Source organism: Burkholderia sp. A2 (assembly GCF_001729305.1).
Lineage (GTDB): Bacteria > Pseudomonadota > Gammaproteobacteria > Burkholderiales > Burkholderiaceae > Burkholderia > Burkholderia sola.
Genome location: NZ_LZXX01000093.1, coordinates 55,027 through 110,574 on the forward strand (window position 1 = coordinate 55,027; position 55,548 = coordinate 110,574).

The following is a 55,548-nucleotide window of genomic DNA, read 5'->3' on the forward strand; positions in this document are numbered from 1 at the left end:
GCGCGGGCCGCGTTACTTGCGCGCATGCACGTCGTCCTCGACATCGTCGACGTCCGCCGGAAAGCGATGCTGGCCGAAGCTCAGGATCAGCACGCCGACCGCGAGCAGCACGATCCCGAAAGTCGTCATCAGCATCCGCTCGGGGCTGTCGGTCGCGCCGCGCAGGATCAGGTCGCGCGCGAGCGACGTCATCGCGATGAACAGCGGAAACCGCACCGGCAGCCGACCAAGCCGCAGGTAGCGCAGGTCCATCGCGAGCACTTCCAGATACAGGAACATCAGCAGCAGGTCGGTCAGCGATACCTCGCCCGCGAGCACGACCTTCCACGCTTCCTGCGCCATCGCGAACGCGGTCGCCAGACCGATCACGACCAGCCCGGCCAGTTCGGCCGCGTGGAGGAAATGGCCGAAGCGGCGACGAATGCGCTCGGCGGCCGTATCGGCGGATGCAGTGGAAGTATTCAACGCGGTATCCGGTGCGATGTCGTCGGTGCCGCGATCGATGCTCCATCGCGGCGGCGGAGGGTGTCGGGAAACGGAAAGCCTGCGACGGGCGGACGGGAAACCGTTGCGCATGCGCCGGTTCCGATCGCGCCGGTCGCCTGCGCGACCGCGGACAGCGTGCGCCGGCAACACGCATGAAACGCGGCGCCGGCCTCGGTGCACACGGCGTCGCCCGTGCGGTCCAGCAACAACCGGCAGCCGAGATAGCGTTCGAGATCGTCGAGCCGCGCGCCCACCTGCGCGACGTCGAGCTGCAGATCGGACGCCGCGCCGGACAGCCCGCCGTGCTCGACGATTGCACCGAAAATACGCATCGCTTCCAAAAGGTTCATCATGAGGGTCGTCGTCGGGCGGAGCGGAACCTAATCTACTGCACGCGACACGCACGCTCAAGAGCACAGCGCCGCGCGCGCCAGGAGTACAGCTGCGCGGGCGCCGCACAAAACCGAGCCCTGTTTGACCCATTCGAATGACAGATCATCGATACGTGTTCCAAAGCCCCGTCGAAGCTGCTAGATTGCAGGCTCGACGACGTTACGCGGTGCGGACAGCTCACGCGCCGGGCGAACGCGCGGCCGCCACGTCCGCCTCCCCTTCGCGCCGGAGGCCGGCTGCCGCCGCTGCGGCCCGTTGCGCGATGCCCGCGCAACGTCCTTCATCCGCACGTCACAAAGAGAACCGTCGCATGACACAGTTCAACCGTTCGCGCGCCACGGCCCGCCCGTCCCGACATGACTGACCGGCAGGCCGCGATGCAGACTACCCCTCCCCCGCTCTCCCAGGCCGTCCACAGCCCGATCACGCGCAGCGCGATCTTTCTCGTGGCGACGATCAATCCCGGCGCCGATCACGCCGACACGATCCGTTCATGGTGCGGCGACATCGCCGCGCTCGTGCGCTCGGTCGGCAAGCGCGTGCCGGGCGGCAACCTCACGTGCGTCTGCGGCTTCGGCTCCGACGCATGGGATGCGCTGTTCGGCGAGCCGCGCCCCGCGTCGCTGCATCCGTTCCGCGAATTCGGCGCCGGCCAGCGCGTCGCGATCGCGACGCCCGGCGACATCCTGCTGCACATCCGCGCGGAAGCGATGGACCTGTGCTTCGAATTGGCGACGCAATTGCTCAATGCGCTCGGCGACGCGGTCACGGTCGTCGACGAGGTGCACGGCTTCCGCAATTTCGACCAGCGCGCGATGATCGGCTTCGTCGACGGCACCGAGAACCCGGAAGGCCGCGAGGCGGTCGACTTCACGGTGATCGGCGACGAAGACGCCGAATTCGCGGGCGGCAGCTACGTGCTCGTGCAGAAGTACCTGCACGACATGGCCGGCTGGAACGCGCTCGCGGTCGAAACGCAGGAGCGCATCATCGGCCGCACCAAGCTGTCCGACATCGAGCTCGCGCCGGACGTGAAGCCGTCGTGCTCGCACAGCTCGCTGACCACGCTCGACGAGGGCGGCCAGGAAGTGAAGATCCTGCGCGACAACATGCCGTTCGGGCGCCCGGGCGCCGGCGAATTCGGCACCTATTTCATCGGCTATGCGCGCTCGCCGGCGCCGATCGAGCAGATGCTCGAGAACATGTTCGTCGGCCGCCCGCCCGGCAACTACGACCGCCTGCTCGACTACAGCCGCGCGGTCACCGGCTCGCTGTTCTTCGTGCCGTCGGCCGACCTGCTCGAAGCGCTCGCCGACCGCCCGGCGCCGGCCGACGGCGCCGCCCAACCGGAATCCACGCCGTCCGCGCCTGCCGCGCCACGTCGCGACGGCTCGCTGAACATCGGCTCGCTGAAAGGAACCCCGACCTATGAATAACCTGCATCGCGAACTCGCCCCGATCTCGTCGTCCGCCTGGGAACAAATCGAGGAGGAAGTGGCGCGCACCTTCAAACGATCGGTGGCCGGCCGCCGCGTCGTCGACGTCGACGGCCCCGAAGGCCCCGAGCTGTCGGCCGTCGGCACCGGGCACCTGCTCGACGTGGCCGCGCCGCGCGAGCTCGTGAACGCGCGGCTGCGCGAAGTACGCACGATCGTCGAGCTGACGGTGCCGTTCGAACTGAGCCGCGACGCGATCGACAGCGTCGAGCGCGGCGCGCGCGACGCCGACTGGCAGCCGGCGAAGGAAGCCGCGCAACGGCTCGCGTTCGCCGAAGACAGCGCGATCTTCGACGGCTACCGCGCGGCCGGCATCATCGGCATCCGCGAAGGCACGTCGAACCGACGGCTCACGCTGCCCGCGGACGTCGGCGCGTACCCGGACGCGATCAGCGACGCGCTGGAAGCGTTGCGCCTCGCCGGCGTCGACGGCCCGTACTCGGTCGTGCTCGGGTCGGACGCATACACCGCGCTCAGCGAAGCGCGCGACCAGGGCTATCCGGTCCTCGGCCATATCAAACGCATCGTCAGCGGCGAGATCATCTGGGCGCCGGCGATCAGCGGCGGCTGCGTGCTGTCCACGCGCGGCGGCGATTACGAGCTGCACCTCGGGGAAGACCTGTCGATCGGCTACACGAGCCACACCGACAAGGGCGTCCGCCTGTACCTGCGCGAAACGTTCACGTTCCTGATGTTGACGAGCGAGGCATCGGTGGCCGTGGCGCCGCAGGGCAACGCAGCCGCCTGAGCGCGGTGGCCGGCGCGCGACGCCGCGGCGCCGGCCACGGGTTCGTCGCCGATCCAGCCCGTCCTGCATGGAGGATGTCATGAGCGAATCGAATGATGCATTACAGGCGTTGCAGGCGTCCGTCGCTACCCTGAAGCAGACGGTCGACGCGAGCGCGGGCCGCGAGGTCGGCGACACCACCCTCCGTTTGCCCACTGCGGGCGCGCTGCGCGCCGATGTCGCACCGCGCGCCGTTCGGGCGCCGCCCTTTCCAGCTCCTTCCACCGCAAGCCGCACGCGCCGCGCACGCCCGCGCCGCCGCCCGCTTGCGCGTCTGTACTCCTTGCCGCCCCGTCCCGCGTCCATGTGAGGGTGCAATTCACGGCCGGTCCGGCATGGAACTGTGTCTTGGACGGGCCGCGTCGATTCGTTATTTTGAACGCAGTCGAAGCGATGCCGTGGGCTCCTTGCCGCACCCGCGCTTCCCGCCCCGACCGCGATCGTGCGCCACGCCGGCGCGCACCGCGCGTGTCGCACCGGTGCGACACGCGCCGCCGCCGTGCGCGTCGTGCGTATGCGATCGGGACGCGCGAGCGCCGCACCGCATCGGGCGTCACGCTTCGACCCACCTTCACCGACAGGAGCCAGACCACCATGCCCGCACTTTGCGATATCTGCCACGCGCGGCCGGCCGTTGCGCGCGCCACCGTGATGCAGGACGGCGAGCGCAAGACCATCTCGATCTGCGATTATCACTTCCGTCAGCTGATGCGGCATCAAAGCATGCTGAATCCGTTCGATTCATTGCTCGGCGGTGGCGGACCGTCGTCGTTGTTCGGCGGGCTCGGCGACGAATCGCCGCTCGCCGCCGAGATTCCGCGCGAATCGGTCGACCCGACCGACGCGTTCAGCGAACAGACGCTCGAACTGCTGCAGCGCGCGGCCGAGAAGGCGCACGAGCTGCGCCGCAGCGAGCTCGATTCCGAACACCTGCTGTACGCGCTCGCGGACACCGACATGTGCGCCGCGCTGCTGAAGGAACTGAAGCTGTCGCCGGAGGACATCAAGACGTACATCGACGCGCATGCGCACACCGGCACGGCCGCCCCCGATGCGCCGCTCGACAAGCTGTCGATCTCGCCGCGCGTGAAGAAGGCCGTGCAGTACGCGTTTCAGGCGTCGCGCGATCTCGGCCACTCGTACATCGGCCCCGAGCACCTGTTGATCGGGCTCGCGGCGGTGCCGGACAGCGTCGCCGGCACGCTGCTGAAGAAATACGGCGTGACGCCCGAGGCGCTGCGCCAGAAGGTCGTGAAGGTGGTCGGCAAGGGCGCCGAGGACGGCCGCGTCGATGCGCCGACCGGCACGCCGAACCTCGACAAGTTCGGCCGCGACCTCACCGCGATCGCGCGCCAGGGCAAGCTCGATCCGGTGCTCGGCCGCGCGCAGGAAATCGAGAGCACGATCGAGGTGCTCGCGCGCCGCAAGAAGAACAACCCGGTGCTGATCGGCGAGCCGGGCGTTGGCAAGACCGCGATCGTCGAGGGGCTCGCGCAGCGGATCGTCAACGGCGACGTGCCCGAAGTGTTGCGCGACAAGCGGCTCGTCGAAGTCAACATCAACTCGATGGTGGCCGGCGCGAAGTATCGCGGCGAATTCGAGGAACGCGCGAAGCAGCTGATCGACGAAGTGACCGCGAAGCAGGACGAACTGATCCTGTTCATCGACGAGCTGCATACGATCGTCGGCGCGGGCCAGGGCGGCGGCGAAGGCGGCCTCGACATCGCTAACGTGCTGAAGCCCGCGCTCGCGCGCGGCGAGCTGAGCCTGATCGGCGCGACGACGCTCAACGAATACCAGAAGTACATCGAGAAGGACGCCGCGCTCGAACGCCGCTTCCAGCCCGTGTTCGTGCCGGAGCCGAGCGTCGAGCAGACGATCGTGATCCTGCGCGGGCTGCGCGACAGCCTCGAGGCGCACCACCAGGTGACGTTCGCCGACGACGCGTTCGTCGCGGCCGCCGAGTTCGCCGACCGCTACATCACGTCGCGCTTCCTGCCCGACAAGGCGATCGACCTGATCGACCAGGCCGCCGCGCGCGTGCGGATCGGCGCGACGTCGCGTCCGGTCGACATTCAGGAAGGCGAAGCGCAGATCGCGCAGCTGAAGCGCGAGCAGGACTACGCGACGTCGCGCAAGCGCTTCGACGAAGCGAAGCAGTTCGAAGAGCAGATCAGCGCGAAGCAGAAGGCCGTCGACGAGATGATGGAGGCGTGGCAGCGCAAAACCGGTTCGGAGACGCTCGAGGTGACCGTCGAATCGGTGGCCGAGGTCGTGTCGCGGCTGACCGGCATCCCCGTGTCCGAACTCACGCAGGAAGAACGCCAGAAGCTGCTGAAGATGGAAGAGCAGCTGCGCGAGCGCGTGGTCGGCCAGGCCGATGCGGTGGTCGCCGTCAGCGATGCGGTGCGGCTGTCGCGCGCGGGGCTCGGCCAGACGCACCGGCCGATCGCGACGTTCCTGTTCCTCGGGCCGACGGGCGTCGGCAAGACCGAGCTCGCGAAGGCGCTGGCCGAGACCGTGTTCGGCGACGAGCAGGCGATCATCCGCATCGACATGTCGGAATACATGGAGCGCCACGCGGTCGCGCGGCTGATCGGCGCACCGCCCGGCTACGTCGGCTACGACGAAGGCGGGCAGCTCACCGAGCGCGTGCGGCGACGCCCGTACAGCGTGATCCTGCTCGACGAGATCGAGAAGGCGCATCCGGACGTCTACAACGTGCTGCTGCAGGTATTCGACGACGGGCGTCTCACCGACGGCAAGGGCCGCGTGGTCGATTTCAGCAACACGATCATCATCGCGACCAGCAACCTCGGCGCGGCGATCATCATGGACAACCTCACGCAGCCGGAAGCCGCACGCAAGACCGACAAGGCGATCCGCGAGGAACTGATGCAGGTGCTGAAGGGGCATTTCCGGCCCGAGTTCCTGAACCGGATCGACGAGGTGATCGTCTTCCACGCGCTGTCGAAGGACAACATCCGCGCGATCGTGCAGATCCAGCTCGACCGCGTGGTGCGTACCGCCGCCGCGCAGGACATCACGCTCGTGATGGGCGACTCGCTCGTCGCGCACCTGACCGAAGCCGGCTACCAGCCCGAATTCGGCGCGCGCGAGTTGAAGCGCCAGATCCGGCAGACCATCGAGACGCGGCTCGCGAAGGAAATCCTCGCCGATCGGCTGAAGTCGGGCGACAAGTGCGAGGTCGACTACGACAAGGACAGCGACGAAGTGAAGTTCAACAAGCTCGCCGCGCCTGAAGCGAAAGACACGAAGGACGCAAAGCAGGACGCCGATGGCAAGGCCAAACCGAACGGCAAGACCGCCAGGGCAGCAGCAGACGCGAAGGCGGACGACACGCCCGCCGACGCCCCGCCGCCCGCGGCGAAACCCTCGGGCAAGAAGTCGTCCGGCGCGAAGAAGGACGCGCACTAAAACAACGCATGCCCCGCAACCCGGGGCGCGCATGACCGGCTCCGTCCGCGGACGGAGCCGCCCCACGCCGCGACACGGCGCAACCGAGCCACCCGCACCGGGCCCGGCTATTGGAGATTCACATGACAAATCGACGCGAAGTGCCAGGCATCAGGAAATACGACGGGCCCGCTGGCGGTTGGGGCGCGCTTCGCGCGACAGCCGACGCGGTGCGGTCGCAGATGGAAACCATCGAGGCGCCGATCGTGCTGATGCGAACCAACCAGCCCGACGGCTTCGACTGCCCCGGCTGCGCGTGGCCCGACAAGGAACACAAGTCGACGTTCCAGTTCTGCGAGAACGGCGCGAAGGCCGTCACGTGGGAAGCGACGACCAAGCGCGTGACGCCGGAATTCTTCGCGGCGAACACCGTGTCGTCGCTGCTGCGCATGTCGGACTACGAACTGGAGAACATGGGCCGGCTCACGCATCCGCTCGTCTACGACCGCGCGACCGACACGTTCCGCGCGATCGAATGGGACGACGCCTTCGCGCGCATCGGCGAAGTGCTGCGCGCGCTGCCGCCCGAGCAAGTCGAGTTCTACACGTCGGGCCGCGCGTCCAACGAAGCCGCGTACCTGTATCAGCTGTTCGCGCGCGAGCTCGGCACCAACAACTTCCCCGACTGCTCGAACATGTGCCACGAGCCGACCAGCGTCGGCCTCCCGCAGTCGATCGGCATCGGCAAGGGTACCGTGTCGCTCGAGGATTTCGACCACTGCGAGCTGATCATCTCGATCGGCCACAACCCCGGCACGAACCATCCGCGGATGATGGGCACGCTGCACGAGTGTTCGCGCCGGAACGTGCCGATCATCGTGTTCAACCCGCTGCGCGAACGCGCGCTCGAACGCTTCGCTGATCCGCAGGACATGATCGAGATGGCGTCGTTCGGCTCGACGCGGATCGCGTCGACGTACTACCAGGTCGACGCGGGCGGCGACGCGGCCGCGCTGAAGGGCATCATGAAGGCGCTGCTGAAGCTCGAAGCCGAACGCGGCGACGTGCTCGACCGCGATTTCATCGCGCAGCACACCGACGGCTTCGACGCGTTCTCGGCCGACCTCGAAGCCACGTCGTGGGACGACATCGAGCGCGCGAGCGGCCTCAGCCAAACGCAGCTCGAAGAGGTCGCGCTCGCGTACGCGAAGTCGAACGCGACGATCGTCACGTACGGAATGGGCGTCACGCAGCACAACAAGGGTACGGCGACCGTTCGCCTGATCGCCGACCTGCTGCTGATGCGCGGCAACATCGGCAAGCCCGGCGCCGGCGTGTGCCCGCTGCGCGGCCATTCGAACGTGCAGGGCAACCGCACGGTCGGCATCACCGAGAAGCCGTCGGCCGAATTCCTGAAGAAGATCGAGGACGTGTGCGGCTTCACGCCGCCCGCGAAGCATGGGCACGACGCGGTGCAGGCGATGCAGGCGATGATCGACGGCACCGCGAAGGCGCTGCTGTGCCTCGGCGGCAACTTCGCGGTCGCGCTGCCCGATCCCGAGCTGTCGTTCCCGGCGATGGCGAAGCTCGACCTGAGCGTGCATCTCGGCACGAAGCTGAACCGTTCGCACCTGCTGGTCGGCAAGGAAACCTTCATCCTGCCCGTGCTCGGCCGCACCGAGCTCGACATGCAGGCCACCGGCCGGCAATCGATCACCGTCGAGGATTCGATGTCGATGGTCCATGCGTCGGCCGGCAAGCTGAAGCCGGCGTCGGACCAGTTGCGCTCGGAGCCCGCGATCGTCGCCGGCATCGCGCATGCGACACTGCCGGACAGCAAGGTCGCGTGGCTCGACCTGATCGCCGACTACGACCGCATCCGCGACCTGATCGACAAGACGGTAGCCGGCTTCGACGCGTTCAACGAGCGGATTCGCACGCCGGGCGGCTTCCGCCTGCCGCTGCCGCCCACCGAGCGCGTGTGGCCGACGCCGACCGGCAAGGCGATGTTCTCGGTCTACAAGGGCGTGAAGGAGGACGCGGACGTGCTCGGCGCCGAGCAGGTGCTGCGGCTGATCACGCTGCGCAGCCACGATCAGTACAACACGACGATCTACGGGCTCGACGATCGCTATCGCGGCGTGTTCGGCCGGCGCGACGTGCTGTTCATGAACGCGGCCGATCTCGACAAGTACGGGCTCGAGCACGGCGACCTCGTCGACATCGAAACGGTCACCGCGTCGGGCCGCACGCTGCGCCTCGAGAAGATCACCGCGATCGAGTACGACATCGCGCCGGGCTCGGTCGGCGCGTACTATCCGGAAGCGAACGTGCTCGTGCCGCTCGACTACATCGACAAGGAAAGCGGCACGCCGTCGTACAAGTCGGTGCCGGTGCGCGTCGCGCGCTCGGCGGTGGTCTGATCCGCGGGCGGGCAAGGGTCGCGGCACACGCCGCCCCCTTCGCCCCGCCTGCCGCCCTGCGCTTGCCGCTCGCGGCCGCCGCATCGCCACCGATGCGGCGGCCGTTCCATTGGATCGCGTCGAACGACGCCACGCTTACCGCACCGCCGTCGGCGGCAGGTGCGCGCCGCCCTGCCGGCGCCGATACGCGCTGTCGCGCGTCGCGAGCCAGTAGTACAGCGGCGACGTCAGCAGCAGGCCCACGAGCCACGACAAATCCGCGCCGCCCAGATGCGCGGGAATCGGACCCGCATACATCGGCGTGTTCATGAACGGAATCTGCACGACGATGCCGATCGCATACGCGAGCAGCGCCTGCGGATTGAAGCGGCCGTAGATTCCGCCGTCCGCCATGAAGATCGACTGGATGTCGTACTTGCCCTTGTGGATCACGTAGAAGTCGATCAGGTTGATCGCCGTCCACGGCACCAGCACGACCAGCAGCGCGAGCACCAGGTCGACGAGGTTGCCGACGAAGTTCGTCGACGCGCCGATCGCCGCGTAGCAGCACGCAACGAAGATCACGACCGACACGATCGCGCGCGCCTTCGCGGTCGGAATCCACTTGTACGCGAACGTCTGCACCGACGTGATCACCGCGAGCACCGCGCCGTACAGGTTCAGCGCGTTGTGGCTGATCACGCTCAGCAGGAACAGCACCAGCATCAGCGGGCCGAGCGGGCCGGTCGCCTGCTTGACCGCGTCCATCGTGTCCGCGCCGGCCGGCACCGCGAGCACGGCCACCGCGCCGAAGATGAACGCGAGCGTCGAGCCGATCGTGCAGCCGAGGTAGGTCGCCCAGAACGTCGACGCGACGCCGACGTTCTCCGGCAGATAGCGCGAATAGTCCGACACGTACGGCGCGAACGCGATCTGCCACAGCGCCGACAGCGATACCGTCGCGAGCCAGCCCGCGAAGTCGAAGCCGCCGCGCGTCAGGAAATCGGCGGTGTTCACGTGCGACAGGATCATCCAGAAGCCGACGGCAATGCCGATGCCGAGCACCCACGTGCCGATACGGTTCAGGATGTGGATGAACCGGTAGCCGACGATCCCGATCAGCCCGGAGCCCACCGCGCCGATCACGATGCCCACGGGGACCGGCACCGACGACGCGATGCCGTGCACCGACTTGCCGGCGAGCACGATGTTCGACGCGAAGAAGCCGACGTACATCACGGCCGCGATCAGCGTGACGAGCAGTGCACCCCACGAGCCGAACTGCGCGCGGCTCTGGATCATCTGCGGGATACCCATCTGCGGCCCCTGCGCCGAATGCAGCGCCATCAGCACGCCGCCGACCGCCTGGCCGACGACGATCGCGACGATGCCCCACATCAGGTTCAGGTGAAACATCTGCACGCCGAGCGCGCCGGTCACGATCGGCAGCGGCGCGATGTTGCCGCCGAACCAGAGCGTGAACAGGTCGCGCACCTTGCCGTGGCGTTCCGCGGGCGGCACATAGCCGATCGTGTGCTTCTCTATCATCGGGGACGCATTGCGTTCCGCGTTCGTCATGGTGAAGTCTCCTGTCCTGCGCGGCGATGCGCGCGTGCCGTTCACGCCGGTGCGCGTGGGGGTGCGCGCCGGCCATCGGTCCGGATGCGCGAGCGACGCCGCGCCGCGTGCACGCTCGGCGGTGCCGAACGAAGCCACGCGTGCGCTGCAAGCGGGGACGGATGACATGTCCCGCCGGCGCGCACGCGGCCCCGTCGCGATCCAGGTTGGAGAGGATGGTGCGCCACGTGCATTGCGACCGGAAAATACTAAAAATATTTCCGCGACATACGAAAAAGCTCTGCAGCGGAAATTTCGGCGCCGATCGACTTCAGGTAAGGTGCCAGGGTCTGTTTCCATATGGAACGCGCATGCGCCCGCGGCGACACGCCGGGGCGGGCGTCAGAGGTGCTTGTGGCTCACTACACTTTGCGGCAACTGAAATACTTCATCACGACGGTCGAATCCGGCAGCGTCGCCGAGGCATCGCGTCAGCTCTTCATCGCGCAGCCGTCGATTTCCAGCGCGATCAAGGGGCTGGAAGAGAGCTTCGGCGTGAAGCTGTTCATTCGTCACCACGCGCAAGGCGTGTCGCTGACGCCGAGCGGCACGCGCTTCTACCGGAAAGCGCAGGAACTGCTGCGCATCGCGCACGAGTTCGAACAGAACGCGCTCGCCGACAACGACGTGATCGCCGGGCAGATCGACATCGGCTGTTTCGAGACGGTCGCGCCGCTCTATCTGCCGCAGCTGATCGCGGGTTTTCGCGAGCGCTACCCGGGCGTGAACATCCGGCTGCGCGACGGCGACCAGCAGGAACTCGTGCAGGGGCTGACGTCCGGCACGTTCGATCTCGCGCTGATGTACGACCACGATCTCGACGGCACGATCGAAACCGAGCCGCTGATGCCGCCGCAGCAGCCGTACGTGCTGCTGCCGGAGCACCACCGGTTCGCCGCGCAGTCGCACGTGTCGCTGCGCGATCTGTGCGTCGAGCCGATGATCCTGCTCGACGTGCAGCCGAGCCGCACGTATTTCGTCAGCCTGTTTCACGAACTCGGGCTCACGCCGAACATCGTGTTCGGCTCGCCGTCGATCGAGATGGTGCGCGGGATGGTCGGCCAGGGCTTCGGTTTCTCGCTGCTCGTCACGCGCCCGCATTCCGACTATACGTACGACGGCCAGCGCGTCGTGACGATCGGCCTCAGTGAAACGGTCAGCCCGTCCGGGCTCGTGAGCGCGCGGCTGAAGCGCGGGCAGCTCACGAAACAGGCGCAGTCGTTCGTCGATTTCTGCCGCGAGCGGCTCGCGCAGATCGTCGCCGAAGCGGCGCGATGAGGTCGCTGAGGTCGCGACAGGGAATGGGACATCGCACGCGCCGCCGGATGCGGCGCGTGCGTGCCGGCCGCCCGTTCAGGCGGCGGAAGCAAGGTACGCGGCGAGGCGGCCCAGCATCGCGTCGCATCCGTGCAGTTGTTCGAGCGTGACGAACTCGTCGGGCTTGTGCCCCTGGTCCATGCTGCCGGGCCCGCACACGACGGTCGGAATACCGGCCTGCCCGAACAGCCCGCCCTCGGTGCCGAACGCCACCGTGCCGAACGCGTCGGACCCGCTCAGCCAAGCGACCAGCCGCGCGGCCTCGCTGTCCGGCGCGGTCGCCAGCCCCGGATACGCGCCGAGCGGTTTCAGTTGAATGTCGGTATCGGGCTGCACCGCGCGCATTCTCGGCAGCAGTTCGGATTCCGCATAGTCCTGCAGCTTTCTCGGCACGTCGTGCGCATCGAAATCCGGCAGCGCACGCACCTCGAAATCGAACTCGCATTCGGCCGGCACGATGTTCAGCGCGCGGCCGCCCTTGATCAATCCCGTCTGCACGGTCGAGAACGGCGGGTCGAAGCGACTGTCGTGCCGCTCGGGGCGAGCGAGCGCCGCGCCGATCTCGCCGAGCCGGCCGATCAGCTTCGCCGCATAGTCGATCGCGTTGACGCCCGATGGCGCGTAAGCGGAGTGACACGCGGCGCCTTTCACGTGGCAACGCATCGCGAGCTTGCCCTTGTGACCGAGCACCGGCTTCAGTTCGGTCGGCTCGCCGATCACGCACAGCCGCGGACGATGTTCGCGCGCGGCCAGTTGTTCGAGCATCGGCCGCACGCCGAGACAACCGACTTCCTCGTCGTACGAGAACGCGAGATGCACGGGCACGCTCAGCGGCCGCGCGACGAACGCCGGAACGGCCGCGAGCACCGATGCGATGAAGCCCTTCATGTCGGCCGTGCCGCGGCCGTACAGGCGACCGTCGTGCTCGGTCAGCCGGAACGGTTCGACCGTCCATGCCTGCCCGTCGACCGGCACCACGTCGGTATGGCCCGACAGCGCGACGCCGCCGCGATCGCGCGGGCCGATCGTCGCGTACAGGCTCGCCTTCGTGCGTTCCGCGTTGTAGAACAGTTCGCTCTCCACCCCGAAACCCGCGAGATAGTTGCGGATGAAACCGATCAGCTCGAGGTTCGAATCGCGACTGACCGTCGCGAAGCCGATCAGCCGTTCGAGCAACGCGCGGCTCGACGGATCACTCATCGCCGGGCACGCCGTAACGCGGTGCGGCGGTCGGGTTCAGCGCGCGCGTCTGGTAATCCTGCATCTGCGGCCGATACGCGCGCCACAGCGCGTCGAGCTGCCTGACCGGATCGGTATCGGCCCAGTCGACTCGCAGGTCGACGATCGGCCAGGTCACGTCGCCCGTCACCTTCAGCGCGGCCGAATGCACGGGCCCGGCCTCGCCGCCGGCCGCCATCGCCGCGTGCATCGCGGCCAGCAGGCGATCGGCGAGCAACCCCGGCGCGTGCTCGAAGGCCCGCACCATCGCGTCGATCACGGCCGGCGCGGCCAGCAGGTTGCCCGCCGCCACGCACTGCTCGCCCCGCACCGCGCGATGCGTGCCGAGCGCCTCCTTGCCGGTGAAGCATGCGGTCTGCCCCTGCCCGTCGATCACCGTGACCTGCCGGTACTGGCTCCAGCCGTTCGCGCTCAACGCCCGGTCGAGTGCCGCCGCCGGCGCGAGTTGGTCGTGCTCGATCAGGTCAAGGATCTGGGGCCCAAGCGCCGGCAGCGTGATGTTCTGCGTCGACACGGCGCCGACGCCCGCACGCACCCACGGGCAGCGCGCGCCCACCGCGATGCTCGACGAGCTGATCGCGATCCCGAGCTGCCCCGTCTCCGGGCAGCGCCCGACGATGGAGAACGTCATGTCGCCTCCCGTGCGCGGTTCGGCTGCCAGTTGTCGGGGATCACCGCGATCACGTCGATCTCCATCAGCCACTGCGGCTGGCCGAGCGCGGAAACGACGAGTCCCGTCGAGATCGGATAGACGCCCTTCAGCCACTTGCCGACCTCCTGGTACACGGGTTCGCGATAACGCGGATCGATCAGGTAGGTCGTCGTCTTCACGATGTGGGTGATGTCGCTGCCGGCTTCCTCGAGCAACTGCTTGACGTTCTTCATCGCCTGCTCGGCCTGCGCGCGCGGGTCGCCGAGGCCGATCAGGTTGCCGTCGAAATCGGTGCCGACCTGGCCGCGCACGTAGACGGTGTTGCCGGCCCGCACCGCCTGGCACAGGTCGTTGTCGAGCGTCTGGTTCGGGTAGGTATCCTTCGTGTTGAACATGCGGATACGCGTATGGGTAGGCTGGCTCATCGAGGTCCTTCGAGTGTCGGTGTGGTCGCCCGCCGCGCGGGAAGGGGCGCGGCGGGGTCGTCAGGTTGTCAGTTCGCCGCTTCGGCGAGCGGGCGCGCGTCCGGCTGCACCGCCTGCGCGGCCGCGCGGTGCTGCGCCGCGTCGTGGTACGCGAGGTACTTGCGCTGCGTGACGATGTGATCGGCAATGTGCTTCGCGTCGTGCCACACGCCCCAGATGAAGCTGGAGCCGCGCCGCGACAGCCACGGCAGCCCGAGGAAGTAGATGCCCGGCTCCTTCGATACGCCGCGCTGGTGTTGCGGCTTGCCGTTCGACGCGAACGCGTCGACGTTCAGCCAGCCGTAGTCGACCGCATAGCCGGTCGCCCAGACGATCGACGCGACGCCCGCGCCGGCGAGATCGAGCGAGAGGATCGGATGCGCGACACAGCCGGGGTCCGGCAGGATGCGCCGGGCGTCCGGCTCTTCCGGCAGGTCGAGGCCGTTGCGCGCCGCATACGCGTCGGCCGCGTCGAGCAGCGACAGGTAGTTCTCGTCGCCGCGCGCGAGATTGATCGCGAGATCGGGTTCGAACACGGCCACGCCGCCGTCGAACGACTTCGTCAGCCCGACCAGCGTCACGCCCTGGTTCGCGAGTGCGCGGAAATCGACCGTATGGCCGCCGCGCGCGCCGCTCACCGCGATCGTCACGTGTTCGCGGCCGGGCGTCGCGACTTCCTTGTCCCATTCGCCGAGCACGCCGAGCCACCAGCAGAAGTCGCGGCCGCGATATGCTCGCGGCGGACGATCGTGCGGCCCGACCGACAGGTAGACTTGCCGGCCCGCGCGCTGCAGCTCGTCGGCGATCTGCACGCCCGACGAACCGGCGCCGACCACCAGCACCGCGCCTGCCGGGAGCTGGCCCGGGTTGCGATAGTCGGCGGAATGGATCTGCACGACGCGCGCGTCATCCGGCGCGATCGGCGGAATCACGGGGCGCTGGAACGGGCCCGTCGCGACCACCACGCGGTTCGCCTCGATCGTGCCGTCGGACGTCTCGACGACGAAGCCCGGCTTGCCCGTGTTGCGCACGACATGCTTCACTTCGACGCCGGTGCGGATCGGCGCGTTGAATCGACGGGCATACGCTTCGAAGTAGTCCGCGACCTGGTCCTTCGTTGCGAACGCATCGGGGTCGAGCCCGTCGAACTCGAGCCCCGGGAAGCGGTCGTGCCACGCGGGGCCGTTCGCGACCAGCGAATCCCAGCGCCCGGTGCGCCAGCGTTCGGCGATACGGCTGCGCTCCAGCACGAGATGGGGCACGCCCTGCTTGCCCAGGTGCTCGCTCATCGCCACGCCGGCCTGCCCGGCGCCGACGACGAGCGTATCGATCGAGGTTGTTTCGACTGCCACGGCTGTCTCCTTCTGAAGTGCGGCTCATGCAACGCTTGTGTCGTCGCGTGAGCTGGAATGGAGACATTCTGCTGACAGGCCGCGTGGCGCGAAACGAGGTTTTTTGTTGGCGTTGACGAGCAAAAAGCTGGGGCGAGGCCGGCGCCCGCGTATCGCGGGCACCGGTTTCGATGGATCGTGCAGGCTACACGTTGGTCCACGCGTCGGTGCCCTTCTGATACTGCATCACGCCGCCGTGGAGCCGTACCCGCAGGTTGCCGTCCGGCACCTGTACCCATTGGGTCATGCCGAGGCTCATCATCAACGCGACGAAGAAGTCCCGCACTTCTTGCGACACATTGGCCTGCCAGACATCGATGCGCCCGAGACACGCCCGCATGTTGCCGCTCTGCTGCATGATCGTCTCGACCTGTCCGGCGACATTCGACGCCGTATCGTAGACCTTCGTGCCGTCGGGGCTGACGATCGACAGATGGATGCCGCGCACCAACGTCGGCTGGCCGGGCGTCTGCTCGACGAGCGCGATGCAACTCGTCATCGTGCCGAAATCGATTTCCGTCGCATCGCCCCAGTTGCGCTCGCCAACCCGCAGCGGCGCCGAACCGTGTACGTTCTGAATGATGTAGGACATGGGTTCCTCACATGACTAGACAGAACTGCCGGTAGCAGGCCGCGACGTGTTCAACCCGGAACGTGCGTCGCGCCCGCCGCTCACGTCCCGCATCGGGCCTGACGGGCCCGGCGGATCGTGTCGATTGAGACTGTTTCGCCCGCTGCACGCGTGGCAGGCGATTGCCCCGAGGTTCTCGATGCATGATGGCCCGCGACGTTCATATCGACGCCGCGCCCTACGTGCCCTTCTTGTCCAGCAGCGCCTGATACTTCTGCAGGCTCTCGTCGATCCGGTCGAGCGCGACGCTCGCCGCCTCCCCTTCGATCGCCTCCGCGGCGCCCGCGACGACCGCCGCGGTCGCGACGAACAGGTCCGTCAACAGCAGGCCCACCGCATCCATCGCCATGCCTTTCACGTCCTCGTCGATGGTCTTCTGCGCGAGGTCCTTCATCAGCACGCTCTTGCCCGCGATCGCCAGCGACGTCGACGCCTCGAAGTAGTTGGCCGCCGCCTGCGCGACCATGCCGCCGGCCTGCGTGATCAACATGTTCGGACCGACGGCGATCTGCGTGGTCGCGTAGGACGCCGCCTCCGCGTTGATCGCCTGCACCGTCTTCAGCGCCGACGGCGCGGCCCCGGCCGCCCCCGCGATCTGGTCCGGCACCTTCAGCGCATCGGTGAACCTGCGCAGCCGGTTGACCGGCCACGCGCGCTTGCCGGGTGTCGGCGTCGCGTCGTGCGGCGCGACCTCGGCCGGCGCGGCTGCTTCGGCCGCGGCCTCCGCGGCGGCGTCCGGCACCTGCGTCGCGCCTTCTCCGCGTCCGCCCAAAAGACCTTTCATGTTCATGATTCAGGTATCCCGATAGTCGTCGCGTCCTAATGCGTGGAACCCGTCGGCGAGCCGCCCGCCGCGGGCAGCGACGCGCCGCCCGATGCGGGCTTCGGCGATGCCTCGACGGACAGGATCATCGCCACGGCCTTCGACACGACGGCGTTCGAGATCTGGTTCAACGCCGCCTGCTGCTGTGTCATGTTCTGCGCCGAGATGCCGACGGCCTGGCTGAACATCTGGTAAAGCATGCCCAGCGCCTGGGCCGGCGAGCCCGCGACGACGTTGACGTTGGTCTGCGTCAGCGCATCGGTAATCTGCTCATTGACTTTGTCTGCCACGAGGCCTCCTCGGATCTCGGCTCCGGCATGCGATTGAAGGAACGGCGGGCCGGCAGGCCATCGACGCCGCGCATGCCGTTAGGAACGCTGCATGCCGGCATTCGTGAACGCGCTCACGCGAGTTCCTCGCGCAACTTCTTGCGCAGCAGTTCGACGCGCTTTCTGGCAAGCGGCTCGTTGATCCCGAGCGTCGCGGCGATGTGGAAATACGGCCGGTCCTCCTCGAACTTCAGCGTGAACAGCATCTGCTGCTGCGGGGACAGCACCGACAGCGCCTGCTCGAGACGCAGCAGCTGTTGCCGCAGCAGCAGTTGCTGCTCGACCGACGGCGCGTGACCGGCCAGCTCGACGGCGTGATCGTCGTCCCAGGCCGGATCGAATTCGAGCATGCCGCTTTCGCGCAGGCGGCGGCGCGCGCCATCGAGGAACGCGTGATTCAGCGCCAGGAAGAGGAAACCCGTCAGGTTCCGGACGCGCTCGGGCGAGCGCTGCAGGTAAATGTGGACCTTGAGTGCGGTATCGGAAAGCAGTTCGTCGGCCCGGTGAACATCACCCTTGCACAACAGGCGCGCGCGGCGCCGCAATTTCCCCTGCATTTCCCGCCACGTGCGGTCGAGCTGCTGCGCCGGAGACTCGGGCGTCGGGGCAGCGTGCTGGTTCGAGGTTGTCATCCCGTGTCTTCCTTTTTTATGGAAAACACAGAATCGATTCGAGGCCGGGATTGACGCTGTTACCCGTGTAACACCGATATAACGATAATCGGCTTCGGTAAATTTTCTTGATTATTATGAACGGAAATATTAATTCACCGGCATAGCCCGATCCGTCGTTTCAGGTGCGCCGCCGGGCCTGACTGAATAACGGCATTGCGATGAAAAAGAACGACTACCGCCGCGATGCGTCCGTGCGTCGGCATGCTGCTTTCGATGTCGGTCGATCAAGCGCACTTGCCGCCAAAGTGCCGCCTCGTCCGGACCGCTTGCCGATTATTTCAATACTTTCATTATTCATTTTTCACGCAATGCCGAAGGCAGCGTTTTTCGCTAGGTGGCCGCATCGTTCAACAACCTCGCGCGGAAAACATGCCTGCCCTTGCTAACGCTCAAACGCTGCGCAACATACCGATACTCGTCGATCTGCCGGAAAGCCTGCTCGCCCACATCGAGCGGCACGTCACGCCCTGGCCCGAACACGGCAATCGCCTGTTGTTCTTCAAGGGCGATCCGGGGGATTTCGTCGCGTTCGTGCACCGCGGCCGCGTCTACAAGACGCTGCACGAACCCGGCGGACGCGAGATCATTCTCGGCCACTCGATGCCGGGCGACCTCATCGGCGAAAACACGCTGATTCTCGCGCACCGGCGCAGCTTCACCGCCCAGTTGAGCGCCGACTGCCGCATTTCGCTGCTGCATCGCCAGCACTTTGCGCCGTTGCAGGCCAACGCGGAATTCATGGCGCGCATCCACGAACAGCTGTGCCGGCACATTCATCAGCTGAGCGACTTCGTCGAGTCGGCTTGCCTGTACCGGCTCGAAGCACGACTCGCGCGCCATCTGCTGAACCGCATGCAAGGGAACGATCTCGAGGTGCCGCTGCCGGAGAGCCAGAGCATTCTCGCCGCGATGCTCAACGTCAGCCGGCCGCGACTGAACAGTAGCCTGCAGAAGATGCAGCGCGACGGCCTGATCCGGCTACACGAACACGGCGTGACGATTCGGAAACCGGAGCAGCTCCGGACCATCGTCGACGCCAATTGACGCCCGTTCAGGCAAGCGCATTCGCGATGCGGCGCCGCCGTGCGGGCAGGTCGAGCGCGCCGCGTTGCGCGGCGCGCGGTGAAGGTCAGCCGCGCCCGTGACCGAGGGCGTTCATCAACTGCGCGACGGCGGCCAGTTGCGAGACGAAGCTGTCGTTCGCCGACCGCGCCGCGCTGGCCTGCGCCACGGGCGAGCCCGCATAGAGCTGCATGATGCCGACGGTCGTGGCGGCGAGGTTGGACGCCGCCTGGTTCGCCTGCATCTGCACCGCGTTGTGAAGCAGGATCGCGGACGCATGGCTGTTCGATTGCATGAGCGTGCCCAAGGCCACGGCGGGCGCTTCGCCTACCACCTTGACGTTGGCTTGCGTGACTGCATCGGTCATCGCAGGGGAAACCTGTTCCGGCATGTCGTTGCTCCTGGTTGGCTCGCCGCTGCGGCGCGGTCGCGGCGAAAGCATGAATGGGTCGGTCGGCGCCGTCGAGACGCGACAGGACGTCCGCCGTCACGGCGTCGATACGACGTCGGGCGCCGGGCGACAGCCACCGGGATCGGGGCCGCCGCCCGGCGCCGACGCAGGGTTACCCGGCCAGCGCCTTGCCGAGCGCCAGCACGTCAGCCAGCACGGACAGCACGCCGTTCGAGCCGATTTCGGTCGCGGCGGCGCCGGCGCTCGCCGGCCCGAGCGTGTACAGCTGCATCGTGCCGACGTTCGTCGAGGTCGGCAACTGCACCGCGGACTGCGACTGCTGCTGCACGGCGTTCTCGAACAGCACGCTGAGCGAATGGCTCTGAGCCTGGTACAGCGAGCCCGTTGCCATCGCGGGCGCTTCGCCCACCACCTTGACGTTGGTCTGCGTGACCGCGTCGGTGATCGCGGCGTTCACCGCACAGGTCTTGCAGGGGTCCTTCGTGTCAAGCGGATCGTTGACGTCGTTTGCCATCGTATTTCTCCTGGTTCGCGAACGGGCACCGCATCGAATCGGCGCTGCCCGCCCTGTCGTTTGCTCCGGAACACCGCGCGGCACCGCTGATCAGGCGCCGGCGGTCATGCTGCGCATCCGCGGCACGGCGGCGGTATCGGCGGCGCGTGCCACTTGCGCCGCCGCTCGACCACGGCGCCGCGACGACGCCTTACTACTTGGTCACGGCCTTCCCGATCGCGATCACGTCGGCCAGAATGGAAATGATCCCGTTCGCGCCGATTTCCGTGGCGGCCGCGCCCGCGCTTTCCGGTCCGATCGTGTAGAGCTGCATCGTCCCCACGTTCGTCGACGTTTGCGACTGGATCGCGGCCTGCGACTGCTGCTGCACCGCGTTCTCGAACAGGATGCTGAGCGAATGGCTCTGGGCCTGGTACAGCGAGCCCATCGCCATTGCCGGCGCTTCCGCGACCACCTTGACGTTGACCTGTGTGACCGCATCGGTAATCGCGGGATTGACCTGGCACACTTGACACGTATCAGCCATTTGTTGCTCCTTGGTTCACGTAGTTGAGAGGTCGCACATCGGGGCCGGCCGGTTTCGCGTTCGGTCGCATGACCCGCGTGCTACTCCATGGACGCTTGGCCGGGCGTATCGTGAACGGCAGCGGTGGATTCGGCGGCTTCGGCCGGGCCGGCGACGATGCTGCGCAACCGGTCCTCCATCGCGTCGAGCCTGACGGCGAGCCCTTCGGCGAGCGCATCGCCGTATTGCCGGAAGCATGTTTCGATTTCCTGACGGATCAGGCCCGTCAGTTGTTCGCCGATCATCGTCAGCGCCTCGCGGGTGCTGTCCTGGATCCCGGCTGCGCCGGATGCCTGCGCGTCGCCGGCCGGCTCGTTCGCGTCGAGTACGCCCGATACTTTTCGCTGTTCCGACGCGAGCATGTCGAGGGTCGTCTCGTTCTGCGTGTCGATCGTCTGCAGGATGCCGCGCATCTTCTCGTACGCCTTTTGCTGGTTGAGCTGCAGAAAATGCTTGATCTGTTGGCGCGCCTCTTGCCGGGTTTTGAACTGCGGCAGGGGCGGCTTCGCGGCGCTCGCCGGCGCGGCCGGGCCGGCGGCAGGCGTCGGCGGGTTTGCTTGCCGGCCCGACAGCCGTTCCAGCAGCGCCTGTTCTTCGCCGGGCTTGAGAGGCCGTCCGAGTCGCTCCGCGAGCTGCCGCAGCAGCGGGTCGAGTGCTTCGTTGCTCATGACTCACACCTCCTCGAGGTTCGCTCGCGACACGGGTACGTGCGGTTCGGTGTCGGACGGACGCCGCGCCACGACGGCCTGGTCGGCGTGCTGTAATGGATATCGCATGGGGTTCTCCGGGAAAGGGATGTGCGACGGCCTTGCCGGAAATTCGGCAGGACTGCTGCAAGGACGAACCGTGCGAGGGAGGTGTGAAGTCGGCCGGCACCGCGCGAGGGCGGCGGGGTGTCAGGGAGCGGGTAACCACCGACAGGCGCGGCCGTCGTTTCCGCCTGCGGAAGAACGGCGACCTGCGGCTTCTCCGGCAGCATCTGGCCACCGGACACGTATGCGTACCCCGTACGCTACGACACGGGATGCGCCGCGGGTTTGACCGACGACTCCGGCACGGACGTCACTGCTTTCGCCGCGTCGATCAACGTCTCCTTGTTGCCGTCCCACTTGGGCAGCTTGGCGGGCGGCAGCGGCACGACCTTGTCCAGATTCGGCAGACGCAGGTCGGGGTCGCGCTCGAGGCGGTCGGCAAGGACACTGTAGCGCTCGGCGCGGGCACGATCCTTCATATTGCCGACCACGGGATCGCCATCGTCAAACGCACCGAACAGATAGGCCGCACTTTCGGCGCTGCCGAACTTCACGCCGTCATGCAGCGTCTTGAGGGCGCGTTCGTTGTTCTCGCTCAATTCGGCTCGATCGCCGACGATCGTCGTTCCCAATTCATATGCAGCAAGTCCGTTACCTTACGCGACCGCACATTCCAGCATTTGCAGGGATATCTTGCGATTACCCCAGAAGCCCGCCTTCGGATCGTCATAGAGCGCATCTATCTTGCCGCCCAGATACGCCATCGAACTCGGGCTGCCCATATCGGCGGCCAATTGCCAGAATGCATAGGCGCGGCTGGCATCCGGCTTAACGCCCATCCCGTTCATGTAGTACGTGCCCATCAGATCGTAGGCGGCCGGAATACCCAGTTTCATCGCCTGTTCGGTGATCTGAACCGCATGTTCCGAATCACGCTCCACCCCCTCCCCCTGCGCGTACGCATTCGCCAGATTCAGCATGGCCTTCCAGTGCTTGCGCTCGGCCGCTTTCGTCCACAAATCGACAGCGCCCTTGTAATCGCGCTGGTTCGGCCACAGCAGGGAACTGGTCAGCGCCATTGCCTGCTGATTCCAGCGATCGGCCTCCGGATCAACAGGCGGCACCACGGCAGCTTCATGCCTGCACTCAAATGCCCCGCGATGCGGATTGAAGGCAGTCAGCGACATATTCCGCGGAAGCGCATCGCCCCTTGAACAGGCCGCACTGGCGAAGCACAAGAAAACAGAAACCAATTGCGTGAAGCCAATGCGGCGGGCAGCAGTCGAACGTAATTGATTTCGCACGATTTCGAATACCCATGTAAGAAAAGCGAGCCCATTGTCGCGCGCTCGTTATGGTATGAGCGCACGAGACCGGAGGATCCATCCGGTTTTTCCAAGCGATTTCATTGGCCACCGGCAATCGCGCCCAACGGGGAAACGCCCGAGCCTCGGCCCGTAGCGTGGACACGAGGCCATCCATTCCGACCATCACCCTACAATCCTTGACCATGCGTACCGCCCCGAACTGGTAGCATGCGCATCGTTTCGCATGAGACGTGCGTTTCAGAATATACGATCGAACCCTTTTTGAGATCCCCGGACACTTCTGCCCCACGGGAAGTCCCGTTGACCCATTTCCGCGCAACACCCCGGCTCGCCCCGCGCGACCCGTTGCAGTAACCGTTGGAGTGGCGCACCCGCGCCTGCAAGCATGAAGAAATCGAAGCAGCTCACCCGTCCCCCACGCGACAAGGACCGCACGCCGCTCGTACGCGCCGGTGCGTGGCTGTTGATGGCCGGCCTGCTGTACCTGCTGTGGCCGTCCGCCGAAACGGCGTACCTCGCGATGGAATCCGTAATCCGTTGATGCGCACGTCCGCGCGCGCACTACGCTATACTGCCGCGATGGAAACGAAACCCGCCTCGCCGATCGTGCATTGCTGGTGGCGCGCCTGACCCAGGCGGCCCGTTTCCTTTTGCATGTCCCAAACGTGATGCCGCCAGCGATGGCGGCATTTGCGTTTCTGCGCTGACATCATGGCTGGCGGCTTCGATAACCCGGAGCAACGACGACCATGACGCACCCCACCCGCCCGACCATCCTCACCGGCGACCGCACGACCGGCCCGCTGCATCTCGGCCACTACATCGGCTCGCTGCGCGCACGCGTGCAGATGCAGCACGAGGCGACGCAGTTCCTGCTGCTCGCCGATACGCAGGCGCTGACCGACAACATGGGCCGCCGCCAGCGCGTCACCGAGAACGTGATCGAGGTCGCGCTCGACTATCTCGCCGTCGGCATCGATCCGACGATCTCGACGATCGTCGTGCAATCCCAGGTGCCCGAACTCGCCGAACTGTCGCAATACCTGCTCAACCTCGTCACGGTCGCGCGTCTCGAACGCAATCCGACCATCAAGGAAGAAATCCGCCTGCGCGGCTTCGAGCGCGACATCCCGGCCGGCTTCCTGACCTACCCGGTGAGCCAGGCGGCCGACATCACCGCGTTCAAGGCGACGCACGTGCCGGTCGGCGACGATCAGTTGCCGATGATCGAGCAGACCAACGAACTCGTGCGCCGCTTCAACGCGACCGTCGACAAGCCGGTGCTGGTCGAATGCGAGGCCGTGCTGTCGGCGGTCACGCGGCTGCCGGGCATCGACGGCAAGGCGAAGATGAGCAAGTCGCTCGGCAACGCGATCACGCTCGGCTCGACGCCGGACGAGATCGCGCAGGCCGTGAAGGACATGTACACGGACCCGAACCACCTTCGCGTGAGCGACCCTGGCCAGGTCGAGGGCAACGTCGTGTTCACGTTCCTCGATGCGTTCGAGCCGGACGTGGCGAAGGTCGACGAGCTGAAGGCCCACTATCGCCGCGGCGGCCTCGGCGACAGCGTCGTCAAGCGCGTGCTGAACGAGCGGCTGCAAGCGCTGATCGAACCGATCCGCACGCGCCGTCGTGAGTTCGAAGCCGACAAGGCCGAAGTGATGGCGATCTTGAAGCGCGGCACGCTGCATGCGCGGGAAGTGGCGGGGGCGACGCTCGCGGAGGTGAAGGGTGCGATGGGGCTCACGTATTTCGATTGAGCGGCGCCGTCACGGCCGCACGCGCTCCGCCGCCGCATGACACACGGCCTCGATCCGGTTGCCGGCCGGATCGACCAGAAAAGCCGCGTAATAGTCGCCGTGGTACTGCGGCCGCAAGCCGGGGGCGCCGTCGGACTGGCCGCCCGTTGCGAGGCCAGCCTCGAAAAACGCATGCACCTGCTCGTGGGAAGCGGCCTTGAAACACCAGTGCCGCTTGCTCGCCGCGACTTCGGCGGGATCCAGATACACCGCGAGAAAGGTCGACTCCGGGTCATTCGCGCTGCAACGTTCGCCATAGCCGAGCGCATTGGGCCGGTCATAGACCTTGGCTGCGCCCAGCGCAGCCATGACGGCATCGTAGAAGGGGCGTGCCTGGTCGATATCCGGCACGCCGATCGACACGTGATCAAGCAATTGCATGGTGCGAGCTCCATTGAACGAGCACGAGTCTACACACCCGTCGTCGATCCGGCCGATCAACCTTACCGACGACTACACTACCGCCCCCGCCGCCTACGTGATCTGATACGTCGATGCCGGCACGAATTCCTCGGGCATCGGCCGATCGCCGAGTTCGAGCACCGACCGCTCGATCGTGCGCGTGATCGCATCGAGCGCGAGCGCATTCGGCGCAAGACCGAACGGCTCCGCCACTTCGTTCGCGATCGCTTCGAGTGCGATCAGCGTGTAGGAAATGAACACGCAGATCAGCGGCGTGAAGAACTCCGTCGAATCGACAAGCCCGAACGGCAGCAGCACGCAATACGCATACACGGTGCGATGGAGCAGCACGCTGTACGAAAACGGGATCGGCGTCGACTGGATGCGCTCGCAACCGCCGACCGACTTGCCGAGCGCGTCGAGTTGCGTCTCGAACATCCAGCAGGTCGCATCGCTGCCGGGTGCGTGCCCCAGCGCACGCACGATGCCGCCGCGCAGCTCGTCGAGGATCGCGACCGGCTTGTAGCATTTGCCGCCGAGCGCGGCCGTGCGCTCCGCCCCGAGAATGCGCTGCAGGTCCGCGGTCGGATCGGTATGGCGCAACTGGTGCTTCAGTGCATACGCGAGCGCGATCAGCAGATCGGCGAGCCGGTTGCGCTCGGCGTCACTCACGTTGTCGGGCAGGTAGCGATGCAGTTGCGACGTCACGGCGCGTGCGGCGATCAGCAGGTTGCCCCACAGATGCCGCGCCTCCTTGAAGCGCTCGAAGCTCGCGTTGTTGCGAAACCCGAGGAAGATCGCGAGCGCGAGCCCGAACAGCGTGAACGGAGCGGTGTTCAGCGGAATCTTCTCGCCGAAGATGCGTCCGTTCGTGAAGACCGCCAGCGTGCTGACGATCGCCATGAACACGAGCTGCGGAATGATCGACTGCAGCACGGAGCCGTTCCATACGAACAGCATCCGGAGCCAGTTCTGTCGTGGTCGGACGATCATGATGTTTTCTCGACTGGCAAAGGAATAGGAAACCGGAATACGCAACCCGTTGCGCCCGCACCCGATGTGCAACGGCCCGCGCATGGCGGGCCGCTTTTCGGTCGGGGCCGGGCCGGGCGCCGCGCTGCGCGTGATGATACGCACCCGCCGCGCCCCGTCACCTCGCTGGCCGCTCAGTGATAGCCGCTCAGTGATAGCCGATATCGCCCTCGCGCACCTTGCCGCGGAACACGCGGTACTGCATCGCGTTGTACACGAGGATGATCGGCAGCACGATCACGGTGCCGACGAGCGCGAACAACTGGCTCGAATGGCTCGACGACGCGTCCCAGATCGACAGCGACGGCGGCACGATGTTCGGCCAGATGCTGATCACGAGCCCCGTGTAGCCGAGGAACACGAGCGCGAGCGTCAGCAGGAACGGCGTGGCCTCGTGCGTACGCTTCACCGCGTAGAAGATGCCCCATACGCATGCGACGACGAGGATCGGCACCGGCAGGAACCACCCCAGGTTGCCGCTGCCGAACCAGCGGTGCGCGACGGCCGGCAGCCCGATCACGGTCCACAGGCTGACCACGCCCATCACCGCGAGCAGCACGCCCGTGAGCGGCTTCATCAGCAACCGCATCTTGCGCTGCAGTTCGCCGTCGACCTTCAGGATCAGCCAGCCGCAGCCGAGCGTCGCATAGGTGACGAGCACGCCGATCCCGCACATCATGCTGAATGGCGACAGCCAGTCGAACGGCCCGCCCGCGAACTGGTTGTTCTCGACCTTGATGCCCTGCAGCAGCGAACCGAGCACGATCCCCTGGCAGAACGCGGCCAGCGCCGAGCCGCCGATGAACGCGAGATCCCACATGTGCTGCGTGCGGGTCGCTTTCGCGCGCAGCTCGAACGCCGCGCCCCGGAAGATCAGCCCGACCAGCATCAGCACCAGCGGCAGGTAGTTCGCCGGCAGCAGCGTCGAATACACGACCGGGAACGCGCCATAGAGGCCCGCGCCGCCGAGCACGAGGAACGTCTCGTTGCCGTCCCACACCGGCGCGACGGTGTCGAGCATCACCTGGCGCTCGGCCTTCGCATCGAAGAACGGAAACAGCAGCCCGATGCCGAGATCGAAGCCGTCCAGCATCACGTAGATGAATACGCCGAGGCCGATGATCGCGGCCCAGACGACAGGAAGATCGATGTGCATGGTTACTCCGCCTCGGTGACGTTCAGCGGCGTGGACAGCGCGCTCTTGCGCAGCCCCGGATGCCGGTGCAGTTCGATGTAGCCGGCCTGGGCCGCCGGCCCGCGCTTCATCAGTTTCATCATGTAGTAGATACCCGTTCCGAATACCAGGAAATACACGACCACGAAGACCAGCAGCGACACGCCGACCTGCTGAGCGGTGAGCGGGGAGACCGAGTCGATGGTGCGCAGCACGCCGTACACGGTCCACGGCTGCCGCCCGACCTCGGTCGTGATCCAGCCGGCCAGCAGCGCGACGATGCCCGACGGCCCCATCGCCACCACGAACCACTGGAACCAGCGCGTTTCATACAGGCGCCCGCCCTTTCTCAGCAGCAGCCCGAGCAGCGCGGTCAGCAGCATCAGCATCCCGAGGCCGGCCATGATCCGGAACGTCCAGAAGATGATCGGCGAATACGGGCGGTCCTGCGGCGCGAATTCCTTCAGCCCGCGGATCTCGCCGTCCCAGCTGTGCGTGAGGATCAGGCTGCCGAGGTGCGGCACCTGGATCGCATAGCGCGTGGTTTCGGCCTGCATGTCGGGGAGCCCGACCAGGTTCAGCGCGGTGCCGCCCTTTTCCGTTTCCCACAGCCCCTCGATCGCCGCGATCTTCGCCGGCTGGTATTCGCGCGTGTTCAGCCCGTGCGCGTCGCCGACGAAGATCTGGATCGGCGCGAGCACCAGCAGCATCCACAGCGCCATCGAGAAGCTGCGCTTCACGGGTTCGTCACGGCGCCCCTTCAGCAGATGCCAAGCACCGCAGGCGGCGACGATGAAGCCCGCGACGATGAACGCCGCGATCGTCATGTGTGCGAGACGGTACGGAAACGACGGGTTGAAGACGATCTTGAACCAGTCGACCGGCACGACGAGGCCATTCTCGATCTTGTAGCCTTGCGGCGTCTGCATGAAGCTGTTCGACGCGAGAATCCAGAACGTCGAGATCAGCGTGCCGACCGCGACCATCAGCGTCGCGAAGAAGTGCGCGCGAGGGCTCACGCGCTGCCAGCCGAACAGCATCACGCCGAGGAAGCCGGCTTCGAGGAAGAACGCCGTCAGCACTTCGTACGTGAGCAGCGGCCCGGTGATGTTGCCCGCGACGCGCGAGAACCCGGACCAGTTGGTGCCGAACTCGTACGCCATCACGACGCCGGAGACCACGCCCATGCCGAAGCCGATCGCGAAGATCTTCGACCAGAACTGAAACATGGACTTGTAGGCGGCGTCGCCGGTGACGAGGTAGCGCCATTCCAGCACCGCCAGGAAGCTCGCCATGCCGATGCTGATCGCGGGGAACACGATGTGGAACGACACCGTGAATGCGAATTGCAATCGGGCGAGATGGAACGCATCGAAGATTTCCATGACCGTAATTTGCTCGTGGTTGTGAGGACGTACGCTCGAAGCAGGAAATCGCGCGACGGCTTGGCGACGACACATGCGAACCCGAACGGTGGCTCGCACGGCATCGAAGCGTGAACGACGATATCGCGTTTGCAACGATACTCGCAATCAATCGAACGTGCGCTGAAACTGTGCTGCCTGCGCCGCCGAAGATGTGTGCACGGAAAATAGTTACCATGCCGGCGGGACGCTCAGCTGTACTGCTTTCTCCGTTGCGGCGCTGTGCGTCGGGCGCGCGGCTCGCTCCACTTAACATGTCGTGCAACGCCTGTCCGCGGCGGTCGCGCGCCCTTCGGCGCCCGCCCGGCGGCATCGATTCCCGCGGTTCGGCGCACGCGCCGAGCCCGGCCGGCCCGCCGGCCGCCCCGCCCTGGAGAAACCTGCATGGAGTCCTGCATCCGCCGCGACGATCCGACCGGCAGCACCGCGTGTCGGGTGACGCGCCATCGTGCCGGCGACGCGCGCGACACCGTCGATCGCGTCGTCGACGAAACCCCGGTTGCACTCGTGTTCAACGGCATCTCGCACACGGTCATGATGGCGACGCCGATCGACCTCGACGCGTTCGGCCTCGGCTTCGCGCTGAGCGAAGGCATCGTCGAGCGCGCATCGGACGTCTTCGACATCGAAAGCGAGTGCCGGCCCGGCAGCGCCGAAGTACGGCTGACCGTGTCGCAGCAGGCGTTCATGGCGCTGAAGGCCCACCGCCGCGCGCTGGCCGGCCGCACCGGCTGCGGCGTGTGCGGCATCGAAAGCATCGCGCAGCTCGACCTGCACCCGCCGCGTATCGCGGCCGCCGGCACGGCTGCGGGCATCGGCGCCGACGCGATGGCGTGCGCCGCGCGTGCGTTGCCGGCCCGGCAGACGCTGATGCGCGAGACGGGCGGCATCCACGCGGCGGCGTGGTGCGATAGCAACGGCGCCGTGCTCGACGTGTGCGAGGACGTCGGCCGCCACAACGCGCTCGACAAGCTGATCGGGCAGCTCGCGCGCCGCCGCGCCGACCTGCACGCGGGTTTCGTGTTCCTGTCGAGCCGCGCGAGCTACGAACTGGTGCGCAAGGCCGCGCGGGTCGGCATTCCGATGATCGCGACGATCTCGGCGCCGACGTCGCTCGCGATCGACGTCGCCCGCGAAGCCGGCGTGCGGCTGCTCGGTTTCTGCCGCAACGACGGCTTCGTCGAATACGTGTCGCCCGCCGCCGTTCACCTCGACCCACCCGCGCCCGCAACGGCGCATCCGGCCCACTCTTCATGACGCACCTGTCCGATTTCGATACCGCGCAGCAACGATTCGCCGCCGCGTTCGCGCCGCTCGACGCTGCCACCTCCGTGCCGATCGCGCAAGCGGCCGGCCACGTGCTGGCCGCGCCGCTGACGGCCGTGCTCGACCAGCCGCCGGCCGACCACAGCGCGATGGACGGCTACGCCGTGTGTCATGCGGACCTCGCGCACGGCGAGCCGCTGCGTGTCGCGCAGCGCTGCTATGCAGGCGATACGCCGGCGCCGCTCGCGCCGCGCACGGCCGCCCGCCTCTTCACCGGCAGCCTGATTCCGCCCGGCGCCGACACCGTCGTGATGCAGGAGCATGCGCAAGAACGGGACGGCCGTGTCACGTTCGACGTGCCCCAGCGCAGCGGGTCGCACATTCGCCGCCGCGGCGAGGAAGTGCGCGCCGGCGAGCTGCTCGTGCCGGCCGGCGTGCGGATGGGCGCGATGCACGTCGGCGTGGCCGCCGCGCAAGGTTTCGCGCGAATCGACGTGCGCGCGGCGCTGCGCGTCGGCATCCTGACGACCGGCGACGAGCTGGTCGCGTGCGGCGAGCCGCGCGCGCCGCAGCAGATCTACAACAGCAATGCGCCGATGCTCGCCGCGCTGGTCGCGGGAACCGGCGCCGACGTCGCGATGAGGGTGCACGCGGCCGATACGGCGACCGCCGTCGATCGGGCGCTGCGCGACCTGCACGCGCAGTGCGACCTCGTGATCTGCGTCGGCGGCGCGTCGGTCGGCGACAAGGACCTGCTGCGCCCCGCGCTGGCCGCGCTCGGCGCGTCGTTCGTCGTCGCCGGCGTGCGCATGAAGCCCGGCAAGCCGGTCGCGCTCGCGCGGCTCGATACGCGGCCCGTGGTGCTGCTGCCCGGCAATCCGGGCGCCGCGATGACGACGTTCGCACTATTCGTCGCGCCGCTGATCCGACGCCTGCAGGGGCGCGACGCGTGCATGCCGGTCGTGCCGTCGCTGCCGATCGACACCGGCTTCGAGCCGGATGCGCAGCGCGAGCGCTTCGTGCGCGTACGCTGTACGGTGGACGCAAACGGTGCGCCCGTGCTCGATACGCTGCGCCAGCAAGGCGCCGGCACGCTGCAGTCGCTGGTGCAGGCAAGCGGGCTCGCGCGGCTGCCGGCCGGGCGCACCATCGCGCGCGGCGACGCGGTTCCGTACTACGAATTCGCGCGCTGGCTCGCATGAGCGCGAAGTCGACTCTCCATCCGATACGGCGCGTTCGCCCCATTCGCCGCGCCTGTCGCGCGTCCCGGCCGGCGAACTGTATTCCTGCGATTCGGGCGCGATTGTGTCTCTGCCGGCCCAACCCCGCGGACTATGCTCACGATGAGGCTCGTCACGACCTGTGCGCCGATACGTCGGCACACGCACGGCCGAGCGGCGACGCCCCTCCGCTTACTTCATGCAGGCCGACGACCCGATCGTGAATGCCATCGTTTCCGCCGCGCCGGCCGCCGCCGCTTCATCCGGCGACGCATCGCCCGGTGCTTTCCTCCGCCCGTCCGACACGCTCGGCCGTCCGCTGCGCGACCTGCGCCTGTCCGTCATCGACCAGTGCAATTTCCGCTGCGGCTACTGCATGCCGCGCGAAAACTTCGGCGCCGACTACGCGTTCATGCCGTCGTCCGAACGATTGTCGTTCGCGCAACTGGAAAAGATCGCCCGCGCGTTCACGTCGCTCGGCGTCGAGAAAATCCGCATCACGGGCGGCGAGCCGCTGCTGCGCCGTCACCTCGAAGCGCTGATCGAACGGCTCGCCGCGCTGACGACCGTCGACGGCAAGCCCGTCGAAATCGCGCTGACGACCAACGGCTCGCTGCTCGCCGCGAAGGCGCGCACGCTGCGCGACGCGGGGCTGTCGCGCGTGACCGTAAGCCTCGATGCGCTCGACGACACTGTGTTCCGCCGGATGAGCGACGCCGACGTGCCGGTGTCGCGCGTGCTGGCCGGCATCGAGGCCGCGCACGCGGCCGGGCTCGCGCCAGTCAAGGTCAACGCGGTGATCGAGCGCGGCGTGAACGACGACCAGATCCTGCCGCTCGTGCGGCACTTCCGGCACACGGGCGTGGCCGTGCGTTTCATCGAATACATGGACGTCGGCGGCGCCAGCTTCTGGTCCGGCGACAAGGTCGTGCCGGCCGCGCGGATGCGCGAGCTGATCGACGCGCACTATCCGCTCGTGCTCGTCGGCGAACCGGGGCACGACGCCACCGCGATTCGTTGCGCGCACATCGATGGTGCAGGCGAAGTCGGCTTCATCGCGAGCGTGTCGCATCCGTTCTGCGGCACCTGTTCGCGCGCCCGCGTGTCGGCGGACGGCCAGCTTTATACGTGCCTGTTCGCGACGCAAGGCGCCGACCTGCGGCCGTGGCTCGACGATGCGGCGTCGATCGCCGACCTCGCCGCCGCCGTGCGCGAACGCTGGACGCGGCGCGACGACCGCTATTCCGAGCGCCGGGCCGCACGGCCGGCCCGCGCGCCGGGCAAGACCTATCCGACCGTGCGCATGTCGCTCGTCGGCGGCTGACGGGCCGCCGCGCGACACCGGATGCGCCGCCCACTGGAGAACCTGTCATGACGACTTTCACCGAATCCCCCGCCGGGCTGCCGGATGATCCACTGCGTGCCGGCAGCCCCGCGCCGCCCGTCGATGCGGCCGGCACTCACTCCGAATCGGCGCCCGCGATTGCCGCCGGCTTCGAAGTGCGCGTGCAGCATGCGCCGATCGACGCGGGTGCGGAGCTTGCGCCGATCGTTCGCAATCCGAATGTCGGTGCGGTCGTGAATTTTCTTGGGGTGGTACGCAAGGAAGGCGATGTCGACGACGTCGTCGCACTGGAAGTCGAGCACTACCCGACGATGACCGAACAGGCGCTGTGGAGCATCGTCGAGGAGGCGACTGCACGCTGGCGGCTCGAAGCGGTGCGGATCGTGCACCGTGTCGGCCGCATTCCGCTCGGCCAGCCGGTCGTGCTGGTCGTGGTGGCCGCCGCGCATCGTGCGTCCGCGTTCGATGCGTGCGAATTCCTGATGGATTTCCTGAAGACCCATGCGCCGTTCTGGAAGAAGGAGATCCGGCACGACGGCGAATCCGGCTGGGTCGAGGCGAAGGCGCACGACGACCAGGCGATGCGGCGCTGGGGCTGATCGCGCTCGCTTCGCATTTTCCGATTTCGCCGCTCCTTCTAAAGACAACACAATGAAACTGACGATCAAATACTTCGCGAGCATTCGCGAACAACTGGCAATCGATGAAGAAACCGTCGAGATCGATGCCCGCGAACTCACCGTCGACGCGCTGCGCGGCACGCTGGCCGCACGCGACGCGCGCAGCGCGGACGCGCTGCGGATGGACCGCCCCGTGCGGGCGGCCGTGAACCTCGAAATGGTGACCGGGGACTTCGTCGTGCGGGAGGATAGCGAGGTTGCGTTCTTTCCGCCGGTGACGGGGGGATGACGGAACGCGCAGGGTTGCGCGCTTCGATGTAGCCACTTTGCCGAGATCGACGCCCCGACCATGACCGCGGTCGTCGGCGCCGGCCTGGAAAAACAAAGCCGGCACGAGGCCGGCTTCTTCATCGAAATACAACGCACCGCAAACGCCCCTTCATCGCATGCACGCCGCGGCCAGCTTCCCGACCGTGATCACCGCCTGCTCGATCTCCGGCGACCACGGGCTGCTGTAATTCAACCGGATGAAGTTCCGGTAATTGTCCGTGATCGAGAACATGTAGCCGGGGCCGATCGTGATCCCCTGCTCCAGCGCGAGTTGGTACAGCCGCATCGCATCGACCTGCGCAGGCAGCTCGACCCACAGCACATACCCACCCGCCGGGCTCGACATGCGCGTGCCTTCAGGAAAGAACCGCGACACCATCGCGCGCATCAGATTCGCCTGCTGCGCATACGCCTTGCGAATCCGCCGCAGGTGGTGCTCGTAGCCGTCGCGTTCGAGAAACTCCGCGATCGCGAGCTGCGGCAACGACGGCGTCGCGAGCGTATTCAGGAACTTCAGTTTCTCGACCTGATCGCGGTAGCGGCCCGGCAACGCCCAGCCGATCCGGTACGCGGCCGTCAGGCTCTTCGAGAACGACGAGCAATGCAGCACGATCCCGGTCCGGTCGTAGGATTTCAGCGAACTCGGATGTGTGTCGCCGAAATACAGTTCGTTGTACACGCCGTTCTCGATGAGCGGCATCCCGGCCTTCGCTGCGAACTCAACCAGTTCGCGCTTGCGCTCGTCCGGCATCTGGAAACCCAGCGGATTCTGGAAGTTCGGCATCACCATGCACGCGGCGATCGGCTGCGACTTCGCGATCGCGGCCAGCGCCGCGATGTCGATCCCGTATTCCGGATGCGTGGCCACCTCGATCGCCTTCATCCCCATCCGCTCGATCGCGTGCAGCATCGCGTAGAACGTCGGCGATTCCACCGCGATCGTGTCGCCCGGTTTCGCCACCGCCTGCAGACACAGGTTGATCGCTTCTGTCGCGCCGACCGTCACGATGATCTCGTTCGGGTCCACCGACATCCCGTTTTCCAGATAGCGGCGCGCAATCTGCCTGATCAGCCGCGGATGGCCGGGCGGCAGCCCGTCAGTCACGCCCCACAGCGACTTGTCGCGACCCGCCGCGTATGCGTAGCGGTTCAGCTTCTCGAACGGAAACAGGCTCGGGTCCGGATACGGCGAACCGAGCGGCACCGCGTCGTCCGTGCCGATCGAGCGCAACGTCGACAGCACGAGCCGGCTTACATCCACCGACGACGAGATCGCGATCGGCTTCGACGGCCGCAGCTCGCGTACCGGCGCATGACTGTCGTCGCGCCGCAGGTTCACGAAATAGCCCGACTGCGGCCGGCTTTCGAGCAGCCCGCGGCTTTCCAGCAGCAGATACGCATGCAGTACGGTCGTGATGCTGATCCGGTGCTGCTGGCTCGCCTGCCGCACCGACGGAATCCGGTCGCCGTGCCGGTACACGCCCTGGCGGATCAGGCGCTCGATATCGTCCGCGAGTTTTTCATAGAGTTTCATCGCGCGTCTCCCGCCGGCGCGCACGGCGCCGCGCCGCCGTGTACGCCCAATACGCACGTGTTGCGCGTGTTCCGCCCGCCGAGCGGGCCGTCGTGATTCCTGATCTTCCCCTCCGGTTTTGCCTTTTCCATCGCACTGGCTCTCTCTTGAAGATGCGCCGGCAGGGTTCCGGATCAGCTGGATCTGCGGCACTGTGCACTTGATGACCGGATCTTAAGAGAAGAACAGTTGGTGGCGGGTACACACATCGAACGCGCGAACAAGAGTACAGTTCCGCCAGAATCGCGAATCACGGGAAAACTGTACGTCTTATGAAATGGCCGGACGGCCGGTTGGCCGGCATGAGGCAGCCGGATCGGCCTGGAACACCCGCCGCACCGGCGGAGGCACTGCAGGGTTTTCGTCGTGAGAGCCACACGATGCAGTCCACGATCGAACACGCCGCCAGCGTCGTCGCCAACGCTGCACGCACGAAGGCCCCGGCGCGCCAGCGCGATATCGAAACGGAGCGCCAGAACCGCCTGAACCGGTGTCGGATCTACCGCTGGGCGTGATGGCGCGACATCGCCGGCACGTGCTGTCCGCGCGTGTTCTCCGAACCGGCTGCTCAAGGGAGGATCGTGATCGACGCGTGCCACGTGCGCGTCAGCGCGTGGACGGTGCATTGCGCGACCGGCCGCGTGACGCGCGACGGCGAACCGGTCGAGCCGGTGATCGCGCCGCCACCGTCGTCACCGCCACGTGCGGCGCCGTGGGGCTGCCTTATGACGAAGCGCTGCCGCAGCGGATCGTCGACGTCGTCGCGGGGTTGCTCGCCCGAGCCTGCGAGCCGGCAGGCGGCGTCATCGCGCCGCCTGCTGCCGCTGCACCTCCTGCGCTTTCATCTGCAGATACGCGCCCCGCTCCACTTCGTGCAGTTGCTGCGGATACTGCTCGGTCGCGTCGAACCAGCGCGCGAGGCGCTGGTCGATCGGCTTGTCGAGCGTCGCGAGATACGTGTCGATCGCGAGGTAGTAGCGCATCGTGTTGCGCTCCAGCAGCCCGCGCACGCCGCCGACGTACCGCGGCTGTCCGGCCGAGGCTGCACCGACGGTCGTGAACCCGACCTTGTCGCTGCCGACCGTCGCGAGGTAGGTTTTCATCGCCATCCGGCCGACCGTGCCAAAACCATACGAATACGTGAGATGCAGGAACGTGCGCGACGCGCCGACCGGCACGGCCTCGAGCGCGATCCGGTAATCCTTCGTGCCCATCGGGCCGCTGTCGGCGGTCAGGTCGACCTGGAAATAATCGGGCGTCGCGGCCGCCACGCGATAGCGGAACTGCACGCGATAGGTGTCCGACAGCTTTTGCTCGATCTTGCGGCCGAGGTTCACGTCGAGCACCGGGCCGTTGCCGCTGCTCGACGCGTGACAGTACTTGGTGTTCAGGTGCAGGATCAGCACCGCGCACCAGTTCGCGGGGCCTTGCGCGGGATCGTTGAGCTGGCCGTTCACGGCCGCGAACGGATAATCGACGACCGCGTAGATGTCGCCCTTCAGCGACGACGACGCTTCCGACGATTCGAGCACCACGGGCCGGTGAAACGCGTTGTCCTTCAGTTGGGGCCCAAGGCTGCGGTAGCGGTCGAGCAGCGCGGCCGCGCCGCTCGCGCCCTCCGCGCCGAACGACAACGCGCTCCAGCCGACACACAGAGTCACGACGAGCGCGTGCCATGCGCGGCGCGCCGGCCGCGTGCCGCGCGCAAATCCGGATGTCTCCATGCTGGTACTCCCTGGCGCACGATGGTCGCGTGCATGTGTCACAGAATACGCCTGCCCGCTACGCGGCGTGGCGCGGCATGCGGCGCGATCGTCATCGGCTGCGCTTCACCGGCAGCGGCAGTTGCGCGGCGGTGATCCGGATCAGCGTCGCCAGCCATTCGCGGTCGTCCCAGCGATCGCCGGCAATGACGAGATGCGGCTTCGCGGTCGGATACGGCGGGGCTTCGTCGCACGCGCCGAGATACGCGCGGCCTTCGGGCGTCGGCTTGACGAACAGCCGGTCGTCACAGACGAGCGCGACCATCCTGCCGTCGCAATAGATACCGTATTCGCCGAACATCTTGCGGGCCGATACCGTACCGGCCGCCGCGATCTGCTCGACGATGAAATCGACCGTGCGCTGGCTCGACGCCATGTGAATCTCCGGGATCGAAACATCGTCTGACCGGAGCCGATGCCGCGTGTTCAACTCATTTGTCGATACCGAACGCGCTCGACATCTGTCGCGCCCGCTTCACGTCGTCGCCATGCAGATAGATCGACGTCGTCGAGATCGATGCATGCCGCAGGTTGTCGCGCACCGTCGTCAGCTCCGCGCCGCGCGCCAGCGCGTGGGTCGCATGCGTATGGCGCATCCAGTGCGGGCTCGCCTGGCGCAGCTTGTGCGCGAGCGCCGGGTGGTCGGCTTCGACGGCATCGGCCGTCTGCGCGAAGAAACGCTGCATCACCTTCCACAGCCGCACACTCGTGATCGCGGCCGCGTCGTCCTCCGCGAGGCGCGGAATCAACGGCGTATCGGGCCGCCAGCGCGCCGGCGTGACCGGCAAGCGGCGCGCGACCAGATAGCGATCGAGCGCCGTGCGCGCGAGCGGCGGCAGCGCGACGCGGGCGGCCTTGCTGCCCTTGCCGATCACCTTCAGCCACGCGTCGCCGTGCGCGTCCGTCTCGATGTCGCCGAGCGTCGCGCCGACCAGTTCGCTCGCGCGCAGCCCGGTCGCATAGCCGAAATCGAGAATGAAGCGCAATCGTTGCGCGGCGGCCGGCGTCCATCCCGACTGCTGCGCACCGTCGCCCGCGCGCTGGCCGAACTCGAGCCCGTCGGCGATCGTGCGGACCAGCAGCCACTCGCCTTCGGTGAACGCATGCGACGTATCGAGTGCGGTCGCGCCGCGCGTGTCGCGCACCTTGACGCCCGCAAACGGATTCGCGAGCAGGTAGCGCTGCTCGATCAGCCAGCGGAACAGCGCGCCGAGCACCGACAGCGTGTACGCGGCCGACCGCGCGGACAGCGCACCGGAGAACGGCCGCCAGTCGGGCGCGCCGCGCGGCCGCACGGGCCCGACCCAGCGCTCGTGCGGCGTCGGCCGCCGGATGAACGCGCGATACGCGAGCGCGTCCTCGGTCGTCAGCGACGACAGCGCGCGGCCGCGCTCGACGATCGCCCACAGAATCAGCCGCTCGGCCTCCTTGCGGTACGCGCGCCGCGTCGCGGGCGATTCGTGCAGCGACAGCCACGCGTGCACGGCCGCGTAATCGTTGTCCGCGTCGAGCGTGCTGGTCGCGCGCGGTGCGCGGAACGTGCCGGCCGAGCCGTCGACTTCGTGCGGCAGCTTCAGGTGTTCCCACGGCACGATGCTGCCTCGCGGCGCCGCGGCGATCAGCGCGCGCGCCCGTTCGGTCAGGTGCGGATGCGCGGCGAAGAACGCCTCGATGCGCCGCGCGCCGGCCATGCCGAGGCCCGCGATCGCCCGCCACCACTGGCGCCGACGCGGGATCCGCACCGTCAGGTCGGCGAGCGTCGCGATCCCGTGCGCACGCAACGCAACGACCGCGCGCGCCGGCAGCCACAGGCCGACGTCGTCGCTGATTTGCGGTGCCGGCGCGCGCGCATGACGCAGTTGGGCGATCGCGTCGGTGGCCGCTTTCGCCTCCCGCAAACGCTCACCGTCCGGATGGCCGAGCCGTTCCGCGAGATCGGGGCGGCCGACCTGCCGCGCGACGCGCACGAGGCGACGGCGAATCGCACCGATCACGCCGCGCGCCGAGCGCCCGCCGCCGAGCCGGTCGGGCAGGTAGCGTTCGACGGCCTGACGCACGGTCATGCCCGCGTACCACGCGCGCAGCGCGGCCAGTTCGTCGGCGTCGGGAAAGCCTGCGGGCGCAGGCGCGGAATCGGCGGAAAGCGGTGCAGTGAGGCGCGGTTTCATGGGCGCCAGTTTGACAGAAGCGCCGAGCGGGCGGCAACGTTGAAGCGGCTGATGAGCCAGATCGAGCAGGACGGCACGAATGCGCGGCGACGACACGCGACCACGCGAAATCACGGCGGCGCCACGGCTGTCGCCGGTCGTCGCGAAACCGCGGTCCGACGTGCGCCGCCACCTTGCCCGCCCGCGTCAATCCTCGCCTTTCGGCCCCGGGTTCAGCATCACGACGAAGCCGGCGACGCCGACGATCAACGCAAGCGCGCCGCCGCGCAGCGCCGTCGCGGCATCGAACAGCAGGCCCGTCACGACGGCCATCATCCCGGCGAGCGACACGAACACCGCGATCGCCGCGACGACGATCCGGTACTGGCGGCGTATCATCGCGCGCGCCGCGTCATGCCGCGGCCGCGGCCGCGGCGGCCGGCGCGTCGGCGTCGTCGCCGCGAATCAGCAGCACCGGGCACTTCGAGCCGCGCACGAAACGCTCGGCGACGCTGCCGAGCAGCACGCGCCGGATGCCGCGCCGCCCGTGCGTACCGACCACCGCGAGGTCGATCCCGTGCTCCTTCACATAGCGTTGCAGGCGTTCCGCGACGTCCTCGCCGATGCTCTCGGTCTCGACGAGTTCGGCTTCGCCCTTCGCGCCGGCCAGCGCGATGACCTGTTCGGCTTCGCGCAGCACCTTGCGCCCGTCGTCGCGGATTTCCTCGACGAGCGCGTGCGGATCGAGACGGCCTGCATACGTAAACAGCACCGACTTGTCGACCACGTACACCGCGCTGACGTGCGTGTCGCCCGCCAGCGCCACCTTCACGGCCTCGGCAAGCGCCTGTTTCGACGAAGCGCTGCCGTCGACGGCCACCATGATTTTCTCGTACATGCGAACCTCGCTGGGGTGAGTTGCCGCGCGCGGTCGCGCACGGCCATGCCACCATCATCGGCCGGCAGCAGGTGCGGATGTTGACGACGGTCAAGCCCCGGCGATACCGGCGCATGCGGCAAAGCGACGCGACGGGAAGCGGGCGGCTTGCGTCATCGGCCCGCGCGAACCGGGCCGGCGATGCATGCGCCGCTGCCCTTTCGAGCGCCCATCGCGCCGAAGGCGCTATCATCGACTATGCGACTTTCGTCCGGCCCTTTTTTGCCGGCCCCACTTTCAACTCGCTCAACCGACATGACAACGACTACCGAACGCGTGGACGGCGCCGCCCAGCATCTCGTCGCCGCCCGCCATGCCGGCTCGCCCGGCCCGCTGTTGCCCGATGCACTGCGCCCCGACGACATCGACACCGCTCTGGCGATCCAGCAGCGCGTGGCCGACCTGCTCGGCGAACCCGTCGGCGGATGGAAATGCGCGCTGCCGCCGCCCGATCGCGTGATCCTCGCGCCGATCTTCGCGTCGACGATCCGCGAAGCCGATGCGCCGTACCGCGTCGTCGGCGGGCCGATCGTGCGGATCGAGCCGGAAATCGCGTTCGTGCTCGATCGCGACCTGCCCGCGCGCGAGCAGCCGTATGACGAAGGCGCGGTGCGCGCGGCGATCCGCGAAGTGCGCATCGTGCTCGAGGTGCTCGGCTGCCGCTATGCGGAGCCGGCGCGCGCGTCGAAGTTCGAGCTGCTGGCCGACGGGCAATTCAACCAGGGGCTGTGCGTCGGCCCGGTCGTGCCCGACGGGTTGACCGTGCCGCTCGCGACGCTCGCGCTGTCGTTCGAAGGCGCGCTGAACCGCACGATCGACGGCAGCCATCCGGACGGCGATCCGCTGAAGCCGCTGGTATGGCTCGTCAATTTCCTCGCGTCGCGCGGCGATGCGGTGCGCGCCGGCCAGATCGTGACGACCGGCTCGTACGCGGGCGCGATCGACGTGCCGCTCGGCGATGCGCTGACGGTGCGCTTCGGCGAGCTCGGCAGCCTGTCGGTGACGTTGACCGCGTGACGGGTCAGGTCTCTTTCACGCCCGGACCGCCATGTCGCTGACACCGCTTCCCGCCCTGCTCGACGCCACCCTGCGCGCCGTCGCGCGCCGTTACCGGCTGCCGCCGCTCGAGCGCGCGGCGTCGCTGACCGACGCGACGAATCCGGCCACCGCGCTGGCGATCGTGATCGAGGAAGCGCGCAGGATGCGGGCGGACGGTCACGCGCCCGGCGGCGACTTGCGGCAGCGCTTCATCGATGCGCTCGCGCGGATGATCCGCGACGCGATGGATTCGTCATCCGGCGATCCGTCGTTTCAGGCGTCGGTGCTGCGTCACGATGCACCGAACGTGCGCGAATACGCGTCGTTGTCCGCGCACGCCGAGCAGGACCGGCGCGCGCTCCACTCGGCCGTCAATGCGATCGCGCACCCGGCCAAGCTCGAGCGCAGCGCACAGGCCTGGCAACGCGACGGCCTCGCGCGCCTGCATGCGGCGGCGACCGCGGCGTCGTGGGCCGAGCTGCACGCGGCGCTCGCGCAACTGCTCGCACTGCCCGAGATGGCGACCGACGCGGCGTTCGAGCAGGACATCGTCAAACTCAAGGACAGCCCCGCGCTCGAACGCATGCTGCGGCTCGATGCGCTGGCCGCGGACGAGGGCGTCCGCCGCTACCGCGCGCTGTGGGTCCGTCAGGGCCCGCTCGTCGGCAGCACCGTCGCCGTCGCGCAGGGCGTCGCGTCCCAGCAGCGCGGCGCTGCCGTCGAAGCGCTGGCGGCGCAGGCGCTCGACGCACTGGCGCGCAGGCTCGACGCGGTGGACGAGCAGCGCACCTACCGCGTCGTCACGTCGATGCGCGTGCCGTCGTCGATCCCGGGCCGGCACGACCGCGCGAAAACCGAATGGGATGCGATCCTGCTCGAACGCGCGCACGGCAACGACCCGGCGCCCGCATGGAACGTGCGCTTCCTGGTCGAAGCGAAGGCCTCCGCGGATGCCGCGACGACCGATCTGCCGCGGCTGCTGCGCGGCCTGACCCTGCTCGCGCAAGCGGCCCCCGACACGGTCTATGCATTCGAGACGCACCAGGGCACGGTGCGCGTGCACGGCGCATCGCTGCATGCGTTGACGACCGACGAAGCGGCGCTGCCACGGGAGGTGCTGTATTGCTGCGACGCGTCCGCGGATGCGACACCGCGGCTGCTGAGCGCCGCGAGCCGGATGCAGCTGCTGTCCGCGCAGGCGAGCCTCGAATACGCGAGCGCGCTCGTGCAACGGCCGGATGCCGATCCGGGCGGCCTCGGCGTCATCTGGCACGCGCTGCTGACCCTGCCGCAATGGCAGGCCGTTCTGCATCAGTACCCGTCGTTACGGCAGGTCCGCGAACTGATGGTGGCCATCGACGATTTGCGCGCCGCGCTCGACGAGATGGACGACGGAGGCATCGCCAGCAGCGTGTGCGCGTGATGCGCGATCACGACCGGCGCGCGACGCCCACGTGCTGCCCGCTCAGTTGGTGAGCACCCCGAACGGCAGCGTCCACCCGGCCAGCCGGCCGCCGTCGCCCCAGCGCGCATCGGTCGCACCGCACGGCAGCAGGATCGGCGCGGCCGCGCACTCGAGCGTCTCCTTCGGCGTGTGGCCGAATTCCGCCTTGAACAGCCGATGGAAATACTTCTCGTCGGGAAAGCCGTGCGCCCACGCGATTTCCGCGATGCGCTGATGCCAGCGCTGCGGATCGCCGAGCACGTGATACGCGTGACGCAAGCGCCGCCGCGTGATCTGCCGCATCACGCCGCCCTCTTCCTTGAACAACTGATAGAGCCGCGCCCGCGACACGCCGATGTCACGGCAGATCCGTTCGGGCGTGAGGTCCGGCTCCAGCAGATGCATGTCGATGTAGTGACGCACGCGGTCGACCAGCGCATGCTCGATCAGGCCGCGAGCGTCGTTCAACGCCTGCGCGGTCGGCGACACCGCCGCGGCCAGCAGCAACAGCATCGATTGCACGATGCTCGGCACGTCCTGCATGCGCAGGTTCGGCAGGTTCCGGAACAGCGACAGCATCTGGTCGGCGACGAGCCGGCCCACGCCGCTCGTCAGCGTCTGGCCGTGCGCCTGCGCGGCATGGCTCGGCAGCAGGTAGCGGGGCACGACGAGGCTGATCACGTCGCCGGCCTCGACCTTGCAGTCGTTGATCTGCGCGACGTCGTAGACGAACAGGTCGCCCGCGCCCTTGATCAGCTCGGGGCCGCCGGTCTGGCTCGCGAGCCGACCGCCGAGCAGCAGCGTGAAGCGGATCGAATCCTGCCCGTCGAGCCGGATCCGCCGCGGCGTGCGGCGAACCGTATAGGTCGGCGCGCGCGAGTGCCAGTGCCGGCCCGACAAGATCAGCGGGCCGAGCGCCGCGCCGCTGGCTTCCGCGTCGCACGGGCCGTGGCCGCCGTCGTCGTCGAGCCGGTAGTCGCACAGCATGTCCTTGACCCAGACGTGGAACCGGTCCGGCTCGGGGTAGTCGGTCGTGCGGAACTTGAAAACAGGGACAAATGCAGCTTGATCCATGACAGTTTTTTATCGAACCGGCGGGTCAGGAAAGAATCGGTTCGTCGATTATCGGACCAAATTGCGCGGGCGCAAGGCCCACGCGATGCATCGTCTCCCTAAGCGATCGACCGACGCCCGACGCCTGGCGCGGTCGTCATCGCGCCCATCAACGTTGCGGATGACATTCCCAGTTGTTGTACGTCGGCCGATCGATCGGCGTGAGCCCCGGAATCATGAACACCGTACAGCCGAAACGCCGCCCCTTGCCGGTCGTCGCGTCGTAACTCACCTTCTGGCCGCCGAGCCCGTCCTTCTTCCCGTACTGGACGTTGGCGATCGTGATCTCGTCCGACGACGCGAGCCCGAGCGTCTTCGCGGTCGACGTCTGGACGTCGACCATGTTCATCTGCGTCGAGCCGCACGCGGCAAGCACGAGGCCGGCGGCCGTGATGCCCAGCGCGGTCCGTACGGTGTAATACAAGGTTTGCTTCATGGTTTCTCCTTCGATTTCCCAATGCGAGGCGCTTACGTGCCCGGCGTATAAAAACTGGCCTGGATCTGGCTGCCGATCGTCGCGACGTACGATTGCCAGAGCAGCGCCATCGCTCCCGTCGCGTTGACGGCCAGCGCCGGCCACGACGCGCTCTGCGGCGCCACCGTCGACGCGCTCCACGCGCCCTTCCGGTAGCTGGCCGCGACGACCGCCGACGCGCCCGGCAAACCGGTGTCCTGCCATGCGGCCGTCACGTTGCCGCCCGCATCGACCACGAGCGGCGGGTACTGGATTGCCGCGCCGTTCAGGTGTTCCGTCAGCCGCTGCAACGGCCCCCAGTTGCCGCTTGCATCGGACACGCTTACTTGCAGCGCCGCGCCGCCTTCCGCCCACATCGCGGCCGCCACGCCGTTTTCGTTGACGGCCAGCATCGGCGTCGCGATGAAGCCGGTCGGCTCGACGATGGCAGGCGCCACGGGTTGCGACGGCTGCCATCCGGCGCCGGACACATAGCGTTGCGACATCGTGGTGGTGGTGAGCTTCCCGCCCGTCACGTCGAGCTGCCCCCAGAGCAGCGTGATGTTGCCCTTCGCGTCCATGCCGGCCACCGGCGAGATGATCGTCGTGAACAGGCTCGTGTTCGATACGGCCTGGTTGACGTCGGTCCAGCCGTTGGCCGCGTCGTACGTGGCCGTCCACAGCGCCGAGTGCGTATGGTTGGTCTGCCGCCACGCGAGCACGGCGCGGCCGGACGACAGGACCGAAATCATCGGCCCCACGTTGTCGGTGTCGCCCGTCACCGCGCCCGGCCCGGTCTGCACCGGCATCTGGATCAGCGCCGTCGGCGACCACTGTCCGGACTGCGTGTAGCGCGTCCACGCGATACGCGTATCGAGCAGGCTGATCGACTGCGTCCACGCGACGAGCGCGTTGCCCTGGCCGTCGATCCCGGCCGAATAGGTCGACCCCGTCACGTCCGGCCCGACTTCGAACGCCGCGCCCCAGCCGCCGGCCGGGCTGTACGGGCGCGCCCACAGCGCATACGTGTTCGGACCCGGCATCCATTCGGTCCAGAACGCGACGGCCTGCCCGCTCGCGTTGCCGACCACGCGCGACGGGCTCGAACTCGTCGTGTTCATCGAATGCGAGCCGTCGCCCGTGTCGAGCCGCGTCGCGGTTCCCCAGCCCGAGCCCGCGGCATAGCGCGCGCCCCACATCTCGTTGCCGTTCGCGCCGGCCGGACCGTTGGTCATCCACGTGGCGAGCGCATTGCCGTTCGCGTCGATCGTCACGCTCGGGGCGCCCTCCGGCCCCTTGCCGTCCACCGCGGCGGCCGTCGACCAGCCGGCCTGCGGCTGCGTGGCGCCGCCGCCGGTCGGGTCGCCGGTCGACCCGCCGCCGGGCGACGTCGAGCCGGACGGCGAACCGGGGTTGCTCGACGTCGACGACGACGCACCGCCGTTCGTCGCGACATCGTCGCCGCCGCATGCGGTCAGTGCGAGCGCGGCCGCCATGACCATCCATGTAATGGGTTTCATCGGGATCCTCTTGTTTTCATTTGTCGGCGTACTCTCGTCTGCCGTCGAGCGGATACGACACATCGTTTCGCCCGTAAAATTATTAAGTCATGCTATTGAACGAGCGTGGAAACCGGCATTTTTCCGCGTCCCTTTCATGATCGATTCCGTCGTGCGGATCGACGCGTACGTCGCTTTCGGCAGCCCTCCCCCGTCATGCAGCGCGGCCCCCGTCAGGTCGTCCATCGTCGGACGTCCGCCACTGCCGGCTGCATCTTAATTCAAGCGATCCGGATTCAAGGTGGCGTTGCGTCCACACTGAGTGGATTTCCGTTTCGAGGGAGCTTGCCCCCCGGCGCGGCTGGCAGGCCGGCACACTGCCGGTCATGACGGCCCGTGAGGTACGATACGCGCCGGGACAAAACACCCCCTGAGAGAACCGGCCGTCGCGGCCCCCTACCCGACACAAGAAAAATGCGAAGAAACCCGACGCTGAACCGAACCCTGCTTGCCGCGCTGGCGGCCAGCCTGCTGTGGACGCCGACCGCCCATGCAAGCGGAGACGACGGCTGCTACGTGCCGAACACGCTCCGGCAGACTTCCTACTCGTGCGGCAACGTACCGATGCTGACGCCCGCCAACGACACACGCATCAATGCGATGCTGATGATGGTCGACAGCGGCAAGGTCGCGCAGGTGTTTCCCGATCCGAAGACCATCCCGGCGAAAGAGCGGATCGACCGGATCGTCGTGCCGTTCCCGATGGACTTCTCCGGATGGATCGACATCGGCCAGAAGGTGCCCGACAGGACCGGCGGCGGGGCCGATGCCGATGCCGATGCCGATGCGTCGTCGAACCGGTACGCGGACGGCGAAGGCAGCATCTGCCGCAGCATGAGCGCGGGTGCGGCCGCGTTCAACGACGCAGTGGGCGGCGCCGGCGGCCTGCCCGCCGACGAGGCCGCCCGCCTGCGCGCGGCGCGCGCGGACATCGCGCAGAAAACCTGCGCCGCGGGCGGCGCGAGCGCCGCGTGGACGAAGCCGCCGGTCAAGTCGCCGCTCGGCCAGCAGTTCGCCGCGTACCTCGACGGCACGAACGCGTTCTACCGCGCCGACTTCCTCACCGCGACCCGCGCGTTCGCGAACGCATCGCACAGCGCGGACCCGTGGCTGAAGGAAACCGGCCTCTACATGGCCGGGCGCGCGCAGTTGAACGCCGCGCAGGCCAACGCATTCGACAACGACAGCCCGACGCCGACGCGCGCGCGCGTGACGAAGGTATCGCTCGACGCGGCGAACACGGTGTTCCGGACCTACCTGAAGGTGTATCCGAAGGGGCGCTACGCGGTGTCCGCGAGCGGGCTGTTGCGACGGGTCGCGTGGCTCGGCGGCAACGTCACGCAGCAGGCCGACCTGTACGGTCATGCGCTCGCGCGCTGGTCGCCGGCGACGTCGAACGTGCCGCTGATGCAACTGGCGAACGAACTCGACAGCAAGCTGCTGTTCGGCCCGGAATTCGACGCGCGCCAGATCCAGTCGCCGACCGTGCTCGCCACCGTCGACCTGCAGCGCATGCGCGCATCGGACAGCAGCGATGCGAGCCGCAAGCCGATGACGCTGGACGAGCTGCAGGCGCAGAAGCCGCGCTTCGCGAACGCGCCCGCGCTGTACGACTACCTGCTCGCGACCTGGTACGTGCAGCTCGGGCACAAGCCGGACGCCGCCCTCGACCTGCTGCCGCAGACGCCCGCCGCACCGCTCGACTACTTCGGGCTGAGCCAGCAGGCGCTGCGCGGGTTCGCGCTGGAGGACAGCGGCCAGAACGACAAGGCCCGCCAGCTGTGGCGCGACCTGATCCCGCTCGCGACGTTCCGCTTCCAGCGCGAAATGCTGGAACTCGCGCTCGCGATCAACCTGGAGCAGGCCGGGCTCGTCAACGACGTGTTCGCCGACGATTCGCCCGTGCAGAACGCCGCGATCCGCGGGGTGCTGCTGCAGCGCGCGGCCAATGCCGACCTGCTGCGCGCGCAGGCGCAGAATCAGGCGACCACCGGCGCGCTGCGCAGCACCGCGCTGTACACGTTGCTGTACAAGGAACTCACGCGTTCGCACTACGCGGACTTCCTCGCCGATACCGCGCTGGTGCCCGGCACGCCCACGGATCCGTTGAAGCCGTTCGTCGCGGCCGGCGCGAAAAACGAAGACGGCTACACGTGCCTGTCGGCGCGCGACGTCGCCGCGACGCTGCAGCAGAATCCCGCCGATCCGAAAGGGCTGAACTGCCTCGCCGATTTCGTGCGGCTGCATCCGCCCGCGTCCGGCCTCGAAAGCGATCCGGCGCCGTCGTGGGTCCGCAATGCGTCCGGCACGACCGCCCCGCGCGTGCCGCCGACGCTCGGCGCGGCGCCGTCGCAGTTCGCGGGCAAGCCGTACGAGCGGATGTCGAGCTACGTGACGGTGATGGCCGATACGCAGGCGAACCCGAACGACCGCGCGTACGCGTTCTACCGCGCGATCAAGTGCTACGCACCGGGCGGCTCCAACGAATGCGGCGGCAAGGACGTGCCGAAGAGCACGCGCAAGCGCTGGTTCGACACGCTGAAAACCGCCTATCCGGGCAGCCCGTGGGCGCAGAAGCTTCGCTACTACTGGTAAGCGCCACATGAAGCGCATCGCGTGCATCGCGCTGCTGCTGGCCGCGCGTGTCGCGCTGGCCGGCACCGTCGACGCCGCGCGGTACGACGCGTTCTGGCTGTGGGCGGGCGTGAAGCCGCAGGCGGTCGTGCGCGGTGCGCGCATCGTCTACGTGCTGCAAGGCCAGATCGAAGCGTCGCCGCGGGACGAGTCGCAAGTGCGCGTGATCGCGCAGGGCGTCGCGCTGCCGCCCGCGCCCGACGCACGCGTGTGGCTCGTCTATCGGGCGCATACGCTGCGCTGGACGCCGCGCGTCACGCGGATCATGCTCGCGCAGCTCGCACGCTGGCGCGCGTCGGGCCGCACGATCGCCGGCATCCAGATCGACTTCGACGCCGGTACGCGCCATCTGCAGGATTACCTCGCGTTCCTGCGCACGCTGCGCGATACATTGCCCGCCGATTGCCTGTTGAGCATCACGGGGCTGCTCGACTGGAGCAGCCGCATCGATACCGACCAGGTCAACCAGCTCAAGGGCATCGTCGACGAGGTGGTCGTGCAGACCTACCAGGGCCGCTGCACGATTGCCGACTACGCGGCCTATCTGCCGCGCGTCGCGCGGCTGCAACTGCCGTTTCGCATCGGCGTGATCCAGGGCGGCGAGTGGGACGCGCCGCCGTATCTCGCGTCGAATCCGTGGTTCCGCGGCTACGTCGTGTTCTTGCGCAACGGGTAGCGGTCAGCGGGCGCAAACACGGCGGGGCGATCGGCTGCCGTAGCCAACGCCGCGGCCGGATCGCCTGTTTTCAATCGCGGCGCCGCCCGCCGCAGCGGGCCGGCGCCGCCATCATTACGCCCGCACGAACGCGAGCAGGTCGGCGTTGAGCACGTCCGCGTTGACCGTCAGCATCCCGTGCGAGTAGCCGGGGTACGTCTTCAGCGTGCCGTTCTTCAACAGCTTGACCGACTTCAGCGCGGAATCCGCGATCGGCACGATCTGGTCGTCCTCGCCATGCAGCACGAGCGTCGGAACGGAGATCGATTTCAGGTCTTCGGTCTGGTCCGTTTCCGAAAACGCCTTGATGCCGTCGTAATGCGCCTTCGCGCTGCCTTCCATCCCCTGCCGCCACCAGTTGCGGATCACGCCCTGATGCACGGTTGCACCTTCGCGGTTGAACCCGTAGAACGGGCCGCTCGGCACGTCGAGGAAGAACTGCGCGCGATTGTCGGCGAGCGCTTTCCGGAAGCCGTCGAACACCTCGAGCGGCAAGCCTTCGGGGTTCGATTCGGTTTTCAGCATCAGCGGCGGCACCGCGCTGACCAGCACGGCCTTCGCGACGCGGCCGGCCGGCTCGCCGTGCTTCGCGACGTAGCGCGCCACTTCGCCGCCGCCGGTCGAGTGACCGATATGCACCGCATTGCGCAGGTCGAGCGCCTCGACGACCGCGAACGCATCCGCGGCGTAATGATCCATGTCATGGCCGTCCGAGACTTGCGCCGAGCGGCCGTGGCCGCGGCGGTCGTGCGCGATCACGCGATAGCCGTGCTGAACGAAGAACAGCAGTTGTGCATCCCAGTCGTCGCTGGACAGCGGCCAGCCGTGATGAAACATGACGGGCTGCGCGTCCTTCGGGCCCCAGTCCTTGTAGAAAATCTCGACATTGTCCTTCGTGGTGACGTATGGCATCGCGGTGCTCCTGTGAGGTGGATGAACGTGGCGAACGGGCCGCCGCCATTATCGGCTTTATTGTGAAACCGCGACGCCATCGTGCAATGCAATGGCCGATCATCCACTAACAGGAACGAACGACGCCGCGCCCGTCAGCCGTCCGTCGACACCGTCACGGCTTCCCACGCGCGGATTTCGTCGTCCAGCGCCGCCAGCTTGTCGCGCACGAGGCGCAGCGCGTCGCTGCCGAGCAGCAGATGCGCCGGCGGATGGTCCGCTGCCATCACGGCGAGCATCGCCCGTGCGGCCTTCGCGGGATCGCCCGGCTGCTTGCCGCTTTTTTCCTCGCGCGCGCGGCGGATCGGATCGAACAGCGCGTCGTAGTCGGCGATCGAGCGCGGCGTGCGCGCCATCGAACGGCCGGCCCAGTCGGTGCGGAACGAACCCGGCGCGACGGCCGTCACCGCGATGCCGAACGGCTCGAGCTCCTTGCCGAGGGTCTCGGAAATGCCCTCCAGCGCGAACTTGCTGCCGCAGTAGTACGCGATGCCCGGCATCGTGATGTGCCCGCCCATCGACGTGATGTTCAGGATGCGGCCGCGCCGGCGTTCGCGCATGAACGGCACGACGGCCTTCATCATCGCGACCGCGCCGAACACGTTCACGTCGAACTGCCGCCGCATCTCGTCCAGCGGCGACTCCTCCATGATCCCTTCGTGCCCGTAACCCGCGTTGTTCACCAGCACGTCGACGGGCCCGACGTTCGCCTCGATGTCCGCGACGACGCCGTCGATGCGCTCGAAGTCGGTCACGTCGAGCACGCGCGCGACGGCCGCCTGCGCGGACAGCGCTTCGAATTCGCGCGCCGCCTGCGCGCTGCGCACCGTGCCGACCACCGTGTGACCGGCGGCCAGCGCTTCCTGGGCCAGCGCGCGGCCGAAACCGCTGCTGACGCCGGTAATGAGCATGATGTTGCCGGATGCCATGCGAGCTTCTCCCGAATGTGGATTGAAGCGTGCATACTAGTCTGACGAACGACGCCGAATAAGCCCGATTCCGCTTATTTTCTTGCACAAAACTATGAGCACCGCACCCGTCTCCACCCGACCTCCGGCGCTGTCGCCGCGTGACCGAAAGCGCCTGGTGACGCTGCTGCGCGCGCTGGCGCCCGACGAAGGCTACAACCTGACCGCGCTGCCGAGCGTGCGCGTCCTGCGCTCGAACCGCGCGCTGTCGCGCACGCCGGTGCTGTACGACCCGGGCATCGTGATCGTGTGCCAGGGATCGAAGCGCGGTTACTTCGGCGGCGAGCGCTATCTGTACGACGAACACCATTACCTGGCCGTCTCCGTGCCCGTTCCGTTCAGCATGGAAACCGACGCGACGCCCGAGCGCCCGCTGCTCGCGCTGTACCTGCACCTCGATTTCACGCTGGCCGCCGAACTCGCCGCGCAGATCGACCGCGCCGGCGTCGCGGAAACCGTGCAGGCGCCGAAGAGCATGATGTCGACGCCGATGGATGATGCGATGCACGCATCGGTGCTGCGTTTCGTCGACGCGATGCAGCGGCCGCTCGACGCCGCGGTGCTCGGCCCGGCGCTGCTTCGCGAGCTGTATTTCCGCGTGCTGACCGGCGCGCAGGGCAACGCGATGCGCGGCGCGCTGGCGATGCGCGGGCAATTCGGCCGGATCGGGCGATCGTTGCGCATGATCCACGCCGATTACGCGCGGCCGCTCGACGTGTCGCAACTGGCCGGCGAAGCCGGCATGAGCGTGCCGAGCTTTCACAGTCACTTCAAGGCGATCACGCAGGTGTCACCGATGCAGTACCTGAAATCGACGCGCCTGCATCAGGCGCGGTTGTTGATGGTGCGGCAGGACCTGACGGCGGAAGCGGCCGGCTACGCGGTCGGCTATACGAGCCCGTCGCAGTTCAGCCGGGAATTCAAACGCCTGTTCGGCTTGACGCCGGCGAAGGAAGCGCAGCGCATGCGCGCGAACTTCGCGATTCCGGAAGCGTTCGACGATGCGAGGTTCGTGTCGTCGCATTGATACGTGCGGAAACCGGCCGCGACGCACGCGTTCATCACGCCGCATCGAGCGTCAGGCCGGCCAGCGACGGTCACGCCGCCAATGTCCTGCGGCCGATCCGCCCGGCAGCAGCCGCCGGCACGTTCGCCGTTCGCGTATTGCTGCGGCCGATCCGCATTCAGCAGCGCGGCGAACCGGAACGCGACAATTTCCCCGGCTCAACCGACGGACGTCGGTTCGCCCGCGGCATCGGCGCTCAGGCGTGCTGCCCCGACCCACGCGGCCGCCGTCACCGCACCGGCCGCGACGATCATCATCGCGCCCCACCCGATCCGTTCGACGAGCATGCCTGCCGCTGCGGCGCCGCCGGCGCCGGCCGCGTAATACAGCGTCAGGTATGCGGCGTTCAACGCACCGGCGCGCGCCGGCTGAATCGCCACGACACGGGCCTGGTTCGCGACCTGGGCGGCGAAACAACCGGCATCGAACAGCGCGAGCCCGACGCCCAGCCAGCCCGGATGACCGAGCGCAACGCCAAGCAGCAACGTGGAAAGCGCAGCCACGGCGAGCCCGCCCCCGATCACCGCACGATCGCCGAAGCGATCCGTGAGCTTGCCGGCCCCCCGAGTCGCGCCCAGGCCGAGCACGCCGGCGAGACTGTATGCGCCGATCGCGGCCGCCCCGAGGTTGTACGGCGGTGCGGCCAGACGAATCGCCAGTCCCACCCACACCAGATTGAACGCGAAGAACCACAGCATGCCGGCGCCGGTGCGGCGCCTCAATGCGGCGCTGTCGCGCAACAGCCGCGGAATCGCGCCGATCGTGGCAGCGCGGCCGGAACGCCCTTCGGGGCGATCGCCGGGCAACAGCACGCCGCTGCCGACGGCCGCCAGCGTCACGCAGCCGGCCAATGCGAGCAGCGCGCCGCGCCATCCGCACCATTGCGACAACGCGCCGCCGACGAAACGGCTCAGCAGGATCCCGGCGGAAATCCCCGCGGAGACGACGCCCATTGCCCCGCCGCGCCGCTGCGGGTCTGCGTGCTTCCCGACGACCGCGCTGCATTGCGCGGCGACCGTCGTGGCCGCCCCCACCAACACGAAGCAGGCATCGAGCGCGAGCGGCGTCGACGACAGCGACGCGCACGCGAGCAATATCGCGAGCACGCCCAGTTGCGCCGGAATGAGCGTGCGCGGACCGAACCGGTCGACCAGGGGAACCAGCAGCGCAAGGCCGGCCAGATAGCCGAGCATCGTCACGGACGCGAGGGTCGCCATCCGCGCGGCCGGCACGCCGAAGTCGTCGGCCATCGCCGACAACGACGGCTGCAGCGCATAGCCGTTGGCGATCGCGACGCCCGCCGCGAGCGCGAGCATCGCGATCGCGGGGCGGGACAGGGACGCGTGCGGGCCGGCGACCGTCATGCGGCGGTCCGGACCGCGATCGCCTCGACCTCGACGCGAATCTCGGGATCGACGAACGGCAACGCATGGACCAGCGAGAACGCCGGCCGGATATCGCCGTAGATCTCGCCGTGCGCCCGCGCCGCGTCTTCCCAGTGGTCGAAATCCGCGACCACCAGCCGGCTCTGGACGACATCCGACAACGCGAATCCGCTGTCCGCGAGGACCTTGCCGAGCGTCGCCAACGCATCGCGCGTCTGCGCATATACGTCGTCGCCTTTGCCTGCCGTCCCCGACACGTAGATCGTGTTGTCGACGACCACTGCACGCGAATAGCCCACCTTGGGCTCCCACGGGGAGCCGGTACTGATCCGTTGACGCATCGTATTGATCCTCTTCGGTAAGGTTCGAAAATCTTACTTACTACTTCGGTAGTAAGTCAGTTCGATTCTATACTACTCCGGTAGTTAATCAAGCCCGTCCGTGACGCCCGTCACGGCCATTCAAGTCCATCCACATGAACGAAAACGCGGAACTGATCACGTCATTGATCCGGCTCGGCTTTACGCAATACGAGGCGCAGGCGTACGCGGCGCTCGTCGGGCAAGCCGCGCTGACGGGTGCGGAAGTCGGCCGGCGCGCCGGCATGCCGCCATCGAAGGTCTACGAGACGCTCGGCCGCCTGGAGGCGCGCGGCGCGGTGCTCGTCAACCGGTCCGAGCCGGTCCGCTATGCAGCCGTGCCGCACCGATCGCTGCTGGAAGAATTGCGCACGCGCTTCAACGCGGATCTCGAACTGGCGGCGGGCGCGCTCGACCGGCTGCCGGTGCGGCAAGAGCCGGGGCTGGTCTGGTCGTTGAGCGGACGCGAGGCGATCGTCAGCGCATTCGCGCGCGTAATCGACCAGGCGAAAACGGAGATCTTCGCGGGTGTGTGGGACGAGGAAATCGACGCACTGGGGCCGCCGCTCGAAGCGGCCGCGGCGCGCGGCATCGATACGCACGTGGCGATCTACGGCAATCGCACGCTCGACGGGCCGCGCCACTACGACATGGCCCAATGCGGCGCCAGCGCGAGGCTGCGGCTCTCGGGGCGGCGGCTCGCCGTCGCGGTCGCGGACAACACCGAGGCAGTGGTCGCGGAATTCGGCGACCAGTCGCCCGACCATGCGACGCTGACGACCAATCCGGTCATCGCGCTGCTCGCGGTCGAGTACATCAAGGCCGACGTGAGCGGCCGCGTATTGATCGACGCGATGGGGCCGGCGGAATACCGGAAAGTGCTGAAGCATCCCGACCTGGAGGCGATGCTTGCACCGCTCGACAAGCAGGGCTGATCCGCACGAGATACCGATGACCCGATACACCTTCCGCCTGCTGAACGTCTTCGCGGAATCGACGTTCGGCGGCAACCCGCTTTGCGTGTTCGACGATGCGCGCGGCATGGACGACGCGACCATGCAGGCGCTGGCCGTGCAGTTCAACCTGTCGGAGACGACCTTCGTGCTGCCGTCCGAGCGGGCGCATGCACGCGTGCGCATCTTCACGCCCGGCTACGAGATGGCTTTCGCGGGCCATCCGACGCTCGGCACCGCGCACGTCGTGCGCGACCTGCTCGAGGCAGGCGACGCGCTGTCGCTCGAATTCAAGGCCGGCGTCGTCGACGTCACCGCGCGCGCCGACGTGTGGACCTTCATCGCGCCGCACGCCGGCATGCCGAACACGGCGCCGTGCGCGCTGCCCGATGCGCGGGCCGCGGCCCTGTTCGGGCTCGCCGAGGACGACCTGCTCGCGCCGCCGCTGTGGGTCGACACCGGCGCCGACCAGTTGCTGGTCGCGCTCAAGGATCCGGCTGCCGTGCGGCGCGCGCAGCCCGACGGCGCGCACCTCGACATCTGGCCGCGAAGCAGCCTCGGCCGGAAGACCGCCTATGTGTTCGCGTTCGACGCCGAGCGCCCGGGAACGGTCGTGGCCCGCTACTTCTTCGTGAAGCAAGGCGGCGGCGTATCGGAAGATCCGGGCACCGGATCGGCCTGTGCGAACCTGGGCGGGTGGTTGCTCGTCGCCGGGCACGATCTGCCGGCCGCGTTTCGCGTCGAGCAAGGCGAAGCCGTCGGCCGGCCTTGCCTGCTGCGGTTGTCGGTCGATGCGGCGGGCGAAATCGGCGTCGGCGGGCGCGTGATCGAAATCGGGCGCGGCACGATCAACGTGTGATCGCCGCGCGCCCGCCAGCGCCGACGGTCATCGCGAGCCCACCCGCCACACCGTCACTTCGTGCAGCGTGTCGCCCGGCTTGAGCACCGTCGACGGGAACGCCGGACGATTCGGCGAATCGGGAAAATGCTCGGCTTCCAGGGCGAACGCATCGGTTTGCCGGTAGGCCGTGCCGCCCTTGCCCGCGACGCTGCCGTTCAGGCCGTTGGCCGTATAGAACTGCAGCCCCGGCTGCGTCGTGTACAGCTCGAGGAAACGCCCGGA

At 67.7% G+C, this 55,548-nt stretch carries 57 protein-coding genes (1 of these 57 only partly in view); 22 read left to right on the top strand and 35 right to left on the bottom strand.

The features are described 5' to 3' along the window. Window positions 1–12: 12 nt before the first annotated feature. Window positions 13–465 (bottom strand): phosphate-starvation-inducible protein PsiE, encoded by a 453-nt coding sequence (locus A9Z05_RS16965; RefSeq protein WP_012336571.1) that lies wholly within the window; start codon window positions 463–465, stop codon window positions 13–15. Beyond that, entirely contained in the window at window positions 462–836 is a 375-nt protein-coding gene (locus A9Z05_RS16970; RefSeq protein WP_069619211.1) for a LysR family transcriptional regulator, read from the bottom strand. Before A9Z05_RS16970 ends, A9Z05_RS16965 begins: the two co-directional genes overlap by 4 nt. Before the next feature lie 399 nt (window positions 837–1,235). Between A9Z05_RS16970 and A9Z05_RS16975 the strand changes: the two genes are divergently transcribed. The 5 genes from A9Z05_RS16975 to A9Z05_RS16990 all read left to right on the top strand — a co-directional run bounded on the left by A9Z05_RS16975 (window position 1,236) and on the right by A9Z05_RS16990 (window position 9,002). Beyond that, complete coding sequence (locus A9Z05_RS16975; protein ID WP_069619129.1) at window positions 1,236–2,315, top strand: Dyp-type peroxidase; 1,080 nt, start codon at window positions 1,236–1,238, stop codon at window positions 2,313–2,315. Next, window positions 2,308–3,123, top strand: a complete 816-nt coding sequence (locus tag A9Z05_RS16980) for a family 1 encapsulin nanocompartment shell protein (protein ID WP_069619130.1) — start codon at window positions 2,308–2,310, stop codon at window positions 3,121–3,123. The genes A9Z05_RS16975 and A9Z05_RS16980 overlap by 8 nt, the downstream gene beginning before the upstream one ends. A gap of 79 nt (window positions 3,124–3,202) precedes the next feature. Next, complete coding sequence (locus A9Z05_RS34835) at window positions 3,203–3,472, top strand: hypothetical protein (RefSeq protein WP_084044302.1); 270 nt, start codon at window positions 3,203–3,205, stop codon at window positions 3,470–3,472. A gap of 284 nt (window positions 3,473–3,756) precedes the next feature. Beyond that, on the top strand, window positions 3,757–6,600 hold the full coding sequence (locus tag A9Z05_RS16985) for an ATP-dependent Clp protease ATP-binding subunit (RefSeq protein WP_069619131.1): 2,844 nt from the start codon (window positions 3,757–3,759) through the stop codon (window positions 6,598–6,600). A gap of 122 nt (window positions 6,601–6,722) precedes the next feature. After that, window positions 6,723–9,002, top strand: coding sequence for an FdhF/YdeP family oxidoreductase (locus A9Z05_RS16990; RefSeq protein WP_069619132.1), 2,280 nt, complete (start codon window positions 6,723–6,725; stop codon window positions 9,000–9,002). A 135-nt stretch (window positions 9,003–9,137) separates the two neighbouring features. On the opposite strand, the gene A9Z05_RS16995 is transcribed toward A9Z05_RS16990, so the two are convergent. Then, the gene (locus tag A9Z05_RS16995; RefSeq protein WP_069619212.1) at window positions 9,138–10,559 is read right to left on the bottom strand and encodes a cytosine permease; all 1,422 of its coding nucleotides are present in this window, start codon (window positions 10,557–10,559) and stop codon (window positions 9,138–9,140) included. 393 nt (window positions 10,560–10,952) lie between these two features. Here A9Z05_RS16995 and A9Z05_RS17000 point away from each other — a divergent pair, with 393 nt between their 5' ends. Further along, entirely contained in the window at window positions 10,953–11,876 is a 924-nt protein-coding gene (locus tag A9Z05_RS17000) for a LysR substrate-binding domain-containing protein (RefSeq protein WP_069619213.1), read from the top strand. Between the two features lie 75 nt (window positions 11,877–11,951). Here the strand turns inward: A9Z05_RS17000 and argE are convergent, their stop codons facing one another. The 8 genes from argE to A9Z05_RS17040 all read right to left on the bottom strand — a co-directional run bounded on the left by argE (window position 11,952) and on the right by A9Z05_RS17040 (window position 18,076). Continuing rightward, entirely contained in the window at window positions 11,952–13,115 is a 1,164-nt protein-coding gene (argE, locus tag A9Z05_RS17005; protein ID WP_069619133.1) for an acetylornithine deacetylase, read from the bottom strand. Next, entirely contained in the window at window positions 13,108–13,785 is a 678-nt protein-coding gene (locus A9Z05_RS17010; protein ID WP_069619134.1) for a DUF1028 domain-containing protein, read from the bottom strand. The genes argE and A9Z05_RS17010 overlap by 8 nt, the downstream gene beginning before the upstream one ends. Beyond that, window positions 13,782–14,231, bottom strand: a complete 450-nt coding sequence (locus A9Z05_RS17015; RefSeq protein ID WP_050014029.1) for a RidA family protein — start codon at window positions 14,229–14,231, stop codon at window positions 13,782–13,784. Before A9Z05_RS17015 ends, A9Z05_RS17010 begins: the two co-directional genes overlap by 4 nt. Before the next feature lie 68 nt (window positions 14,232–14,299). Then, the gene (locus A9Z05_RS17020; protein WP_069619135.1) at window positions 14,300–15,622 is read right to left on the bottom strand and encodes an NAD(P)/FAD-dependent oxidoreductase; all 1,323 of its coding nucleotides are present in this window, start codon (window positions 15,620–15,622) and stop codon (window positions 14,300–14,302) included. A 184-nt stretch (window positions 15,623–15,806) separates the two neighbouring features. Beyond that, window positions 15,807–16,253 (bottom strand): hypothetical protein, encoded by a 447-nt coding sequence (locus tag A9Z05_RS17025; RefSeq protein WP_069619136.1) that lies wholly within the window; start codon window positions 16,251–16,253, stop codon window positions 15,807–15,809. Window positions 16,254–16,470: 217 nt separating this feature from the next. Further along, a complete protein-coding gene (locus A9Z05_RS17030) occupies window positions 16,471–17,076 on the bottom strand; it encodes a hypothetical protein (protein WP_256122010.1) in 606 nt (201 codons plus the stop codon). 35 nt (window positions 17,077–17,111) lie between these two features. Beyond that, window positions 17,112–17,405 (bottom strand): RebB family R body protein, encoded by a 294-nt coding sequence (locus A9Z05_RS17035; RefSeq protein WP_050014033.1) that lies wholly within the window; start codon window positions 17,403–17,405, stop codon window positions 17,112–17,114. A 113-nt stretch (window positions 17,406–17,518) separates the two neighbouring features. Continuing rightward, entirely contained in the window at window positions 17,519–18,076 is a 558-nt protein-coding gene (locus tag A9Z05_RS17040; RefSeq protein ID WP_069619138.1) for an RNA polymerase sigma factor, read from the bottom strand. Window positions 18,077–18,319: 243 nt separating this feature from the next. Here A9Z05_RS17040 and A9Z05_RS17045 point away from each other — a divergent pair, with 243 nt between their 5' ends. After that, window positions 18,320–19,162, top strand: a complete 843-nt coding sequence (locus tag A9Z05_RS17045) for a Crp/Fnr family transcriptional regulator (RefSeq protein WP_256122011.1) — start codon at window positions 18,320–18,322, stop codon at window positions 19,160–19,162. A gap of 85 nt (window positions 19,163–19,247) precedes the next feature. Here A9Z05_RS17045 and A9Z05_RS17050 read toward each other — a convergent pair whose 3' ends face one another. The 6 genes from A9Z05_RS17050 to A9Z05_RS37825 form a co-directional block, all read right to left on the bottom strand. Beyond that, a complete protein-coding gene (locus A9Z05_RS17050) occupies window positions 19,248–19,571 on the bottom strand; it encodes a RebB family R body protein (RefSeq protein WP_069619140.1) in 324 nt (107 codons plus the stop codon). 172 nt (window positions 19,572–19,743) lie between these two features. Next, window positions 19,744–20,106 (bottom strand): RebB family R body protein, encoded by a 363-nt coding sequence (locus tag A9Z05_RS17055; protein ID WP_069619141.1) that lies wholly within the window; start codon window positions 20,104–20,106, stop codon window positions 19,744–19,746. A gap of 193 nt (window positions 20,107–20,299) precedes the next feature. Then, complete coding sequence (locus A9Z05_RS17060) at window positions 20,300–20,632, bottom strand: RebB family R body protein (RefSeq protein ID WP_069619142.1); 333 nt, start codon at window positions 20,630–20,632, stop codon at window positions 20,300–20,302. Window positions 20,633–20,712: 80 nt separating this feature from the next. Continuing rightward, window positions 20,713–21,339, bottom strand: a complete 627-nt coding sequence (locus tag A9Z05_RS17065; protein WP_069619143.1) for a hypothetical protein — start codon at window positions 21,337–21,339, stop codon at window positions 20,713–20,715. 344 nt (window positions 21,340–21,683) lie between these two features. Further along, a complete protein-coding gene (locus tag A9Z05_RS37820) occupies window positions 21,684–22,022 on the bottom strand; it encodes a DUF6396 domain-containing protein (RefSeq protein WP_256122012.1) in 339 nt (112 codons plus the stop codon). A 57-nt stretch (window positions 22,023–22,079) separates the two neighbouring features. Further along, complete coding sequence (locus A9Z05_RS37825; protein ID WP_256122013.1) at window positions 22,080–22,727, bottom strand: tetratricopeptide repeat protein; 648 nt, start codon at window positions 22,725–22,727, stop codon at window positions 22,080–22,082. Window positions 22,728–23,136: 409 nt separating this feature from the next. Between A9Z05_RS37825 and A9Z05_RS36955 the strand changes: the two genes are divergently transcribed. Continuing rightward, window positions 23,137–23,292, top strand: coding sequence for a hypothetical protein (locus A9Z05_RS36955; RefSeq protein WP_176730218.1), 156 nt, complete (start codon window positions 23,137–23,139; stop codon window positions 23,290–23,292). 208 nt (window positions 23,293–23,500) lie between these two features. Further along, on the top strand, window positions 23,501–24,514 hold the full coding sequence (trpS, locus tag A9Z05_RS17075; protein WP_069619144.1) for a tryptophan--tRNA ligase: 1,014 nt from the start codon (window positions 23,501–23,503) through the stop codon (window positions 24,512–24,514). A gap of 9 nt (window positions 24,515–24,523) precedes the next feature. Here the strand turns inward: trpS and A9Z05_RS17080 are convergent, their stop codons facing one another. The 4 genes from A9Z05_RS17080 to A9Z05_RS17095 form a co-directional block, all read right to left on the bottom strand. Beyond that, entirely contained in the window at window positions 24,524–24,934 is a 411-nt protein-coding gene (locus A9Z05_RS17080; RefSeq protein WP_069619145.1) for a VOC family protein, read from the bottom strand. Window positions 24,935–25,027: 93 nt separating this feature from the next. Then, window positions 25,028–25,948, bottom strand: a complete 921-nt coding sequence (locus A9Z05_RS17085) for a bestrophin family protein (RefSeq protein ID WP_069619146.1) — start codon at window positions 25,946–25,948, stop codon at window positions 25,028–25,030. A gap of 187 nt (window positions 25,949–26,135) precedes the next feature. Then, the gene (gene cydB, locus A9Z05_RS17090) at window positions 26,136–27,143 is read right to left on the bottom strand and encodes a cytochrome d ubiquinol oxidase subunit II (RefSeq protein WP_069619147.1); all 1,008 of its coding nucleotides are present in this window, start codon (window positions 27,141–27,143) and stop codon (window positions 26,136–26,138) included. A 2-nt stretch (window positions 27,144–27,145) separates the two neighbouring features. After that, window positions 27,146–28,546 (bottom strand): cytochrome ubiquinol oxidase subunit I, encoded by a 1,401-nt coding sequence (locus A9Z05_RS17095; RefSeq protein ID WP_069619148.1) that lies wholly within the window; start codon window positions 28,544–28,546, stop codon window positions 27,146–27,148. A 423-nt stretch (window positions 28,547–28,969) separates the two neighbouring features. On the opposite strand from A9Z05_RS17095, the gene fdhD reads away from it, so the two are divergent. The 5 genes from fdhD to moaD all read left to right on the top strand — a co-directional run bounded on the left by fdhD (window position 28,970) and on the right by moaD (window position 33,325). Beyond that, on the top strand, window positions 28,970–29,842 hold the full coding sequence (fdhD, locus tag A9Z05_RS17100; protein ID WP_069619149.1) for a formate dehydrogenase accessory sulfurtransferase FdhD: 873 nt from the start codon (window positions 28,970–28,972) through the stop codon (window positions 29,840–29,842). Beyond that, entirely contained in the window at window positions 29,839–31,053 is a 1,215-nt protein-coding gene (gene glp / locus A9Z05_RS17105; RefSeq protein ID WP_069619150.1) for a gephyrin-like molybdotransferase Glp, read from the top strand. The genes fdhD and glp overlap by 4 nt, the downstream gene beginning before the upstream one ends. A 217-nt stretch (window positions 31,054–31,270) precedes the next feature. Then, window positions 31,271–32,395, top strand: a complete 1,125-nt coding sequence (gene moaA / locus A9Z05_RS17110; protein WP_069619151.1) for a GTP 3',8-cyclase MoaA — start codon at window positions 31,271–31,273, stop codon at window positions 32,393–32,395. Window positions 32,396–32,442: 47 nt separating this feature from the next. Then, window positions 32,443–33,015, top strand: coding sequence for a molybdenum cofactor biosynthesis protein MoaE (locus A9Z05_RS17115; protein WP_069619152.1), 573 nt, complete (start codon window positions 32,443–32,445; stop codon window positions 33,013–33,015). A gap of 52 nt (window positions 33,016–33,067) precedes the next feature. Continuing rightward, window positions 33,068–33,325 (top strand): molybdopterin converting factor subunit 1, encoded by a 258-nt coding sequence (gene moaD / locus A9Z05_RS17120; RefSeq protein WP_069619153.1) that lies wholly within the window; start codon window positions 33,068–33,070, stop codon window positions 33,323–33,325. Between the two features lie 150 nt (window positions 33,326–33,475). On the opposite strand, the gene A9Z05_RS17125 is transcribed toward moaD, so the two are convergent. Beyond that, on the bottom strand, window positions 33,476–34,900 hold the full coding sequence (locus tag A9Z05_RS17125; RefSeq protein WP_069619154.1) for a PLP-dependent aminotransferase family protein: 1,425 nt from the start codon (window positions 34,898–34,900) through the stop codon (window positions 33,476–33,478). Window positions 34,901–35,319: 419 nt separating this feature from the next. Between A9Z05_RS17125 and A9Z05_RS37830 the strand changes: the two genes are divergently transcribed. Further along, window positions 35,320–35,454 carry a hypothetical protein gene (locus tag A9Z05_RS37830; RefSeq protein ID WP_256122014.1) on the top strand — a complete coding sequence of 45 codons (135 nt, stop codon included), beginning with the start codon at window positions 35,320–35,322 and terminating at the stop codon, window positions 35,452–35,454. A gap of 288 nt (window positions 35,455–35,742) precedes the next feature. Here the strand turns inward: A9Z05_RS37830 and A9Z05_RS17130 are convergent, their stop codons facing one another. From A9Z05_RS17130 to A9Z05_RS17150, 5 genes are all read right to left on the bottom strand, one after another. Continuing rightward, a complete protein-coding gene (locus A9Z05_RS17130) occupies window positions 35,743–36,663 on the bottom strand; it encodes a hypothetical protein (protein WP_069619155.1) in 921 nt (306 codons plus the stop codon). Window positions 36,664–36,754: 91 nt separating this feature from the next. Beyond that, window positions 36,755–37,078 carry a TfoX/Sxy family protein gene (locus A9Z05_RS17135; protein WP_069619156.1) on the bottom strand — a complete coding sequence of 108 codons (324 nt, stop codon included), beginning with the start codon at window positions 37,076–37,078 and terminating at the stop codon, window positions 36,755–36,757. Between the two features lie 55 nt (window positions 37,079–37,133). Then, window positions 37,134–38,870 carry a site-specific integrase gene (locus A9Z05_RS17140; RefSeq protein WP_069619157.1) on the bottom strand — a complete coding sequence of 579 codons (1,737 nt, stop codon included), beginning with the start codon at window positions 38,868–38,870 and terminating at the stop codon, window positions 37,134–37,136. A 186-nt stretch (window positions 38,871–39,056) separates the two neighbouring features. Continuing rightward, entirely contained in the window at window positions 39,057–39,248 is a 192-nt protein-coding gene (locus tag A9Z05_RS17145) for a DUF2964 family protein (RefSeq protein ID WP_069619158.1), read from the bottom strand. 13 nt (window positions 39,249–39,261) lie between these two features. Continuing rightward, window positions 39,262–39,747 (bottom strand): universal stress protein, encoded by a 486-nt coding sequence (locus A9Z05_RS17150; RefSeq protein WP_069619159.1) that lies wholly within the window; start codon window positions 39,745–39,747, stop codon window positions 39,262–39,264. A gap of 294 nt (window positions 39,748–40,041) precedes the next feature. Between A9Z05_RS17150 and A9Z05_RS17155 the strand changes: the two genes are divergently transcribed. Further along, window positions 40,042–40,803, top strand: a complete 762-nt coding sequence (locus A9Z05_RS17155) for a 2-keto-4-pentenoate hydratase (protein WP_069619160.1) — start codon at window positions 40,042–40,044, stop codon at window positions 40,801–40,803. A 31-nt stretch (window positions 40,804–40,834) separates the two neighbouring features. Further along, complete coding sequence (locus A9Z05_RS17160; RefSeq protein ID WP_069619161.1) at window positions 40,835–42,247, top strand: 3-deoxy-D-arabino-heptulosonate 7-phosphate synthase; 1,413 nt, start codon at window positions 40,835–40,837, stop codon at window positions 42,245–42,247. Window positions 42,248–42,289: 42 nt separating this feature from the next. On the opposite strand, the gene A9Z05_RS17165 is transcribed toward A9Z05_RS17160, so the two are convergent. From A9Z05_RS17165 to A9Z05_RS17175, 3 genes are all read right to left on the bottom strand, one after another. Then, entirely contained in the window at window positions 42,290–43,342 is a 1,053-nt protein-coding gene (locus A9Z05_RS17165; RefSeq protein ID WP_069619162.1) for an AraC family transcriptional regulator, read from the bottom strand. Window positions 43,343–43,490: 148 nt separating this feature from the next. Next, window positions 43,491–43,817 (bottom strand): hypothetical protein, encoded by a 327-nt coding sequence (locus tag A9Z05_RS17170; protein WP_069619163.1) that lies wholly within the window; start codon window positions 43,815–43,817, stop codon window positions 43,491–43,493. A gap of 32 nt (window positions 43,818–43,849) precedes the next feature. Next, window positions 43,850–45,355, bottom strand: a complete 1,506-nt coding sequence (locus A9Z05_RS17175; RefSeq protein WP_069619164.1) for a hypothetical protein — start codon at window positions 45,353–45,355, stop codon at window positions 43,850–43,852. A 453-nt stretch (window positions 45,356–45,808) separates the two neighbouring features. Between A9Z05_RS17175 and A9Z05_RS17180 the strand changes: the two genes are divergently transcribed. After that, window positions 45,809–47,989 (top strand): hypothetical protein, encoded by a 2,181-nt coding sequence (locus A9Z05_RS17180; protein ID WP_069619165.1) that lies wholly within the window; start codon window positions 45,809–45,811, stop codon window positions 47,987–47,989. Window positions 47,990–47,996: 7 nt separating this feature from the next. Then, window positions 47,997–48,704 carry a DUF3142 domain-containing protein gene (locus A9Z05_RS17185; protein ID WP_069619166.1) on the top strand — a complete coding sequence of 236 codons (708 nt, stop codon included), beginning with the start codon at window positions 47,997–47,999 and terminating at the stop codon, window positions 48,702–48,704. Between the two features lie 114 nt (window positions 48,705–48,818). Here the strand turns inward: A9Z05_RS17185 and A9Z05_RS17190 are convergent, their stop codons facing one another. Both A9Z05_RS17190 and A9Z05_RS17195 read right to left on the bottom strand, forming a co-directional pair. Next, the gene (locus A9Z05_RS17190; RefSeq protein WP_069619167.1) at window positions 48,819–49,655 is read right to left on the bottom strand and encodes an alpha/beta fold hydrolase; all 837 of its coding nucleotides are present in this window, start codon (window positions 49,653–49,655) and stop codon (window positions 48,819–48,821) included. Window positions 49,656–49,789: 134 nt separating this feature from the next. Further along, window positions 49,790–50,623, bottom strand: coding sequence for an oxidoreductase (locus tag A9Z05_RS17195; protein ID WP_069619168.1), 834 nt, complete (start codon window positions 50,621–50,623; stop codon window positions 49,790–49,792). A gap of 94 nt (window positions 50,624–50,717) precedes the next feature. On the opposite strand from A9Z05_RS17195, the gene A9Z05_RS17200 reads away from it, so the two are divergent. Next, on the top strand, window positions 50,718–51,689 hold the full coding sequence (locus tag A9Z05_RS17200; protein WP_069619169.1) for an AraC family transcriptional regulator: 972 nt from the start codon (window positions 50,718–50,720) through the stop codon (window positions 51,687–51,689). A gap of 197 nt (window positions 51,690–51,886) precedes the next feature. Here the strand turns inward: A9Z05_RS17200 and A9Z05_RS17205 are convergent, their stop codons facing one another. Beyond that, complete coding sequence (locus A9Z05_RS17205) at window positions 51,887–53,092, bottom strand: MFS transporter (protein WP_069619170.1); 1,206 nt, start codon at window positions 53,090–53,092, stop codon at window positions 51,887–51,889. Continuing rightward, entirely contained in the window at window positions 53,089–53,454 is a 366-nt protein-coding gene (locus tag A9Z05_RS17210; protein WP_069619171.1) for a RidA family protein, read from the bottom strand. The genes A9Z05_RS17205 and A9Z05_RS17210 overlap by 4 nt, the downstream gene beginning before the upstream one ends. Before the next feature lie 134 nt (window positions 53,455–53,588). Here A9Z05_RS17210 and A9Z05_RS17215 point away from each other — a divergent pair, with 134 nt between their 5' ends. Both A9Z05_RS17215 and A9Z05_RS17220 read left to right on the top strand, forming a co-directional pair. After that, window positions 53,589–54,407 carry a TrmB family transcriptional regulator gene (locus A9Z05_RS17215; RefSeq protein ID WP_069619172.1) on the top strand — a complete coding sequence of 273 codons (819 nt, stop codon included), beginning with the start codon at window positions 53,589–53,591 and terminating at the stop codon, window positions 54,405–54,407. A gap of 16 nt (window positions 54,408–54,423) precedes the next feature. Then, on the top strand, window positions 54,424–55,284 hold the full coding sequence (locus A9Z05_RS17220) for a PhzF family phenazine biosynthesis protein (RefSeq protein WP_069619173.1): 861 nt from the start codon (window positions 54,424–54,426) through the stop codon (window positions 55,282–55,284). A gap of 27 nt (window positions 55,285–55,311) precedes the next feature. On the opposite strand, the gene A9Z05_RS17225 is transcribed toward A9Z05_RS17220, so the two are convergent. Beyond that, window positions 55,312–55,548, bottom strand: the end of a protein-coding gene (locus tag A9Z05_RS17225) for an aldose epimerase family protein (protein ID WP_069619214.1). 927 nt of this gene lie beyond the right edge of the window; the window shows 237 of its 1,164 coding nt (coding positions 928–1,164); its start codon lies off the right edge, out of view — the gene reads right to left on this strand; its stop codon occupies window positions 55,312–55,314.

Excerpts from the sequence above, each read along its gene's own strand:
- A9Z05_RS17160 (WP_069619161.1), top strand. The coding sequence starts at position 40,835 with ATGTCGCTGACACCGCTTCCCGCCCTGCTCGACGCCACCCTGCGCGCC.
- A9Z05_RS17040 (WP_069619138.1), bottom strand. The coding sequence starts at position 18,076 with ATGACAACCTCGAACCAGCACGCTGCCCCGACGCCCGAGTCTCCGGCG.
- A9Z05_RS17125 (WP_069619154.1), bottom strand. The coding sequence starts at position 34,900 with ATGAAACTCTATGAAAAACTCGCGGACGATATCGAGCGCCTGATCCGC.
- A9Z05_RS36955 (WP_176730218.1), top strand. The coding sequence starts at position 23,137 with ATGAAGAAATCGAAGCAGCTCACCCGTCCCCCACGCGACAAGGACCGC.
- A9Z05_RS17180 (WP_069619165.1), top strand. The coding sequence starts at position 45,809 with ATGCGAAGAAACCCGACGCTGAACCGAACCCTGCTTGCCGCGCTGGCG.
- A9Z05_RS17170 (WP_069619163.1), bottom strand. The coding sequence starts at position 43,817 with ATGAAGCAAACCTTGTATTACACCGTACGGACCGCGCTGGGCATCACG.
- A9Z05_RS17220 (WP_069619173.1), top strand. The coding sequence starts at position 54,424 with ATGACCCGATACACCTTCCGCCTGCTGAACGTCTTCGCGGAATCGACG.
- A9Z05_RS17140 (WP_069619157.1), bottom strand. The coding sequence starts at position 38,870 with ATGAAACCGCGCCTCACTGCACCGCTTTCCGCCGATTCCGCGCCTGCG.
- A9Z05_RS16985 (WP_069619131.1), top strand. The coding sequence starts at position 3,757 with ATGCCCGCACTTTGCGATATCTGCCACGCGCGGCCGGCCGTTGCGCGC.
- A9Z05_RS17185 (WP_069619166.1), top strand. The coding sequence starts at position 47,997 with ATGAAGCGCATCGCGTGCATCGCGCTGCTGCTGGCCGCGCGTGTCGCG.
- A9Z05_RS17115 (WP_069619152.1), top strand. The coding sequence starts at position 32,443 with ATGACGACTTTCACCGAATCCCCCGCCGGGCTGCCGGATGATCCACTG.
- A9Z05_RS17145 (WP_069619158.1), bottom strand. The coding sequence starts at position 39,248 with ATGATACGCCGCCAGTACCGGATCGTCGTCGCGGCGATCGCGGTGTTC.
- A9Z05_RS17150 (WP_069619159.1), bottom strand. The coding sequence starts at position 39,747 with ATGTACGAGAAAATCATGGTGGCCGTCGACGGCAGCGCTTCGTCGAAA.
- moaD (WP_069619153.1), top strand. The coding sequence starts at position 33,068 with ATGAAACTGACGATCAAATACTTCGCGAGCATTCGCGAACAACTGGCA.
- A9Z05_RS34835 (WP_084044302.1), top strand. The coding sequence starts at position 3,203 with ATGAGCGAATCGAATGATGCATTACAGGCGTTGCAGGCGTCCGTCGCT.
- A9Z05_RS16990 (WP_069619132.1), top strand. The coding sequence starts at position 6,723 with ATGACAAATCGACGCGAAGTGCCAGGCATCAGGAAATACGACGGGCCC.
- A9Z05_RS17025 (WP_069619136.1), bottom strand. The coding sequence starts at position 16,253 with ATGTCCTACATCATTCAGAACGTACACGGTTCGGCGCCGCTGCGGGTT.
- A9Z05_RS17065 (WP_069619143.1), bottom strand. The coding sequence starts at position 21,339 with ATGAGCAACGAAGCACTCGACCCGCTGCTGCGGCAGCTCGCGGAGCGA.
- fdhD (WP_069619149.1), top strand. The coding sequence starts at position 28,970 with ATGGAGTCCTGCATCCGCCGCGACGATCCGACCGGCAGCACCGCGTGT.
- A9Z05_RS17045 (WP_256122011.1), top strand. The coding sequence starts at position 18,320 with ATGCTGCTTTCGATGTCGGTCGATCAAGCGCACTTGCCGCCAAAGTGC.
- A9Z05_RS17135 (WP_069619156.1), bottom strand. The coding sequence starts at position 37,078 with ATGGCGTCGAGCCAGCGCACGGTCGATTTCATCGTCGAGCAGATCGCG.
- trpS (WP_069619144.1), top strand. The coding sequence starts at position 23,501 with ATGACGCACCCCACCCGCCCGACCATCCTCACCGGCGACCGCACGACC.
- A9Z05_RS16995 (WP_069619212.1), bottom strand. The coding sequence starts at position 10,559 with ATGACGAACGCGGAACGCAATGCGTCCCCGATGATAGAGAAGCACACG.
- A9Z05_RS17130 (WP_069619155.1), bottom strand. The coding sequence starts at position 36,663 with ATGGAGACATCCGGATTTGCGCGCGGCACGCGGCCGGCGCGCCGCGCA.
- cydB (WP_069619147.1), bottom strand. The coding sequence starts at position 27,143 with ATGCACATCGATCTTCCTGTCGTCTGGGCCGCGATCATCGGCCTCGGC.
- A9Z05_RS17080 (WP_069619145.1), bottom strand. The coding sequence starts at position 24,934 with ATGCAATTGCTTGATCACGTGTCGATCGGCGTGCCGGATATCGACCAG.
- glp (WP_069619150.1), top strand. The coding sequence starts at position 29,839 with ATGACGCACCTGTCCGATTTCGATACCGCGCAGCAACGATTCGCCGCC.
- A9Z05_RS17050 (WP_069619140.1), bottom strand. The coding sequence starts at position 19,571 with ATGCCGGAACAGGTTTCCCCTGCGATGACCGATGCAGTCACGCAAGCC.
- A9Z05_RS17165 (WP_069619162.1), bottom strand. The coding sequence starts at position 43,342 with ATGGATCAAGCTGCATTTGTCCCTGTTTTCAAGTTCCGCACGACCGAC.
- A9Z05_RS17200 (WP_069619169.1), top strand. The coding sequence starts at position 50,718 with ATGAGCACCGCACCCGTCTCCACCCGACCTCCGGCGCTGTCGCCGCGT.
- A9Z05_RS16975 (WP_069619129.1), top strand. The coding sequence starts at position 1,236 with ATGACTGACCGGCAGGCCGCGATGCAGACTACCCCTCCCCCGCTCTCC.
- A9Z05_RS37830 (WP_256122014.1), top strand. The coding sequence starts at position 35,320 with ATGCAGTCCACGATCGAACACGCCGCCAGCGTCGTCGCCAACGCTGCA.
- A9Z05_RS16970 (WP_069619211.1), bottom strand. The coding sequence starts at position 836 with ATGAACCTTTTGGAAGCGATGCGTATTTTCGGTGCAATCGTCGAGCAC.
- moaA (WP_069619151.1), top strand. The coding sequence starts at position 31,271 with ATGCAGGCCGACGACCCGATCGTGAATGCCATCGTTTCCGCCGCGCCG.
- A9Z05_RS17190 (WP_069619167.1), bottom strand. The coding sequence starts at position 49,655 with ATGCCATACGTCACCACGAAGGACAATGTCGAGATTTTCTACAAGGAC.
- A9Z05_RS17095 (WP_069619148.1), bottom strand. The coding sequence starts at position 28,546 with ATGGAAATCTTCGATGCGTTCCATCTCGCCCGATTGCAATTCGCATTC.
- argE (WP_069619133.1), bottom strand. The coding sequence starts at position 13,115 with ATGAGTGATCCGTCGAGCCGCGCGTTGCTCGAACGGCTGATCGGCTTC.
- A9Z05_RS17010 (WP_069619134.1), bottom strand. The coding sequence starts at position 13,785 with ATGACGTTCTCCATCGTCGGGCGCTGCCCGGAGACGGGGCAGCTCGGG.
- A9Z05_RS17085 (WP_069619146.1), bottom strand. The coding sequence starts at position 25,948 with ATGATCGTCCGACCACGACAGAACTGGCTCCGGATGCTGTTCGTATGG.
- A9Z05_RS17210 (WP_069619171.1), bottom strand. The coding sequence starts at position 53,454 with ATGCGTCAACGGATCAGTACCGGCTCCCCGTGGGAGCCCAAGGTGGGC.
- A9Z05_RS17015 (WP_050014029.1), bottom strand. The coding sequence starts at position 14,231 with ATGAGCCAGCCTACCCATACGCGTATCCGCATGTTCAACACGAAGGAT.
- A9Z05_RS17205 (WP_069619170.1), bottom strand. The coding sequence starts at position 53,092 with ATGACGGTCGCCGGCCCGCACGCGTCCCTGTCCCGCCCCGCGATCGCG.
- A9Z05_RS17215 (WP_069619172.1), top strand. The coding sequence starts at position 53,589 with ATGAACGAAAACGCGGAACTGATCACGTCATTGATCCGGCTCGGCTTT.
- A9Z05_RS17195 (WP_069619168.1), bottom strand. The coding sequence starts at position 50,623 with ATGGCATCCGGCAACATCATGCTCATTACCGGCGTCAGCAGCGGTTTC.
- A9Z05_RS17055 (WP_069619141.1), bottom strand. The coding sequence starts at position 20,106 with ATGGCAAACGACGTCAACGATCCGCTTGACACGAAGGACCCCTGCAAG.
- A9Z05_RS17030 (WP_256122010.1), bottom strand. The coding sequence starts at position 17,076 with ATGAAAGGTCTTTTGGGCGGACGCGGAGAAGGCGCGACGCAGGTGCCG.
- A9Z05_RS17175 (WP_069619164.1), bottom strand. The coding sequence starts at position 45,355 with ATGAAACCCATTACATGGATGGTCATGGCGGCCGCGCTCGCACTGACC.
- A9Z05_RS16980 (WP_069619130.1), top strand. The coding sequence starts at position 2,308 with ATGAATAACCTGCATCGCGAACTCGCCCCGATCTCGTCGTCCGCCTGG.
- A9Z05_RS17060 (WP_069619142.1), bottom strand. The coding sequence starts at position 20,632 with ATGGCTGATACGTGTCAAGTGTGCCAGGTCAATCCCGCGATTACCGAT.
- A9Z05_RS17155 (WP_069619160.1), top strand. The coding sequence starts at position 40,042 with ATGACAACGACTACCGAACGCGTGGACGGCGCCGCCCAGCATCTCGTC.